Source organism: Nocardioides sp. CCNWLW239 (genome assembly GCF_037137035.1).
In the GTDB taxonomy this organism is placed as follows: Bacteria; Actinomycetota; Actinomycetes; order Propionibacteriales; family Nocardioidaceae; genus Nocardioides.
On sequence record NZ_JBBBNW010000008.1, the window covers coordinates 1 to 56,070 of the forward strand.

Sequence of the window (56,070 nt, forward strand, 5' to 3'; positions counted from 1 at the left end):
CCAAATCTTTTCTCGACGGGGCCCGGTGTCAAGGACCGCGAAGCGGCCGGCGTAGCCGGCGGCCGAAGGCCGTCCTTGACTCCGGGTGCCGTCGAGAAGACCCTCAAAGAAGGGTCGGCGGCCCACCCCAACCCCAAGAAACCTCCCGGCCAGAGAGCCCACAGGCACCTCAATGCCCCACAAGCATCACGAGATTCAAATTAGGGCTTGGACAGGCATCACCAAACGTTCCTAACGTGATGGTCACCACTTTCCTCACCCTCACAACCCCGAAGGACGTGACTCGTGACCGAGTACAGCCCGACCGACCTGGCCGCCCAGCTCAAGAGCGGGCTTCTCTCGTTCCCGGTCACCCACTTCACCGAGGACCTCCAGTTCGACGAAGAGGGCTACCGGAAGCACCTGAGCTGGCTGGCCCAGTACCCGGTCGCTGGTCTCTTCGCGGCGGGCGGCACGGGTGAGGGCTTCTCGCTGAACCCGGAGGAGACGGACAAGGTCGTACGCGCGGCGGTCGACGAGGTCGCCGGGGCGGTTCCGGTGCTGGCGCCGGCGACGGGGAGCACGTCGAACGCGGTGGCTCAGGCGAAGGCGGCGGAGGCCGCGGGGGCGGACGGGCTGCTGCTGATGCCGCCCTACCTCACCGAGGCCGGGCAGGACGGGCTCGTCGAGCATGCCAGCCGGGTCTGCGACGCCACCGGGCTCGGCGTGATCGTCTACAGCCGGGCGAACGCGGTGCTGCGGGACGAGGCCGTCGCGCAGCTCGCTGATCGCAACCCCACGTTGATCGGTTTCAAGGACGGCGTCGGCAACATCGAGCAGATGACCCGCACCTACGCCCGGGTGGGCGAGCGACTGATCTACATCGGTGGCCTGCCGACGGCGGAGACGTTCGCGCTGCCGCTGCTCCAGCTCGGCGTGAGCACCTACTCCTCGGCGCTGTTCAACTTCGCGCCGAAGTGGGCGATCGAGTTCTACGATGCCGTACGTGCGCAGGACCGCGACGAGGTCTACCGTCGTCTCAACGAGTTCGTGATCCCCTACCTCGACATCCGCGACCGTACGGCCGGCTATGCCGTCTCGATCGTCAAGGGCGGTCTGGCCGCGATCGGCCGGTCCGCGGGCCCGGTCCGCCCGCCGTTGACGGACCTGCGCGAGGACGAGATCGCCGAGCTGCGTGACCTCATCGCCCGGATCTCCTGACGCCGACCGGCCACCGAGAGACCGACCCCGATAGGAAGGGACCATGAGCTACCGCTCGATCATCGCCGGAGCCGACTCCGAGCAGCCCGACGTCACCGCCGCCACCACCGCCGCAGCCGAGGCCTTCGCCGGCTACCGCGCGACATCTCCCGAAGCCCGAGGCGACTTCCTCGACGCCGTCGCCGCCGAGATCGAGGCGTCCCGCGCCGAGATCATCGAGGCCGCCGTCGCCGAGTCGCACCTGCCCGAGGGCCGGATCAGCGGCGAGGTCGGCCGCACCACCGGCCAGCTGAAGATGTTCGCGGCCGTCGTGCGCCGCGGCGACCACCTGGGCGTACGCATCGACCCGGCCCTCCCGGACCGCACCCCGCTCCCGCGCGCCGACATCCGCCAGCGCCAGATCCCGGTGGGCCCGGTCGCGGTCTTCGGCGCCAGCAACTTCCCGCTCGCCTTCTCCACCGCGGGCGGCGACACCGCCTCCGCGCTCGCCGCGGGCTGCCCGGTGGTCGTCAAGGGCCACCCCGCCCACCCGCTCACCGGCTACCTGGTCGCCCAGGCGATCACCCGGGCGGTCGAGAAGGCCGGCCTGCACGCCGGCGTCTTCTCCTTCCTCCTCGACACCGACCCGAAGGGCGGCATCGAGCTCGGCCAGAGCCTCGTGTCGGACCCGCGCATCAAGGCCGTCGGTTTCACCGGCTCCCGCGGCGGCGGGCTCGCGATCGCCGCGACCGCGGCGGCCCGCCCCGAGCCGATCCCGGTCTACGCCGAGATGTCCTCGATCAACCCGGTCGTCGTCCTGCCCGGTGCTCTCGAGGGTGACATCGACGCGCTCGCCACCGCCTACGTCGGCTCCCTGACCCTCGGCTCCGGCCAGTTCTGCACCAACCCCGGCCTGCTCTTCCTCCCGAAGAGCGAAGCCGGCGACGCCTTCCTGGCAGCAGCCGGCCGGGCCACCGCCGAGGCCGTCGGCGCGACCATGCTGACCTCCGGCATCGCGGCCGCCTACGAGAAGGGCACCGCCGCGCTCCGCGCCACCGACGGCGTCACCGTCGTCGGCGAGGGCACCGCAGGCGACACCGACGCCCCGGCACCCCAGCTGGTCGAGGCCGCCCGCCTCGCCGGCGTGACCGACGAGGTCTTCGGCGCCTCCGGTGTCGTGGTCCGCTTCGACTCCGTCGAGGACCTGCTGCCCAGCCTGGACTCCCTCGAGGGCCAGCTGACCGCGACCGTCCACGCCACCGACGCCGACAACGAGGCCGCGGCCCAGGTCGTCGCCGCGCTCGAGCTCAAGGCCGGACGGATCCTCTTCAACGGCTGGCCCACGGGTGTCGAGGTCGGTCACGCGATGGTCCACGGCGGCCCGTTCCCGGCCACCTCCGACTCCCGCACCACCTCGGTCGGCAGCCTCGCGATCGAGCGCTTCCAGCGTCCCGTCGCCTACCAGGACGTGCCAGCAGCCCTCCTCCCCGAGCCCGTACGCGACGACAACCCGTGGCACCTCGCCCGCCGCATCGACGGTGAGCTGCAGCTGCCATGACCAAGACCATCTCCACGATCGCCAAGGTCGAGGTCGTCCCGGTCGCCGGGCACGACTCGATGCTGCTCAACCTCAGCGGCGCGCACGCACCCTTCTTCACCCGCAACATCGCGATCCTCACCGACTCCGAGGGCCGCGAGGGCGTCGGCGAGGTCCCCGGTGGAGAGCCGATCCGGCGCACCATCGAGGAGGCCGCCGAGCTGCTCGTCGGCCAGCCGGTCACCCGCTACCGCAGCCTCCTGCGCCAGGTCGCGACCACCTTCGCCGACCGCGACGCCGGTGGCCGCGGAGCCCAGACCTTCGACCTGCGTACGACCGTCCACGCGGTCACCGCGCTGGAGTCCGCGCTCCTCGATCTCGCAGGTCAGGCCCAGGGTGTGCCGGTCGCCGAGCTGCTCGGCGACGGCCAGCAGCGCGACAGCGTACCAATGCTCGGCTACCTCTTCTACGTCGGCGACCCCGACAAGACCGACCTGCCCTACCTTCGGGGCGACGACGACACCGACGACTGGGGCCGCATCAGGAGAGAGGCGGCGCTGACCCCCGAGGCGGTCGTACGCCTCGCCGAGGCCGCCCAGGCCCGCTACGGCTTCGCCGACTTCAAGCTCAAGGGCGGCGTGCTCGCCGGTGAGGAGGAGGTCGCCGCGGTGACCGCTCTCCACGAGCGTTTCCCCGACGCCCGGATCACCCTCGACCCCAACGGCGGCTGGCTGCTCGCTGACGCGGTCAGACTGCTGAAGGGCAAGGACGACGTGCTCGCGTACGCCGAGGACCCCTGCGGTGCCGAGGGCGGCTACTCGGGCCGCGAGGTCATGGCCGAGTTCAAGCGCGCGACCGGGCTGCGGACCGCGACCAACATGATCGCGACCGACTGGCGCCAGATGTCCCACGCGATCCGCACCAACGCCGTCGACATCCCGCTCGCCGACCCGCACTTCTGGACCATGTCCGGCTCGGTCCGCGTCGCCCAGCTCTGCCATGACTTCGGGCTGACCTGGGGATCCCACTCCAACAACCACTTCGACGTCTCGCTGGCCATGTTCACCCATGTCGGCGCCGCCGCACCGGGGGAGATCACCGCGCTGGACACCCACTGGATCTGGCAGGACGGCCAGGGGCTGACCGAGGAGCCCCTGCAGATCCGCGACGGTGCGGTGCGGGTGCCGGACGCCCCGGGCCTCGGGGTCCGGCTCGACCGCGACCGGGTCGCGGCCGCGCACGAGCTCTACCTCGAGCACGGCCTCGGCGTGCGTGACGACGGCGTCGCGATGCAGTACCTGGTGGGCGGCTGGACGTTCGACCCCAAGCGCCCGTGCCTGGTCCGTTGACCGCGCTGTCGACCCGGTGAACGCCGAGCTCGCCTGGCTCCTGCTCGCCGGTGTCGGCGCCGGGCTCACCGGCTCGGTGGCCGGGCTGGCCTCGCTGATCAGCTATCCCTCCCTGCTGGCAGCGGGCCTGCCGCCGGTCGTCGCCAACGTCACCAACACGGTGGCGATGTTCGGCGTCACCGGCGGCACCATCGCCGGCTCGCGCCGAGAGCTCCGCGGGCAGGGCAGGAGGCTCGCCTGGCTGGGCCTCGCCTCCTTCCTCGGCGGAGCGGTCGGCGCCGCGCTGCTGCTCACCACGCCCGCCGAGGCGTTCGAGGCGGTCGTGCCGTGGCTCGTCGGCGCCGGTGCGGTCCTGCTGCTGCTCCGCGACCGGATCCGCGGTTGGGCCGCCGCTCGCGCGGCCGCGCGAGCGCCGCGGGAGGCTCGACCACCAGACAGCACAGCCCGGCGTACGTTGGCGCGCGGGTTCGGCTGGGGCGTGATCGTCTTCGTGCTCGGCATCTACGGCGGCTACTTCGGCGCGGGAGTCGGCATCATCGCGCTGGCCGTGCTCGTGCTGGAGCGCGCCGAGGCCATCGCGATCACCAACGCGGTCAAGAACGTCGCCACCGGCGTCGCCAACGGCACCGCCGCGATCGCGTACGTCTTCTTCGCCCCCGTCGACTGGCCTGCGGCCGTCGCCCTCGGGCTGGGCGCGGTGCTCGGCGGCTTCCTGGGTCCCGCGATCGTCCGGGTCGCTCCCGAGCGTCCGCTGCGCTGGTTGGTCGGTCTCGCCGGCCTCGGCCTCGCGTTTCACCTGGCCCTCCACTAGATCAAGAGCTGCCTTCCGCTGGACGGAATCCTGCTCTGGTCACCGTGTGGTGCCGGTCATAGCCTCGGGCGTCATGAGCATCTGGGACGAGAAGATCTTCGACGGCGCCTTCGTGCCCGGCGGTGCCGGGACCATGCCCGTGACGGCCCCCGCGACCGGGGAGACCATCGCGACGATCGGGCAGGCGGACGTCGCCGACCTCGACAAGGCAGTCGCGGCCGCCAAGCAGGCGCAGCGCGCCTGGGCCGCGCTGCCCTACACCGAGCGCGCCGCGGTGATGACCAAGGCGGCCGCCATCCTCGAGGCCGAGCCCGACCGGCTGACCCGCTGGCTGGTGCCGGAGGCCGGTTCGGGCCAGGGCAAGGCCGGCTTCGAGGCGATGCTGGTGACCTCCGAGCTGAGCGCTGCCGCGGCGCTCGCGGCCCAGCCGTACGGCCAGATGCTGCGCAGCATGAAGCCGCGGGTCTCGATCGGCCGGCACGTCCCGGTCGGTGTCGTCGGCGTGATCAGCCCGTTCAACTTCCCGGCGATCCTCTCGATGCGCTCGGTGGCTCCGGCGCTGGCGCTCGGCAACGCCGTCGTGCTCAAGCCGGACCCGCGTACGTCGATCTCCGGCGGTCTCGTGCTCGCCGAGATCCTCGCCGAGGCGGGGCTGCCCGAGGGGCTGCTGCACGTGCTCCCGGCCGGCGCCGAGGTCGGGGCCGCGCTGGTCGCCCACCCCGACGTGCCCTGCATCTCCTTCACCGGTTCCACCGCCGCCGGCCGCAAGATCGGTGAGGCCGCCGGGCCGCTGCTGAAGAAGGTCCACCTCGAGCTCGGCGGCAACAACGCGCTGCTGGTGCTGCCCGACGCGGACATCGACGCGGCCGCCTCCGCCGGTGCCTGGGGATCCTTCCTCCACCAGGGCCAGATCTGCATGACCACCGGCCGTCACCTGGTCCCCAAGGACAAGGTGGAGGAGTACGCCGCCAAGCTGGCCGCCAAGGCCGAGGCCATCCCGGTCGGCGACCCGACCGACCCGGCCAACGCGCTGGGCCCGATCATCGACCAGCGGCAGCTCGAGAACGTGCACGCCATCGTGGAGGACACGGTCGCGGCGGGCGCGAAGCTGCTCGCCGGCGGCACCCACGACGGGCTCTTCTACCGTCCGACGGTCCTGGCCGACGTACCTCTGGACAGCCCGGCCTTCAGCCAGGAGATCTTCGGCCCGGTCGCCCCGGTCGTGGGCTACGACAGCGTCGAGGAGGCGATCGAGATCATCAACTCCTCCGAATACGGTCTCTCGGTCTCGCTGCTCACCGCCAACCCGTTCAAGGCCTTCGAGTTCGCCGACCGGATCACCTCAGGGGCGGTGCACATCAACGACCAGACCGTCGACGACGAGGCCGTCGCTCCCTTCGGCGGCGCCAAGGCCTCCGGCGTGGGCGGTCACTTCGGCACCTCGGCCAACCTGGACACCTTCTGCGACATCCAGTGGGTCACGATCCAGTCGGAGATCGAGCGCTACCCGTTCTGACGACTCCGCGCAGGGTCGATGAGGGTCATCCCCGCGAGCGGGGCCGTGTCGAAGGTCGGTAGCAGCGACCCGGCCTCCTCGAGGGAGATGACCCGCTCGACCAGGTCCTGGGGGCGCAGCGCGCCCGACGCGATCAGGTCCATCATCCGGGGGTAGTCGGCGGCGGCCATGCCGTGGCTGCCGAGCAGGTCGAGCTCCCACCCGATGACGCGCGCCATCGGCACGCGGGGATGACCCTCGACCGGAGGCAGCAGCCCGATCTGTACGTGGCGACCCAGGCGACGGAGGGAGAAGATCGCGTCCGCGCAGGTCTGCTCGCTACCGACGGCGTCGACCGAGACATGGCTGCCGCCACCGGTCAGCTCATGGACCTGCGCCGGGATGTCGGAGCCGTCGGCGACCAGGACATGGTCGGCACCCAGCCCGGTCGCGACCTGGAGCGCGCCGACGTTCCGGTCGACGGCGATCACCGAGGCGCCCAGCGCCTTGGCGATCATCACCGTGCTCAGCCCGACGCCTCCGGCGCCCACGACGGTGACCCACTCGCCCGCACGGACGTCGGCGCGTCCCGTCAGGGCGCGGAACGAGGTCGCGAACCGGCAGCCCAGGCTCGCGGCCGCCTCGTCGGAGACGTCGTCGGGGATCGCGACCAGGTTGGTGTCGGCGGCGTGGAGCGCGACGTACTCGGCGAACGAGCCCCAGTGGGTGAAACCGGGCTGTTCCTGGGCGGGGCAGACCTGGGCGTTGCCCGAGCGGCACCACTCGCACTGCCCGCAGCCCTCGACGAACGGCACCGTGACGCGGTCGCCGACCTTCCAGTCGCGAACCCCGGCACCGACGGCGTGGACGACGCCGGCCAGCTCGTGGCCCGGGACGTGGGGCAGCTCGATGTCGTCGTGGCCGACCCACGCGTGCCAGTCGCTCCGGCAGATCCCGGTGGCCCGGATGCGCACGACCACGCCGCCGTCGGGAGCGGTCGGTTCGGGCACGTCCCGGACGTCGAGGGGGCCGCCGATCTCGTCCATCACCAACGCGCGCACGCGCCGATCGTAGCCAGGTGCCCGCACTGGCTGACGATTCGTCGTCGACTCCAGGTAGTCTCGCCCTGCCAGTCGTACTCCATGCCTGATGGGGTCAGGGAACCCGGTGAGAGTCCGGGACTGACGCGCAGCGGTGAGGATGACGGGCGGGACACGCTCTCCTGGTCGATATCGGCAGTCGATGTCGGCGAGAAGGGCAGCCACTGGAGCCCGGCTCTGGGAAGGCGTCCCGCGCCGATCGATTCCGAGTCCGAAGACCTGCTGGCTCTGGCGGCGCCCGCCGCCAGGTCACCACGTGCCCCGCGGAAGGGCACATGACCACGGAGCAGGTGGCTGGATGCCTCGAACCCGAACCGACCGGTGCCCCGGAGTCGGCCGACCGTGGCCGGCCGAGGACGGTCTGCTGGTGAGACTTCGTCTGATCGGCGGCTCGGTCTCGTCCGCCTCGCTGCTCTCGCTGATCTCCGTGGCCGAGACCTACGGCGACGGGCTCGTCCATCTCACCGGGCGGGCCAACCTCCAGGTGCGGGGACTGCCGTCGGTCGACGGCACCCTCCCGGCCGAGGTGCTCGCCGCGCTGAAGGCGACCGGCCTCGTCCCGGCCCAGACCCACGAGCTCGTACGCAACGTGATGGTCTCCCCGCAGACCGGCCTCGCCGGGGGACGCGCCGACCTGCGCGGCGTCGCCGCGTCGCTGGACCGGCTGCTGTGCGCCGCGCCCCGTCTGGCCGCGCTCCCGGGCCGGTTCCTCTTCGTGCTCGACGACGGTCGCGGCGACCTGGTCTCGCGCGAGTGCGACCTCGGGCTGGTCGCGCTGTCGGCCACCGAGGGCCAGCTCCGGATCGGCGACGTGTGGGGGCCGGTCGTGCCGCTCGCCGAGGCGGCGCCCCGGCTGGTCACGCTCGCGGAGCAGTTCTTGAACGTACGCGGCACCGGTGCGTCCGCGCCCTGGCACGTCTCCGAGCTCGACTGCCCGCTGGCCGAGCCGGTCGCGGCCGAGGACCGGCTGCCCGGCGCGGCCGCCGAGCTCGGGTTCGGCGAGGTGCCCGGGGGAGAGCACGTCCCGGCCGTCGACGGGACCCTCGACCGGGCCGCGGTCGAGAGGCTGGCCGCGCGGGCGCCCGAGGTCGTGGTGACGCCGTGGCGCGGCGTACTCGTCCCGTCTCCTAAGCCGCGTCCGACCCGGCGCTACGACTACATCGACTCCGGCCCGGCGATCTACGTCGACTCCTTCGCGACCATCCGGCGCGAGGCCGACCTGTCCGCGGTGCCGGCCGACGCCGAGCGGCTCGCGGTGCGGATGATCCACGGCAGCGGACAGGTCGATCTCGCCTCCGACCTGGTCATCCACCCCGATCTGGTGAAGGCCGCGCGAGGTGCGCTGGAGGCCGGTGCGCCGATCCTGTGCGACGCCACGATGGTCGCGACCGGGGTCACCCGCAGCCGGCTGCCGCGTGACAACGAGGTGCTCTGCATGCTCGGCGACGACCGGGTCCCCGCGCTCGCCCGGGAGTGGAGCACGACCCGCACCGCCGCTGCGCTGGCGCTGTGGGAGCCCTACCTGGACGGCGCCGTGGTCGCCATCGGCAACGCCCCGACGGCGCTGTTCCACCTGCTCGAGATGATCCTCGACGGCGGTCCACGCCCGGCCGCGATCGTCGGCTGCCCGGTCGGCTTCATCGGCGCGGCCGAGTCCAAGGAGGCGCTCGCCTCGTTCGCCGCCGATCACGGGATCGACATCCCCTTCGTCACCGTGCGCGGTCGCCGCGGCGGATCTGCGATGACCTCGTCCGCCCTCAACGCACTCGCCCAGGAGCAGGAATGACCGGCCCGACCCCTGGACGGTTCACCGTCGTCGGCATCGGCCCGGGCGACCCCGAGCTGATCACCCTCAAGGCCGCCCGGCTGATCGGTGCGGCGCCGGTCGTCGCCTACCACGCCGGCGTACGCAAGCAGTCCCACGCCCGCCGGATCGCCTCCTCGCTGATCCCCGCGGACGCGATCGAGGAGGAGCTGCGCTACCCGGTCACCACCGGCACGACGACCCATCCGGGCGGCTACGTGGGCGCGATGGCCGAGTTCTACGAGTCCTGCGCGGTCCGGCTCTCGGCTCATCTCGACGCCGGCCGCGACGTGGTGCTGCTCGCCGAGGGCGACCCGCTCTTCTACGGCTCCTCGATGTATCTCCACGACCGCTTCAAGGAGGTCTATTCGACCTCGGTGGTTCCCGGCGTGCCGGCCTTCGCGGCCGCCACCGCCGCGGTCTCGACGCCGCTGGTGCGCCAGACCGACGTCCTCACCGTCCTGCCCGGCACCCTGCCGGAGCCCGAGCTCGCCCGGCGCCTCGCCGACACCGAGGCCGCCATCATCATGAAGCTCGGCCGTACGTTCCCCGCGGTTCGTTCCGCGCTCGTGGCCGCCGGGCGGCTCGAGGGCGCCTGGTACGTCGAGCGTGCCTCGCAGCCCGAGGAGCGCTGGCTCCCCGTGGCCGACGTCGACCCGTCATCGGTGCCCTACTTCTCACTCATCGTCGTCCCCGGTGACACCGCACCCGCCCCCGCGCCTGCCGCGGCTCGGCTGCGGCAAGAGCTCCCGGAGGTCGAGTCCGTCGAGGTGACGCGCGGGGGCGACTCGAACGGCTCGGCCTCCGGTGAGGTGCTCGTCGTCGGGCTGGGCCCGGGGCCGGAGGGGTGGGTCACCCCCGAGGTCGCGGCCGCGCTGGCCGAGGTCGGTCACGTCGTCGGCTACGCGCCCTACGTCAACCGGGTGCCTCAACGCGAAGGGCTGCAGCGGCACGCCTCGGGCAACACCGTCGAGGTCGACCGGGCCCGGCACGCCCTGGACCTGGCGAAGGCGGGGGAGAAGGTGGCCGTCGTCTCCGGCGGCGACGCCGGGGTCTTCGGGATGGCGTCGGCCGTCTTCGAGGCGGCCGCCGACCCGGCCTATGCAGCGGTACGCATCCGGGTGCTGCCCGGCGTCAGCGCCGTCCAGGCGGTGGCCGCCCGCGCCGGCGCCCCGGTCGGGGCCGACTTCGCGGTGATGTCGCTCTCCGACCGGCTCAAGCCGTGGTCGGTCGTCGAGGAGCGGCTGCGCGCCGTGGCCGCCGCCGACCTGGTGCTCGCGATCTACAACCCGGCCTCGCGCTCCCGAACCGAGCAGATCGGCACCGCCCGCGACGTACTCCTGGAGCACCGCAAGCCCGACACCGTCGTGGTCGTCGGCCGCGACGTCGGGCGCGCGGAGGAGTCGCTGACCGTGACGACGCTCGGCGACCTCGACCCGGCCGAGATCGACATGAAGTGCCTGGTCATCGTGGGCGCGAGCTCGACCCGCGTCACCGAGGCCGGGCAGGTCTGGACGCCGAGGTACGTCCGGTGAGGGGCTGGCGGTTCATCAAGGTATGCAGCCGAACCCTCACTTCCCACGTGGAGTTCCGCCAGGGAAGCGCACGTTGGTCTGCATACCTAGACGAACCAACCCGGAGGCACCCCCGATGACCGTCCACTTCGTCGGTGCCGGCCCCGGCGCGGCCGACCTGCTCACCGTCCGTGCGACCCGGATGCTCGCGGCTGCGGACGTGGTGCTCTACCCGGGCACCTACCTGGACCCCGAGGTGCTGGCGCACTGCAGCCCCGAGGCCGAGCTGGTCGACACCCAGCGCCTCGACCTGGACCAGATCGTCGGCGCGACCGTCGCCGCCCACCGCGCCGGCAAGCAGGTCGTACGCCTCGTCTCCGGCGACCCCTCGGTCTACTCGGCGATGGCGGAGCAGACCCGGCGGCTCGACGCCGCCGAGGTGCCGTGGGACGTGACCCCCGGGGTCCCGGCCTACGCCGCGGCGGCCGCCAGGGTCGGGCGCGAGCTGACCGTCCCGCTGGTGGCGCAGTCGGTGGTGCTCACCCGCACCCAGGCCCGGTCGACGCAGATGCCGGAGGGGGAGTCGCTGGCCGCGTACGCCGCGACCGGGGCCACCCTCGTGCTCCACCTCGCGATCCGGCGCACCCGGGAGCTGATGGCCGAGCTGTTGCCCTACTACGGACCGCAGTGTCCGGTCGTGGTCGTCTACCGTGCCAGCCAGCCCGAGGAGAAGGTGCTGCGCGGGACCGTGGCGACGATCGCCGACGCGGTCGAGGACGCCGGCCTGCGCCAGGCGGCCGTCATCCTGGCCGGGCCCGCGCTGGCCCGCGACGGGGGCGAGTCGTTCCTCTACGACGCGGCCCGGGTGCGTGCCTGATGGATCTCTACGACGCCATCAACCGCCGCCGCGACACCCGTGCCGAGTTCACCGGTGAGCCGGTCGACCCCGCCGTGCTCGAGCGGGTGCTGTCGGCGGCCCACGCGGCGCCGAGCGTCGGGATGACCCAGCCGTGGGACTTCGTGCTGGTGCGCTCGCCCGAGACGCTGCGTACGTTCCGCGAGCACGTCGCCACCGAGCGAGAGGTCTTCGCCGACTCCCTGGCGGGGGAGCGGGCCGAGACATTCTCGAAGATCAAGATCGAGGGGATCTGCGAGTCCGGCCTCGGGGTGGTCGTCGGCTACGACCCGACGCGCGGCGGGACCCACGTCCTCGGCCGCCACGCGATCGCCGACGCCGGCCTCTACTCGACCGTCCTCGCCATCCAGAACCTCTGGCTCGCCGCCACCGCCGAGGGCCTCGGCGTCGGCTGGGTCAGCTTCTACCGCGAGGAGTTCCTGCGCGACCTGGTCGGGATGCCCGACCACGTACGTCCCGTCGCCTGGCTCTGCGTCGGCCCCGTCGAGGATCTGCCCGATGTCCCCGACCTGGAGCGCTTCGGCTGGCGCCACCGCTCCGCGCTCTCGACGGTGGTGCACGAGGAGAGGTTCGGGTAGCCGCCCGCTCCAGGCGCGGACGTGAACCTCGGTCCCTGCCTGGACGGCGGTTGGGACTGGGGCCGAGTAAAAACTTGTCATGCGCATGACAAGTTTTCTCTCGGCTCGTGGGTGGTGCTGTAACGGTCGGTCACGGATTGGTGATCGTCAGACCGGTGATGGTCCAGCTGCCGCTCACGTGTAGGGCCTGTCCCTGTGCGAGCCCGACGATGGGGCACAGGAAACCTGTTGGGGCGGCAACAATCCGCTGGGTGGACCCGGTGGGGGTGAAGAGCCCGGTCGCGTCGTCGAAGGTGCCAGTGATGTCGCCGGCGACGTTGAACGAGCAGACGCCAGACTCGACAGACATGGCCGCGTCGGTGATCGCGGCGGGGGAGACCGAGCCGACCTCGGGCCCGGTGATCGCGAAGCCCCAGGTGCCGGTCAGATCGACCGTGACCGCTCCGCCGTCCGCAAGACTGCACCCGCTGACTGTGAGCTGGTCCCATGTGGTGACGGGCATCCCGAACGGTCTGCTGTCGTTCGGGCCGAACAGGCTGCCCGGCATATCGAACTGTTCACACGTGAAGCTGAAGTCGGCCTCCACGACGGTGAAGGTGACGGGGCCGCCGCTGAGGGTGACGAAAGGTCCGCCGTGAGGGGTATAGGTGCCGGCTGCAGCCTGGACAGGCTGGGGCATTGCCGTGACCGTCGCGAGGGCGAGAGCGCCGGCCGCGATACCGGCGAGCACTGTGCTGATGAACTTCTTCATGGTGGTCCTCCGTATCGGTGGGGTCCCGAGAGGTTCACGTGGCTACTGCGAGGGCGATGGCGATGCGCGGTTCGGGGCGTTGTTGGCCAGGTCGGCTGTTATCGCCGAGGAGTTCCTGCGATCTCTTGTTGGTTTGCTCGAGTACAAACGTCCCGTCGCCTGGCTGTTCGTCGGTCAGGCCGACGACGTACGTGAGGCCCCGACCTGGATCGATGTGGCACCGTGATCGGTCACTGACCCTCGCCGTCCGGGAGCGGCGGCATCGGCGGCACCTCCGGGCCGGGCAGTGGGCACACGGGGCGGGTCGGTGATCCGCCGCACTTGCTGAGGTCTTCCAAGGGAATCCGGTTCCAGGCGATCAGACCGCCTTGGAGTGCCCGCACCGGGTTGTTCGGGCCTGAAGCCATCGCACTCACCAGCGGACTGAGGTCATCACCGCTGGTGCCGCAGTTCGCGAAGGGCGGGATATCGATACCTGTGGACGCGGGGATCGTGCGCCCGTTGTCCTCGAAGTAGTAGGGGTCGTTCAGCGGGCCACGTGACCCTGGGTGCAATCCGTCGAAAGCTGCCAGGTAACCGCCGCTTCCGGGGGCGTACGGGCGACCGGTGCTGGCGTCTCCCCACAGGTAGAGATCGATTGGACGGTTCGTCTGGCAGTTCGGACCGAGTTCGACCGGCACCCCATCTACCTCGAGGTCGCTGAGGCGGATATCGACCTTCCCCTCTACCACGGTTGATGCTCCTGGGATGTCGGTGGGGACGTTGATGCACCCCCTAGTCCTGCGGCGGTTCCACGAGTGGGCCATCAGAGGCTGGACCTTTCCGTTGACCCGCGGGACCGAGATCGTCAGATTCGCCGTAGCCGGGATGGTCCCGAAGGCGATCAAATTGATCTTGTCTTCGGTGAGAATCCCCACCTCGGCGCCACCGCCCTCTAGAGGCTTCAGCGGATACAGCGGGGTCCGAAAATAGCCGGTCACCCACTGGGTGGCCGGATCATCTGTTGCGCACGACGGCTGGTAGAAGGGGTCGGGGACGCAGTGCGGGATCTTGGCGGTGCAGTTGGCCGAGTACGCGGTCGGGTTCTCGAGAGGGTCGTTCAACTCCCCGAAGTACAAGCCGCCCCAGATCTGCTGTGAGGTGATGGACATCTTCGCGCGCCGTGCGACCGCGTGCTGCGAATTGGTGACGATGCCCTCGGTCTGGCTGATCGATAGCCTAGGGGGGAGGTCGTCGAACCCTGGCAGGCCCTCGGCCGGATCGTCTGCGATCAATGCCTTCAGCTCCGGCGTCGGAGCCTTCACGCTGCTCTGGGAGGCGCTCTGTGGATCGACCTCGGGATCGCCCGTGGCCGAACTGGTGGGGAGGGCGAGGAAGGCGGCTCCCAGCAAGAGGACGCCGGAGGCCGCACGGCCAACGCGTGCTCCGGCACGAGTGAGGGGGATGCGCATGAAGAGTTCCTCAGGTGGTCGGGTCCGGTGAGGACCGTACGGGTGTCCGTCATCAGTTAAGACTGCGAATGTGGCGAGCGCCACAGAACGATGAAATGAAGGTCAGGAGCTGAGGAAACTTGTCACGCGCGTGACAAGTTTCCTCAACACCTCGCGGGGGCCAGTTGGTCGCTCACGGGTTGGTGATCGTCAGGCCGCTGATTACCAGGGGACCGCTTACTTGAATGCTTAGACCCCGATCTAGCCCGATGATTGGGCACAAGTAACCCGCTGGATCGTCAGAGATCGTCAGGGTCGATCCCGTGGGAGTGAACACCCCAGTGGCGTCGTCGAAGTCACCGCTCATCTCGCCGGAGATGTTGAATGAGCAGGCGTTCATCTCGACGAAAATCGCGACGTCTGTGATCGCGGCGGGTGAGACCGAGCCGACCTCGGGCCCAGTGATCGCAAGCCCCCAGGTGCTGGCCTGATCGAACGTGGTATCGCCCATGGTCGGATTGAAGCAACCGCTGGCTACGATCTGATCCCAGGTTGCAGCGCTCGTCCCGAAGGGGCGACTGAGATCGGGGTCGAGAACGGATCCGGACAGGTCGAACTGCTTGCAGTCAAACGTCTGGTTGGCCTCGACGACGGTGAAGTTGACGTTGTTCCCGATGAGGGAGACTCCGGTGCCGCCGTGTGGCGCATAGGTGCCATCGAACGCGCGGGCGGGAGGTGACATCGTCATAACGGCCACGATGACGAGTGCTCCGGCGGCGAGACTAGTGCGTAGTGTGCTGGCCAGACACTTCATTGATCTTCTCCTTGAATGGTGGCCTGCTCCCGAGAGGGTCGGCAGGAAAAGGTCTGTGTCGGTGACCGACGGCCACCGACACAGACCCCAGGTTGGATCGGTCAGTGCTGGTCGATCACGGGTTGGTGATGGTCAGCCCGGGCGCGGTCCAGGTCCCAGCCACGGTGACGTCCTGCCCCTGGTCGACACCGATGATCGGGCACAGGAAGCCGGACGGGGTGTCCGTGATGGTCAGCGTGGAGGCGTTCGGCGTGAACACTCCGGTGGAGTCGTTGAAGGTTCCGCCGACCGTGCCCCCGACGTTGAAGGAGCAGCCCGCAGCCTCGACGAACGCGGTCACGTCGTAGAGCTCCGCGGGCGATACCGAGCCGGCCTCCGGACCCGTGACCCGAACACGCCAGACACCGGTCGGGTCGACAGTGGTGTCACCCGCGGTGTCGTTCCAGCATCCGCTGGACGCGAGCTGGTCCAACACGCCGGCCTCCGCCCCGAAAGCCCTGTTCACGCCGGGGTTGGTGATGGTGCCGATCAGGTCGAACTGGGAACAGGTCAGCGTCTGGCCGGCCTGGACCGCGGTGAAGGACACGTTGTTGCCGGTGAAGGTGACGCCCGGCCCGCCGTTCGGGGTGTAGCCGTCGAGGGCCGCCTGAGCAGGCGACGACATGGCGGCCACGGTGGCGGTGGCGAGCGCGCCGGCGGCGAGTCCGGTGAGCATGCGGCTGATGATCTTCCTCATGGTGTTACTCCTAGTTTCGTGGTGGGTTTCGAGACGCTCAGGCGGTGCCTGCGCGAGCGTTGGAGATGTTCAATTCGAGGGTGTTGTCGGTGCCCGGCACCAGGGTGTTGATCGGGATGGAGCCGAACCAGGGGAAGAACCCGGGGATGTCGAAGAAGTTCAGCGCGGCACACCCGGTGAAGCTCCCGATCGTGTAGGTGGAGGTGACCCGCCCGCCGCCGTTGACGGTGAAGAACTCACCCTCGGGAGTGCTGGCGGTGATGGTGACCGGCTCGGCGGTGTGGCAGCGGCTGCCGACGGCCAGCGGCCACCAGATGCCGAACACCTTGGCCTCGACATCGCTCAGCTGGATGTCGTAGGCGACCGTCGAGGTGAGCGTCGCCTTGCCCAGCTGGCTGGTCGGCACGATCGCGCCGGACAGCGCCCCGACCTGGGTCATGGTGACCTTGGCCCGGGCCGGGATCCCGAAGATGTCGAAGTTCATCGTCTGCGTCGGGATGGCGAGGGAGCCGCCGACGATGTGACCGTTGGTGGTGTCGATGACGGACTTGAGCACCGAGGGCCCGATGGCCATCGACGAGTCGACCTGCGAGCCGATGTGCGTCGTGCCGACGGCGTCGTAGTCGACCTTGAGGGTCGGGTTCTCGACGGCTTGGGCAGCGGGCGCACCGGCGAACAGTGCGGTGGCCACGAGGGCGGCGAAGGCCGTGACGGCCCACATGCGGCGACGGGGTGGAGGCTTGGTTCTCACGTGTTCCCCTTACGGTGTGGAGGGGTGATCGAGCCGGGTAGGAGATCGACCACAACTGCGATGACGGCACCTATTCAGGGGGTCGCGACGGGCGGCTGGCTACCGTGGCGACATCGAAAGTCGCCAGATCCGCCAAAAATTGTCAGATCGGTGACAATTTCGCCTCAAGGACGAAATTTTGTGATGCGCGTTACAAGTTTTCGTGGTTCTTGGTCCTCATCCGCCGAAGCCTCTGGACGCGGCGTTCGGCGCACCCCTTGACTTCGGGGTGAAGTCGTCCTTCGCGCGGCTCCCCAGGTCGCGGCACAGCGAAGGGCGGATACGGAGGAGAGCGCTGCGTGGCTTCGACGACACGACCGATCACGAATACGTTCCCGGGCCCGATCCCCAGAAGGCCCCGCACGACACTACGGATCCACCTGTCCCCACCCCCCGACGCCGTCGCCCGCGAGATCGGGATGGCCTGTCGGCCGCGGGCCAAGGAGCTCTCGCGCCGCATCGCCCGGCGCATCTGCGGCGAGGTGGCCGCGTTCAGCGACCCACGGCTGCGCGACATCATCGCGGAGGCGCTGAACGAGGCGGTCGCACTGTTCATCGATGCCATGGCGGGAGCACCCGTGCGGGGCACCACCGTCGCCCACCTCTACCAACGCCTGGGCAGCCTGGAGGGCCGGGCCGGTCACAACCTCGATGCGATGCGGGCCGCCCACCAGATCGCGACCTTGGAGTCCTGGCGGGAGATGTCGACGCTGGCCGACGAGCTGGACCTTCCCCGGGCAGCGGTGAGCTACCTCACCGAGGCACTCCTGGACTATCAGCACCAGCTGCTCGAGCACGCGATGCGCGGGTTCACCGAGCCCGTGCCGCAGGCCGACCCCCGGCTGGCGCTCTTCGCCGCGCTCGTCGGAGCCCAGGCCGACAGTGACCTACCCGTTCTGGCCGGTCGCGCCGGCTGGAAGACCACCGACAAGGTGGCGGTGGCCGTGGCTCCGGGCGGCCCGGTGACCGCCGACCTCGCCGCGCCCACGGCGCACCTGCTCACCGGTCCGAGCGAGGGGGCGATCGTCATGATCGGGCCGTCGCCCGAGCTGCACCGCCGGGCCGAGGCCGTCGTCGCTGCGACGAGCCGTCCGGTCGCGGTCACCTGGGAGGTGAGTCTCGCCGAGACGCACCACGCCGTACGGTGGGGTCATCGCGCCCTCGCCCTGGTGGCCGATCAGGTCCTGCAGCCGTCCTCGGACGGCATCGTGTGGTGTGCCGCCCACCAGTCGGATCTGTGTCTGTATGCCGACCCGACCCTGCGCCGTGTCGCTGACGAGCACCTGCTGGCACCGCTCATGACAGTGACCCTGAAACGCCGCCTCGCGCTCGCCGAGACCATGCAGGTCTGGCTGGGCACCCGCCCGAGCGCCCCGGTCGTCGCCGGGCAGCTGGAGATCCACGAGCAGACCGTGCGCCACCGCCTCCGACAGATCAAGAGTCTCTTCGGGGGCCGCCTCGAGGACCCGTCGGAGACCGTCGGGCTGATGGCCGCCCTCGAGTCGACGGTCCCGCGCTGGCGGCGCCAGTTCCTCGGCTGACCTCGCCGGCCTCGGTTTCTACGTACGCAAGGCCCACTGCACCACCGTTCGCTGCGGAGCCCAGCCACGGAAGGTGCCGATCGCGTCGACGGACTCCACCGAGATCCGGGTCAGCTCACCACCCCGTTCGGCGTGCTGTCTCGCCAGGAGCTGCTCGGTCTCCAGGGTGACGCCGTGGACGATGATCCGGCCTCCGGGTCGCAGCGCCGCGAGGCAGGCGTCGAGCACACCGGGCCGGGTCGCGCCACCGCCGATGAAGATCGCGTCGGGGCCGGCGAGACCGGCCAGTGCATCAGGGGCGCGGCCCTCGACGACGCACAGCCCGGGGACGCCCAGGCGAGCCGCGTTGCGGGCGATCCGGGCCGCCCGCTCGGTGTTGGCCTCGATCGCGGTCGTGGTGCACGTCGGGTGCGCCCGCATCCACTCGATCCCCACCGACCCGGCGCCTGCGCCGACGTCCCAGAGGTGCTGCTCCGGGGCCGGGGCGAGGCGTGCCAGCGCCGAGGCCCGCAGGTCGCGCTTGGTCAGCTGGCCGTCGTGCTCGAAGACGTCGTCGGGCAGCCCCGCGACCCAGCCACCGAGGGGCGTGCCGACGCACTCGATGGCCACGATGTTGAGGCGCGGTGACTCCCCGACCCAGGTGGAGGCGGTCGCGGTCTGCGCACTCTCCGCCTCTGCTCCCAGGTCACCCAGGACGGTCATCGGCGAGGCGCCGAATCCTGCTGTGACCAGGAGCTTCGCGATGCGGCCGGGGGTGGATCCGTCGGAGGAGAGCGCCAGGATCCGGCGGCCGGGGGCGAGCTCGCGGGCCACGAGCGCGACGTCGCGGCCGACGAGGCTGACCACCGCGCACGTCTCGGCCGGCCAGCCCATCCGGGCGCGGGCGAGGGCGACGGAGGAGACGGCGGGCTCGATGCGTACGTTCTCCGGACCGAGCAGCTCGATCAGGGTCGTGCCGATGCCGGAGACGAGCGGGTCGCCGGAGGCCAGCGCGACCACGCCGCCGAGGTCGCCGGAGCCGCCGAGGTCGTCGAGCAGGGCAGGTAGGCCGTCGCGGAGCGGAGAGGGCCAGGGCTCACGGCGCTGGCCGGGGACGTCCGGGACCAGGTCGAGATGGCGCTTGCCGCCGAGGATGACCGAGGCCTCCCGGACCAGCAGCTGGTGACGTACGGGAATCTCGTCCCAACCTCCGGCACCGATGCCCACCACGACGATCATGGGGCCAGACGCTACAGTGACCGCACAGGCGCGAGGTGCCCCGACTGGGGAGAATCTGGGAAGCCGGTGAGAATCCGGCACAGGCCCGCTGCGGTGAGCCGAGCCCCCACGGGGGACTCGGTAAGTCCGAAGACCGGCCCCGCGCCCAACCAATCAACGCGATAGGGAGCGGGAGCCTCTCATGCCGGTGCACTACCCATTTTCTGCCGTCCTCGGCTGCCAGGCCGACTCGGCCACAGGACTCGACGACATGGGCCTCGCGCTCGTGCTCACCACGATCTCCCCGGAGATCGGCGGGGTCCTCGTCCGTGGTGAGAAGGGGACAGCGAAGTCGACGGCCGTACGCGGCCTGGCGGCCGTGCTGCCCTCGATCTCGGTCTACGCGGGGGATCGGTTCTCGATCGACCCCGCCGACCCGTCCGCGGAGTCGCCGGACGGTCCGTTCGGGTCCTCTGCCGCGGTGGAGAGCCGGCCGGTGCGGCTGGTCGAGCTCCCGGTCGGGGCCACCGAGGACCGGGTCGTCGGCTCGCTCCACCTGGAGAGCGCGCTCTCGCGGGGTGCCGTCGAGTTCGAGCCGGGTCTGCTGGCTCGGGCCCACCGCGGGCTGCTCTACGTGGACGAGGTCAACCTGCTCCACGACCACCTCGTCGACCTGCTGCTCGACGCTGCCGCGATGGGCCGGGTCTCGATCGAGCGCGACGGCGTCTCGGTCTCCCACGCCGCCCGCTTCGTCCTGATCGGCACCATGAACCCCGAGGAGGGCGAGCTGCGTCCGCAGCTGCTGGACCGCTTCGGACTCACCGTCGAGGTCGCGGCGCCGCGGGATCCGTCGTTGCGGGCCGAGGTCGTACGTCGCCGGATGGCCTTCGACCTCGACGCCGATGCCTTCGTCGAGCGTTTCGGCGCGGACGACCGGGCGCTGACCGCCCGGATCGCCGCCGCACGTGAGCTCGTCGGGAAGGTCCGGCTCACCGAGCCCGGGCTGCTCAAGATCGCCGAGGTCTGCGCGGCGTTCGAGGTCGACGGGCTGCGCGCCGACATCGTCACCGCCCGCACCGCGGTCGCACACGCCGCCTGGGCCGGGCGCTCGGAGGTCACCCGTGCCGACATCCGCCGGGCTGCGCTGCTCGCCCTGCCGCACCGGCGTCGGCGCAACCCGTTCGACGCTCCGGGGATCGACGAGGACCTGCTCGACCGGATCCTCGGGGACGAGGAGCTGCCGCCGGAGCCGCCGGAGGGTGGGCCGGACGGTCGGCCGGAGGACGGGTCCGACCCGGCTCCGCCCAACGAGGACGGTTCTACAGATGCCGAACCTCCGTCGGTCGATCCCGGCGAGCGCCAGCGAGATGGTGGCGAGCCCGAGGCAGCCGACGCTGTGGACGACCAGCCTCAGGCCCCGCCCACGCCCTCCGCTCCCGCAGGGGAGTCCGTCACCGCGGCCGCACCGGCCTACCGCCCCCGCCTGCTGACCGTCACCGGTCTCGGCACCGGCCGCACCGGCGGGCGGAGCAAGGCGATCGGTAGCACCGGCCGCCGGATCGGGGCGCGGGAGAGCGGCCGAGGGTCGCTGCACCTCGTCGAGACGCTCAAGGCGGCGGCGGGGAAGCAGGGCGCCCGGGGACGTACGTCCGGACGGGTCGAGCTGCGGGCCGAGGACCTGCGCACCGCGGTCCGCGAAGGACGCGAGGCCAACCTGGTGCTCTTCTGCGTGGACGCGTCCGGGTCGATGGCGGCGCGCAAACGGATGGCGCAGGTGAAGGCGGCGGTGCTCTCGCTGCTGCTCGATGCCTACCGGCGCCGCGACAAGGTCGGGATGATCACCTTCCGCGGCGAAGGTGCCGAGCTGGTGCTGCCGCCGACCGGGTCGGTCGACCTCGCCGCAGCGCGTCTCGACGAGGTGCCCGCCGGGGGACGCACGCCGCTGGCCGAAGGTCTCCTCGAAGCCGCCCGGGTGCTGCAACGCGAGCGGCTGCGCGACCCCGACCTACGACCGCTGCTGGTGGTCGTCACCGATGGTCGTGCGAACGCCAAGAAGGACGGGAAGGACGCGGTGCGGCGCTCGCAGCAGGCCGCAGCGTACGTCGCCGGTCTGGGTGTCACCACCGTCGTCATCGACTCCGAGAGCGGGCCGATGCGGCTCGGGCTGGCCCGTCAGCTGGCCGCGCACCTCGGCGCCGAGCACGTGCCGGTCGCCGAGGTGAGTGCGGAAGCGCTGACCTCCGCGGTGCAGGGCTACACCCACAGCGGGAAGGGAGCGGCCTGATGCCGAAGGGACAGCCGCTCAACGTACCCGACGACGGGCTCACCACCCGCCAGCGCCGCAACCGACCGCTGATCATGGTCCACACCGGGCCCGGCAAGGGGAAGTCGACCGCCGCCTTCGGGCTCGCGCTGCGCGGGTGGAACCAGGGCTGGCGGATCGGGGTCTTCCAGTTCGTGAAGTCGGCCAAGTGGCGCATCGGCGAGCAGACGGTGTTGGAGCGGCTCGGTGCGCTGCACGAGGAGACCGGCGAGGGCGGTCCGGTCGACTGGCACAAGATGGGCTCGGGCTGGTCCTGGTCGCGCAAGCAGGGCGACGCCGAGGACCACGCCGCGGCTGCCGCCGAGGGATGGGCCGAGATCAAGCGCTGCTTGGCCGCGGAGACGTATGACCTGCTCGTCCTCGACGAGTTCACCTACCCGATCAAATGGGGCTGGGTCTCGGCTGAGGAGGTGGCGTCGGTGCTCGCCGCGCGGCCCGGGCGCCAGCACGTGGTGATCACCGGTCGTGACGCTGCGCCCGAGCTGATCGAGGTCGCCGACCTGGTCACCGAGATGACCAAGATCAAGCACCCGATGGACGCCGGCCAGAAGGGCCAGCGGGGCATCGAATGGTGACCCTGCCGCGGCTCGTGGTCGCGGCCCCGTCGACGGGCTCGGGGAAGACGACGATCGCGACCGGGCTGATGGCGGCGCTGCGTACGTCTGCGGGGTTGATCGTCAGCGGCCACAAGGTCGGGCCGGACTACATCGACCCCGGCTACCACGCGCTCGCCACCGGGCGACCCGGACGCAACCTCGATCCGCACCTGGTCGGCGTCGACCGGGTGGTGCCGCTGTTGCTCCACGGTGCCGCCGGGGCCGACATCGCGATCATCGAAGGGGTCATGGGCCTCTACGACGGCCGCCTCGGCACCGACGGCTTCGCCTCCACCGCCCACGTCGCGGGCCTGACCTCCTCGCCGGTCGTCCTGGTCCTCGACGTCGCCCGGATGTCCCGCTCCGCTGCCGCGATCGCCGCCGGGATGGTGGCCTTCGATCCGTCCGTACGCATCGGGGGAGTCGTGCTCAACCGCTGCTCTCCGGGGCGCAACGCCGATGAGATCCGACGCGCGCTGGAGCAGATCGGGCTGCCGGTGCTCGGTCTGCTGCCGCGGGACGAGTCGCTCGCGACGCCCTCGCGTCACCTGGGTCTCGTCCCCGTCGCCGAACGCGACGAGTCGGTCGCCCTCATCGAGCGCCTCGGGGAGCAGGTCGCTGCCCACCTCGATCTCTCCGCCCTGCTCGACGTCGCCCGCTCGGCCCCCGACCTCGAGGCCGAGCCGTGGGACCTGGCCACGGCGCTGGGGATCGAAGCCTCGCCCGGGCGCGACCGTCCGGTCGTGGCCGTCGCGGGCGGGCGGGCGTTCACGTTCCGCTATCCCGAGACCGAGGAGCTCCTCGAGGCGGCAGGCTGCGACGTACGCTCCTTCGACCCGCTCACCGATCAGGCGCTCCCCGAGGGCACGAGGGGGATCTACCTCGGTGGTGGCTTCCCGGAGATGTACGCCGCCGAGCTCGCCGCCAACCGAAGCCTGCTCGCCGACCTCCGGGCCGCCGTCGAGGCCGGGATCCCGACAGCTGCCGAGTGCGCCGGGCTGCTCTACCTGGCGGAGTCCCTCGACGGCGTACCCATGGCCGGAGCCATCCCCACCCGGGCCGCGATGAGCGAGCGCCTCACCCTGCGCTACCCGGTCGCGGTCGCCGCCTCCGACTCCCTCCTCACCCGCGTCGGCGAGCAGGTCACCGGCCACGAGTTCCACCGCACCACCACGACCCCTCCCGCCGGGACCCAGGCCGCTTGGACGGTCGACGGTGCCTCGACCGGCTTCAGCAGCGACACCGTCCACGCGTCCTACCTCCATGTGCACTGGGCCGGGCACCCACACCTGGCTCGCCGCTTCGCCGACGCCGTCGGTCGAGCCGTCACTCCCGTCAGGCGGCTCGAGACCACACTCGAGACCACACTCGAGACCACAACTGTCGAATCGAGCGAGTCAGGCGACCGTGTCGCTGATCCGTTGCGGCATCACGGCGACGTCGAGGTGCGGGACGGGTTGTCGGACTTCGCGGTGAACGTCTACCCGGACCGACGACCGGCGTGGCTGGACCAGGCGCTCCACGACTCGCTCGCGCCGACCGCCTACCCCGACGAGGAGCCGGCGCGGCAGGCGCTGGCCAAGCACCACGGCCGCGAGCGCGGGGAGGTGCTCCCGACGGCGGGGGCGGCGGAGGCGTTCACGCTGGTCGCCCGGGCGAGAAGCTGGCGCAAGCCGGTGGTGGTCCATCCCCAGTTCACCGAGCCGCATGCGGCGCTCGAGCAGGCCGGCCACCCGGTCACCGAGGTCCGGCTCCGCGTCGAGGACGGCTTCGTCCTCGACCCGAGCGCAGTGCCCGAGGACGCGGACCTGGTCGTCGTCGGCAACCCGACCAACCCCACCGGCGTACTCCATCCCGCGGCCACCCTCCGAGCGCTCCTGCGCCCCGGCCGGCTGGTCGTGGTCGACGAGGCGTTCATGGACGCGGTCCCCGGAGAGCCGGAGACACTCACCGCCGATCGGGCCGACGGGCTGCTCGTGATCCGCAGCCTGACGAAGCACTGGTCGATCCCCGGCGTCCGAGCCGGCTACGTCGTCGGCGATCCGGTGGCGATCGGCGACCTCGAGGCCGTGCGTACGCCCTGGTCGGTCTCGGCGACCGCCGCTGCCGCGATGCTGGCCTGTGCGACCGAGCGGGCGAGCGGCGAGGCCCGCGAGCGCGCCGAGCGGATCGCCGGCTGGCGCGACCGTCTCGAGACGGGGCTGCGTGAGCTGAGGATCGAGTACGTCCCCTCGGCCGCCTCCTTCGTCCTCGCCCGTCCGGGGGCCGGAGTCCGTGAGGCGTTGCGCGAGCACGGCATCGCCGTACGCCGCGCCGACACCTTCCCGGGGCTCGGCCCGGACTGGGTGCGGATCGCGGTCCGTCCGGCGGAGATGACCGATCGCCTCCTCGAGGCGCTCACCCGGGTCAGCCCGTGAGGCCGCGGGCAGTCGGGCTCCTTCTGGGGTTCCTGCTCGACCGGATTCTCGGTGACCCGCGGCGCCACCATCCGGTCGCCGGCTTCGGCACGGTCGCGATGAGGGCGGAGCAGGCCTGGTATGCCGACGACCGTGCGCGTGGCGTCCTGCACGCCGCCGCCCTGGTCGGGGGAGCGGTGGCCCTCGGCGCCGCTGCCGAGCGGCTCGCTCCCGGCCGGATCGGGACGGCGCTGGTGACCGCGGCCTCGACGTGGGCGGTCCTGGGTGGCCGTTCGCTGGAGCGGGAGGCGCTGGCCGTCCACGCCCATCTCGATGCAGGTGACCTGCCCGCCGCACGGCAGCGGCTGACGCACCTCGTGGGTCGCGACACCGCCGAGCTCGATGCCTCCGAGGTCGCCCGCGCCGTGGTGGAGAGCGTGGCCGAGAACACCTCCGACGCGGTGGTCGCGCCGTTGGTGTGGGGCGCGCTCGGCGGCGTACCCGGCCTGCTCGGCTACCGCGCCGCCAACACCCTCGACGCGATGGTCGGCCACCACAACGACCGCTACGAGCGCTTCGGCTGGGCGAGCGCCCGCCTCGACGACCTGCTCAACCTGCCCGGCTCGCGCCTGTCCGGCCTGCTCACCCTGGCCGCGGCGCCGTCGCGGGCGCGGCAGGCCTGGCAGGCCTGGCGCCGCGACGCCGCCGGACACCCGAGCCCGAACGCCGGCGTCGTCGAGGCGACCTTCGCCGGTGCCCTCGACATCCGCCTCGGCGGCACCAACCGCTACTACGGCGACCGGATCGAGCACCGCGCGGTGATGGGCGACGGCCGCGCCGCCAGCCCTGCGGATATCGTCAGCGCCACCACCCTGGCCCGCCGGGTCGGCATCGGCGCGGCGCTGGTCGCGGCGGGGTACGCGGTGGTCGTTCAGCGCCCTTGACGGAACGCCCGGGCCATGACCGCCGGTGGTGCCTCGGCGATGCCCGGCCCGCCGGCGCGGGTCCATTCGGCCAGCGCGCCGGCGACCCGCTCCGAGCCGGCCCGGGCGACCCAGACGGGCCGGGCCCCGCGCTGCCGCCCCTCGGGTGAGGGGCCGACGACCACGACGTCGGCGCGCTCGCAGGGGCCGAGGCAGTCGGCGACGCGTATCGTCGCCGACTCCCCGGCCGCTGCGTTGAGCGTGGTGAGCACGGCCGCATGGTCGACCCCGGGCGACTTCCGCTCGGTCCCGCAGCAGCAGCCGCGGCAGACCGTCAGCGTCGGTCGCCCGGCAGCGGCGTCGCTCATCGATCAGCCTTCACACGCCGCGCAGTCCGGGCCGTTCTCGATCGCACAGACCTCGGCGTCGCTCCAGTCGTCCCAGGTCAGGTCGTCGATGGCGTCGGTGGTCGGGGTCTCGTTCATGGTCATGCCTCTCTGTCGAACCGGTCAGTTGGTGCGGGTCTGCTTGCTGGCCTGGACGCCGGCGCGCGAGCGCAGGTAGTACAGGCTCTTGATGTTCGGGTCGAGCAGCGCCAGCTTGTGGATCTTGCTGATGTACTGCGGGGTCGCGTCGGCCTGGAAGAACAGGTTGAGCGACTGAGCCTGGTCGATGTAGACCTGCCGGTCCGAGGCCCGGGCGAGCAGGATCTCCTGGTCGATCTCGTAGCCCGTCTTGAAGACGTCCTTCTCGTGCTCGTCGAGCCAGTCGACGTGCTGGACCGAGCCGCCGTTATCGATGATGTCGGAGATGTGCGCCTGGTCGTAGACGCCACGCTCCTCCATCACCTCGACGAGGTTCTGGTTGGCCCGCGGCATCTCGCCGGCCGAGGTGGTCTGGTTCCAGACGTTGGCGACGTACGGCTCGATGCCCTGGCTGGTGCCGCCGACGATCACCGCGGTGCTCATCGTCGGCGCGATGGCCATCAGGTGGGAGTTGCGGCGACCGACGCACCACTCCGGGATGCCCGCGACCGAACCCATCCACCGCGAGGCCGCGTCGGCGCGCGAGGAGATCCGCTCGAAGATGTCCTTGTTCAGCGCCGCCGCCTTGTCCGACTCGAACGGCACCCGCTGCTTCTGCAGGTAGTCGTGGTAGCCCATGACACCCAGCCCCAGGCTGCGGGCCTTCTCGGTGTAGCGCACCGCCCGCTCCAGGCCGCGGATGGTGCGGGCCTTGCGCAGGAACGCCTCGGCGACCGCGTCGAGGAAGACGGTCGCGACGTACGCCGTGTCCTGGTCCTTCCACTCGTCGTAGGTCGACAGGTTCAGCGAGGAGAGCACGCAGGTGTAGGAGTGGTCCTCGTCGCTGAACAGGGTGATCTCCGAGCACAGGTTGGAGGCCTTGTTCTCCAGCCCGTTGGCGCGATAGGACTCGGTCTGGGCCGCGTTCACGGTGTCGACCTTCCAGATGTAGCCCTTGCCCAGCACCACCCGGATCTTCAGCACCCGCTGGTAGCGCTCCAGCGCGTCGCGGTCCCCGGCCAGCATCCGGTCGATGAACGCCTGGCTGAAGATCCAGCCGACGTTCTTGTTGGCCGGCTCGCGGAACAGCAGGTCGGCGAGCTCGTAGAAGTCCGGGTGGTCCACCGGCAGGTAGCCCGCCCAAGAGCCGCGGCGGGTGGCGCCCTGGCTGATCTGGTTGGTCATCTCCACGAAGTTGCAGAAGACCGGGACCACGCCGTTGGCCTTGCCGTTGTCGCTGAACTTCGCGCCGCGGGGTCGAACGTCACCGAGGTACGCCGAGGTGCCGAACCCGTTCTGGGAGAGGATCGCGGCCTCCTTGAGGGTCTCGTAGAAGCCCCAGACCGAGTCCTCGACGTACGACCCCTCGCACGAGACGGGAAGGCCCCGGTCGGTGCCGAGGTTGGAGAGGACCGGAGTGGACGGCGAGAGCCAGCCGTTCCAGATCGCCTCGAAGAAGGGCTCGGTCCAGGAGACGCCGTCCTCGCGGGCGTACATCTCGTCGGCCAGCTCCCCGGCCGTCCGGGCGATCGTCTCGTAGCGCTCGCGGACACTCTGGTCGGCGACCGTGTACTTGGCCTTGAACATGGCGTAGCCCGCCGTGGTCATGAACGCGGGCACGGTGCCCTCGGCCTGCAGCGCCTTGCGTTCGGCGGAGAGGGCTTCCCAGCTGCTGTTCCCTGTGGTCATCAGAACTCGAACTCCGTCTCGCCGATGTTGCGGTTGTATTCGTTGCCGGTGACCTGGAAGAAGTCGTGGAACTGGGTGCCGTTGATGCCGTTGTAGAACCACTCGGCGATGGGGTTGGCTTCGACGCCGAACAGCGGCTCCATCCGCATGCTCTCCAGCGTCATGTCGACCCGGGACCTCACGAAGGCCTCCAGGTCGGCCTGCTCGATCCCGGCGATCGGACCGTCGGCGAAGAGCATCTCGACGATCCGGGCCTCGTGGGCGTAGAGGTGCTCCGCGACGCCGCGCACGCGCGCGAAGAGGTCCCCACGCTCGGCCTCGAACTTGTCGGCCGGCACGGTCGCGGCGTACTCGTCCAGCGTTGTGTTGAACAACCAGGCACCCCCGGTGGCGTGCAGGTTCTCGTCACGGGCGGAGAAGTTGATGCCGCTGATCACGTTCTGCAGCAGGTTCTTCCCACCGGACTGGAAGTGCTTGAGGAAGGCGAAGTTGGAGTAGAGGACGCAGTTCTCCATCAGCGTGAAGACGCTCAGCGCGTAGAGCAGGTCTTCGTCGGCGATCGCATCCCACACGAACTGGATCCGTTCGGCCAGCACCGGGTCGTTCTTGTAGGAGTCGTAGAACTCCTCGGTGTCGATCATCAGGACCTTGTTGAGCTTCGCGTAGAACGGCGCGTGCATGTTCAGTTCGGCGAACGAGAAGGCGTTGGCCATCATCTGGATCTCCGGACGCTGGAACGCGTGGAAGATCCGGTCGCCCCACACCTCGCCGCCCAGGATCAGCTCGTAGATGGTGAACAGCTTCAGCGTCGTCTTTACCGCCGCCTGCTCGGCGTCGGTCATGTTGACCAGGAAGTCCTGCTTGTCGTTCTCGACCGGGATCTCCTCGGCGGTCCAGAAGATGCTGCGCTGCTTCTTGGCCAGGTCCTCGGCCATCGGATAGTCGAAGACGTACGCCGACTTCTCGGTGCGGATCGGTAGACCCTCGGTGTCGATCATGTCCGTGCCCTTCTCTGACGGGCCCCGCGGCCCGCTCGGATGTCTCGTGCATCCGTGCCAGGGCAGGAGAGGACGGCGTCGTACGCGCTCGATCCCCTGACCTTCCCTCGAGGTCGCGGACCCCACCATGAGGTGGGCACTGGCAGGTCTTCGGACTCGTGGGCGTCATCGTGCTCGGTCCTAGTGGCCGTCGCTTCCCAGGAGCCGGCTTGCTCCCAGTGCTTCGTGACGGCGGTCGTTCCCACTCACCGCTGCGGGGCAGTCCCGGACTCACACCGGGTTCCCTCTTGCCTCTCCCACCCCGATGTCGAGGAGGGAGAACCAGCTGCGGGCACCACTATATGCGGGAACTACATCAATGCAACTTCCTAGATCTAGTGTTTCGTCGGCTCTGTGGAACGGCATGGGTGCGACCGGAGCCCCGACGTGGCATGATGCCGCCAACGGACATGAGGAAGCCGGTGGGAATCCGGCACAGTCGCGCTACTGTGACATCGCCTCGCGGCGGTGGAGTCAGACCCGAGTGTCCGTCCAACCCCAACGAACAGGGACGCACGTATCCCTGAGGAGGACATATGTCGCAGCACGCTGTGGCGCCGGTTGCCGGTGCTGATCTGCCCACCATCCCGCTCCGTGAGCTCGCCCCCTGGGCGCTCTTCTTCGGTCTGCTCGGTCTGCTGGTGCTCTTCTTCATCAGCGCCGACCAGGGCGCCGTCTCGATCCCGTCCGGCACGCTCGTCCACGAGTGGGTCCACGACGGTCGCCATCTGCTCGGCTACCCCTGCCACTGATGAGCCCGCGTGCCTTTCTCGTACGCGGCCTGCTAGCTGGACTCCTCGCCGGAGTCGCCACCTTCCTGGTGGCGTACTCCGTCGGTGAGCCGCAGGTCGGTGCTGCCATCGCGCTGGAGGAGTCGGCCGGTGCCGACGGACACTCGCACTCCCATGCCGCCGAGGGTGACGAGGGTGGTGAGGAGGCCGCCGAGGTCTCCCGCACCAACCAGAGCACCTGGGGGCTGCTGACCGGCACCCTGGCGGTCGGCGTCGCCCTCGGGGGGATCCTCGGGCTGGTCGCCGCCGCCACGATGGGCCGCCTCGGGCGGCTCACCCCGGGACAGTCGACGGCGCTCGTCACCCTGATCGGGTTCGTGGCGGTCGCGCTGGTGCCGTTCCTCAAATACCCGGCGACACCGCCGGCGGTCGGAAGCGGCGACACCATCGGCGTCCGCACCGCGGTCTACTTCGCCTTCCAGGCCCTCTCGGTCGTGGCGGCGGTGGTCGTGACGTACGCCGCGGTGCGGCTGCGCGGACGGTTCGGCACCTACCTCGCCGTCGTCGGGGCGATCGCGGCCTACCTGGTCGTGATGGTCGTCGCCGGGCAGCTGTTCACGACGGTCAACGAGGTCGGCGACTTCCCGGCCGACACGCTGTGGTTCTTCCGCCGGGCCTCGCTGATCACGCTCGCCACGATGTGGGGTGTGCTCGGAGTGGCGCTGACCGGGCTGGTCATTCGTCTGTACGCGGCAGAGCGCGCTGTCGCGGAGCGCAAGGCCCTGGCCGCCAGCCTGTGAGGTCTCGACAAGCTCGACCACCGGTCACTTGAGGCGGTAGGCCTCCACGGGACGGCCGCCGTCCAGGTGATCGCGCACGATCACCCGGGCGGCGGCCGCGTCCACGTTGCCGTACCAGACGTCGTCGGGCTGCACGCTGAGCACCGGCGCCTGGTTGCACGGGAACTGGCAGCCGGTGTGGGTGATCAGCAGGTCGTCGTCGCCGAGACCGGCCTCCATCGCGCCCAGGATCACCGCCCTGGCGGTCTCCTCCGAGCCCTTCGCGGTGCAGCGCGGGCCGCGGCAGATCAGCACCTGGCGTACGTGGCCGGGGACCCGCTCCCACGCGGGCGAGGTGAGCCCGGGCTCGGTGCCGGTGATCGGGCGGGTCTCCGTGCTCGTCGGGGCGACCTCGTCGGGCGTGGTCGCGAGCCGGGTCGCTACCTGGATCTCGGGACGACGCCCGGTACGTTCGCGCCACCAGTGCGCGGCGATCCGGCGCAACCAGGAGTGACCTGGCGCCAGCGGGCCGAGGCTGATGCCGATCAGCGTGATGGTCGCGGCGCCGGCGTCAGCGAGACGGGTCAGCTCGCGGGTGAGGGACGGGTCGCCCATCTGCAGGAAGGCGATGCTCGCGTCGTGGTCGCGCGCCCAGCCGACCAGCTCGTCGCGCCGGTCGACGTCGGTCACGGACATCCCCACGAGAACTCGTGCCTGCGACAGAGGGTCCCACCTTGTGAAGGCATTCACGAGGTCGGACCCTCTGTCATACCCAGCACCCACGTCACCGCTTCGGCGACGTCGTTGACGCTCGCGACCTCGGCGGGGCCGGCGGGCCGACGGACGATGACCACCCCCACGCCCAGCTCGGCCGCGGCGGCCATCTTCGGCCAGGTGAAGGTGCCGCCGGAGTCCTTGGTGACGAGCACGTCGGTCCCGTGCTCGCGCATCAGCGCGAGCTCGCCCTCGATCTCGTAGGGGCCACGGCTGGTCAGGAGGGTCCACGTTTCGGGAAGGTCGAGGTCGGGCCGGTCGACGACGCGGGCGAGGGCCTGGTGGCCGGCGAGCGGCGCGACGAACCGGGCGAGCTCCTGGCGCCCGACCGTGAGGAAGGGCCGCCGCCCGAGATCGGCGGCGAGCGCGGCGGCCTCGTCGTGGGTGTCGACGTAGGACCAGGCGGGGTCCGCCGGCCAGCCCGGCCGCTCCAGCCGGAGCAGCGGGTGTCCGGTCCGTGCGCAGGCCGCGGCGGCGTTGGCCGAGATGCCGCGTGCGAACGGGTGCGTCGCGTCGACGACCGCGTCGAAGTGGTCGAGAGCCCCCCTCAAGCCCTCGACCCCTCCGAACCCGCCGATCCGGACCGCGCCGACCGGAAGCCGGGGCCGAGCCACCCTGCCGGCCAGCGAGGACGTGACGTCCACGCCCGCCTCGACCAGCCGTGCCGCCAGGTCTCGCGCTTCCCCGGTCCCGCCCAGGATCAGGAGTCTCATCGGGTTACCGGTCCCGTTCGAGCCAGCTCGAGCAGCGCGTCGACGTCGAGATGCTTCTCGACGAGGTCGCCGATCAGGTCCAGGCGTCGCTCACGGGCGGCCGGGAAGGAGACGCCGGACGGCTCACGACCCAGCGTCGCCGCGAGGAACGCGCCGCGAAGGGCGTCGCCCTCCAAGGATCCGTGCCACATCGTCCCGAAGACCTGGCCGGACCGCGCGCCACCGAGAAACTCTGTGACCCCGTCGCCGCGGGTGATCCGGCCATGGTGGATCTCGTAGCCGCTCGCCTCGACCCCGAGCGCCGACCCGGTGGGAAGACGGAGGTTCTTGGCGGGGGTGAAGTCGGTGCGTACGTCGAGCAGGCCCAGTCCTTCGACCTCAGCCACGGACCCCTCGACACCCTCGGGGTCGGCGATCGTGCCGCCGAGCATCTGGAAGCCACCGCAGATCCCGAGGAGCGGGCGACCCCGGCGTACGTGCTCGGTCAGGGCCACGTCGAGCCCGCGTGAGCGGAGCCAGGCGAGGTCGCTGATCGTGGACCGGGTGCCGGGCAGCACGACGAGATCGGCGTCGGAGATGTCAGCCGGAGAGGCCGCGAAGACGACGTCGAGGTCCGGCTCCAGACCGAGCGCGTCGACGTCGGTGAAGTTGGAGATGCGGGGGAGACGTACGACCGCGACCTTGCGGGTCGCGCCGGCCGCCGCGCGGCGTCCCTCGAGATCGAGCGCGTCCTCGGAGTCGAGCCACAGCGACGGGTCCCAGGGCAGTACCCCGAAGACCCGGCGCTCGGTGAGCGACTCCAGCGAGTCGAGCCCGGGCTTCAGCAGACCCGCGTCGCCGCGGAACTTGTTGATGATGAAACCGCTGATCAGGGCCTGGTCCTCGGGTTCGAGGAGGGCCAAGGTGCCGTACATCGCCGCGAAGACCCCACCACGGTCGATGTCGCCCACGACCACGGTCGGCAGCCCGGCGTGCTGGGCGAGCCCCATGTTGACGTAGTCGCCGGCGCGCAGGTTGATCTCGGCCGGGCTGCCGGCACCCTCGGCGACGATGACCTCGAAACGTGAGGCGAGATCGTCGTACGCCGCATGGGCCGCGGTCGCCAGATGACGGCGCCCCGCCTCCCAGTCGTGGGAGGACACCTCGCCCGCGGGATGCCCCATCAGCACGACGTGGCTGCGGCGGTCGGAGCCGGGCTTGAGCAGCACCGGGTTCATCGCCGGCTCCGGGGTGACGCGCGCCGCCAGCGCCTGCACCCACTGCGCCCGGCCGATCTCCGCCGTCGTCCCGTCGGGTCCCTCGCAGACCATCGAGTTGTTGGACATGTTCTGGGCCTTGTAGGGCGCCACCTTCACCCCACGGCGGGCGAACGCCCGGCACAGCCCGGTCGTCACGACCGACTTGCCCGCATCCGAGGTGGTGCCGGCGACCAGCAGCCCGCTCATCGGCGCGGGGCTCGCAACAGATAGATGTCCATCACCCAGCCGGACGTCTCGCGCAACCGTGCCCGAGCGGTCTCGATCGCCGGCAGGACCTCGCCGACCGTGCCTGCGACCAGCTCCTCCTCACGCGTGCCGAGGTTGCCGCCCCACCAGATCCGCCAGTCCTCGAGCCCGGGGAGGTCGACGACGCGGTTGAGCATCACCACGAGGTTGTCGTGCCCGGCCTCGACGGCCTCGAGCACCGCGCGGCCGGTGGTGACGTAGAGCGGGCGCCCGACGTCGTGGAGGACCAGGCGGTGGCGGGCGGCGAGCAGCTGCACCGAGGAGATGCCGGGGATGACGTCGACCTCGACGTCGAGCTCTTCGGCGATCTGGTCGACGACCCGGATCGTGGAGTCGTAGAAGGCCGGGTCGCCCCAGACCAGGAAGCCGACGTCGCCGGGATGCTCAGCGAGCACGGCGAGGTAACGCTCGACCCGGGCGCGGTGCCAGTCCCGGACGGCTGCCTGGTAGTCCTCGTCGGTCCCGGTGAACTCCTCGCGACGCTCGCGGGGTGCGTCGTCGACCTTGACCACCCGTGCGGGTTGGTCGAGGTGTCGGTCGAGGAGCTCCTCACGAGCCCGGACCAGCGGGTCGGGCATGCCCTTCTTCACCGTGCCGGACTTGTCGGTGACCAGGAAGTAGTCGACCGACCGCATCGCGGCGACGGCCTCGAGGGTGACCTGGTCGGGGTCCCCGGGCCCGACGCCGATGATCTTGATCCGACGCGTCACTCGTCCTCCAGATCGCCTTCGATGTCGAGATAGATCTCCTGCATCTGCGCGACCAGCTCGGGGTCGGGGGACTCCCACAGCCCGCGCTCGGCCGCCTCGTGCAGCCGTTCCACGATCCCACGCAGCGCCCACGGGTTCGAGGTCCGCATGAACTCCTGGTTGGTCTCGTCCAGGACGTACTCGCGGGCGAGCTTCTCGTACATCCAGTCCTGCACCACACCGGCGGTCGCGTCGAAGCCGAAGAGGTAGTCGACGGTGGCGGCCAGCTCGAAGGCGCCCTTGTAGCCGTGGCGCTGCATCGCCGAGATCCAGCGCGGGTTGACCACCCGGGCCCGGAAGACGCGGTTGGTCTCCTCCTGCAGCGTGCGGGTCTTGATGGCGTCGGGGGAGGTGGAGTCGCCGACGTACGCCTTGGGGTCCGAGCCGGTCAGCGCGCGGACGGTGGCGACCATGCCGCCGTGGTATTGGAAGTAGTCGTCGGAGTCGGCGATGTCGTGCTCGGCCGAGTCGACGTTCTTGGCGGCGACCTTGATCCGGCGGTAGTTGGCGCGCATGTCGTCGGCCGCCGGAGCGCCGTCGAGGTCACGGCCGTAGGCGAAGCCGCCCCAGGCCGTGTAGACATCCGCCAGATCGGCGTCGGAGCGCCAGTTGCCGGCCTCGATCACCTGCAGGATCCCGGCGCCGTACGAGCCTGGCTTGGAGCCGAAGATCCGCGACGTCGCCCGGCGCTGGTCGCCGTGCTCGGCGAGGTCGGCGAGCGTGTGCGCGCGGACGAAGTTGTCCTCGGCCGGCTCGTCGAGGTCGGCCACCATCCGGACCGCATCGTCGAGCATCGAGACGACGTGCGGGAACGCGTCGCGGAAGAACCCGGAGATGCGTACGGTCACATCGATCCGGGGCCGTCCCAGCTCCTCGAGCGGAATGATCTCGAGGTGGGTGATCCGGCGCGAGGCCTCGTCCCACTCGGGACGTACGCCGAGGAGCGCGAGCACCTCGGCGATGTCGTCGCCGGCCGTACGCATTGCGGACGTGCCCCACACCGAGAGCCCGACCGAGGCTGGGTAGTCGCCGGTCTCGTCGAGGTAGCGCTGCAGCAGCGAGTCGGCCATCGCCTGGCCGGTCTGCCAGGCCAGCCGGCTCGGGACCGCGCGCGGGTCGACGGTGTAGAAGTTGCGCCCGGTGGGGAGTACGTTGACGAGCCCCCGCAGCGGCGACCCCGACGGCCCGGCGGGGACGAAGCCGCCGTCCAGGGCGTGCAGGATCGCGGACAGCTCGTCGGTCGTCTTGGCCAGCCGGGGGACGACCTCGGTCGCGGCGAAGGCCAGCACCTGCTGAACCGCCGGGTCGTCATGGAGCGTCTCGGCGGTGGCCGGGTCCCAGCCGGCCGCGTCCATCCGCTGCACGAGGTCGCGCGCCCGGGTCTCGATCTCGTCGACGGCCCGGGTGTCGGCACCCTCCTTGAGGCCGAGTGCGGCCCGCAGGCCGGGCACGGCGCCGCCGACGCCGCCCCACACCTGTGCGGCCCGCAGGATCGAGAGGACCAGGTTGACCCGCGCCTCGCCCTCGGGAGCGCCGCCCAGCACGTGCAGACCGTCGCGGATCTGGGCGTCCTTGATCTCGCATAGCCAGCCGTCGATGTGCAGCATGAAGTCGTCGAAGTCGTCGTCCTCGGGCCGCTCCTCCATGCCGAGGTCGCGGTGGAGCTCGGCGGCCTTCATCAGCTGCCAGATCTCGCCGCGGATGGCGGGCAGCTTGGCCGGGTCCATGGAGGAGATCCGGTCGTACTCCTCCATCAGCCCCTCCAGCCGGGCGATGTCGCCGTAGGACTCCGCACGGGCCATCGGCGGCACCAGGTGGTCGACGATCGTCGCGTGCGCGCGGCGCTTCGCCTGCGCGCCCTCGCCTGGGTCGTTGACCAGGAACGGGTAGATCAGCGGCATGTTGCCGATCGCGGCATCCGGGCCGCAGGAGGCCGACAGTGCGGCGTTCTTGCCGGGCAGCCACTCCATCGAGCCGTGCTTGCCCAGGTGCACCACAGCGTCGGCCCGGAAGCCGTGCTCGAGCCAGCGATAGGCGCCGAGGTAGTGGTGCGACGGCGGCAGGTCCGGGTCGTGGTAGATCGCGACCGGGTTCTCGCCGAACCCGCGCGGCGGCTGGATCAGGATGACGATGTTGCCGGCCTGGAGCGTGGCCAGCACGAGCTCGCCGTCGTCGTTGACGAACAGGTTCCCCGGCGACTCGCCCCAGGTCTCGACCATCTGTTCGCGCAGGTCAGCGGGGAGATCCTTGGTCCACTCGTCGTAGGACGCCTTGGAGATCCGGACGTGGGCGTCGGTGAGCTGCGCGTTGGTCAGCCACTCCTCGTCCTGACCACCGGCGGCGATCAGCGCGTGGATCAGCGCGTCACCGGCCGCCGTGTCGTCAGCGCCGTCGAGGAGGCGTACGACCTCGTTGTCCTGCCCCAGGTCATAGCCCTCCTCGCGGAGCCGGCGGAGCATCCGGATCGCGGAGACCGGGGTGTCCAGGCCGACCGCGTTGCCGATGCGGGCGTGCTTGGTGGGGTAGGCGGAGAGCACCAGCGCGAGGCGCTTCTCGGCGTTGGGCGTGTGGCGAAGTCGGGCGTGGTTGACCGCGATCCGGGCCACCCGCGCGGCCCGCTCGGGGTCGGCGACGTAGTGGGGGAGGCCCTGCTCGTCGAGCTCCTTGAAGGAGAACGGGGCGGTGATGATCCGCCCGTCGAACTCCGGGATCGCGATCTGGTTGGCCGAGTCGAGCGGCGTCACGCCGTCGTCGGAGGCCTCCCACTCCGCCCGCGACGAGGTCAGACACAGGCCCTGCAGCACCGGGATGTCCAGCGCCGCCATCCGCTCCACGTCCCAGGCCTCGTCCTCGCCACCGGCGGAGGCGGACGCGGGCACCGAGCCGCCGGCCGCGAGCACGGTCACGATGAGCGCGTCCAGGCTGCCGAGCGCCTCGTAGAGATCGTCGGGGGCCGAGCGCAGCGACCCTGCGAAGACGGGTACGCCGGTGGCCTGCCCGGTCGCGTCGATGGCATCGGCCAGGGCGTGCGCGAACGCGGTGTTGCCGCTGGTCTCGTGGGCGCGGTAGTAGAGGATCCCGATGCGAGGCCGGTCATCGAGCGCCGTCCGGTGATCGAGCGCCGTCCGGTGATCGAGCGCCGTCCGGTGATCGAGCGCCGTCCGGTGATCGAGCTTGTCGAGATCCCCGACAGACGAGACCCGCTCCGCGAACCCCCAGGCCGGCACCTCCGCCGGCGGCTCGAACCCGAACCCGGTCAGCAGCACCGTGTCGGAGAGGAACGCGTGCAGCTGGGCGAGGTTGGCCGGCCCGCCCTCGGCGAGATAGCGGTGTGCCTCCGCGGCGACGCCGATCGGCACCGTCGAGTGCTCCATCAGCTCGGCGCTCGGCTGCTGCTCGCCACCGAGGACCACCACCGGGATGCCGCGCTCCTTGACGGCGCCCAGCCCGTCCCACAGGTCGGACGGCGAACCGAGGAGCCGGAAGACGACCAGGTCCGCGTCGGCGACGACGGCCTCGAGGTCGGTGGCCCGCGACGGGTTCGCCCAGGCGTAGTCGGCGCCGCTGGCGCGGGCCGAGAGAAGGTCGGTGTCCGAGGTGGACAGCAGGGCGATGCGTACGCGTGCAGAGTCGGCCATGCCGGGTTCCTCCTAGGGGTTCTCGCCCCGTCGATCGGTCGGATCACCCGTGGCCAGTGTCTGGCTGCGTCCGCGCTCTCGAGCACGGACATCACAGTGGCGGAACCGCCCCGGACTCTCACCGGGTTCCTGCACCACGAGCGTGCCCGCAGCCTACCCCGCGCGGTGGGCGAGCCAGGCCTCGCGGGTGATCTCGTACTCGACCTCACCGTCCGCGTGCCCGGCCAGCGGCTCCTCCCACTCCTGGTCGAAGCGGCGTACGAAGCTCATCCCGACCGAGACCATCGTCGCGCGGGAGGCCTCGTTGACGGCCATCGTCTGCGCGATCACCCGCTCGATGCCGAGATCCTCGAACCCGTGCCGGAGCAGCTCGAGCGAGCCCTCCTTCGCGTAGCCCTGCCGCCAGTTCCGCTGGGGGAGCCGATAGCCGAGCTCGGCCGCATCGGTGCGCGGCGGGTTGTCGGGCAGCTCGAACATGTAGAGCCCGACGGCCTCACCCGCCGCCGAGTACCCGATCCACTTGCCCAGCGCCTCCGTCTCCCGCGCCGAGCGGAGCCACGTGTGCATCCGCTCCTCGGTCTCCGCCGGCGTCAGCGCCCGGGTGAACAGATGGCGCAGCACCACCGGATCGGAGTTGAGGTCGACCAGGAACGGCAGGTGCTCCTCGCTCAGCGGGACCAGCTCGAGGCGCTCGGTGTGCAGGATCGCTTGGGGCATGAGCGAGAGGCTAACCACGAGGTACGCCGCCGGCACCTGGTTTCTGGGCCAGGCCGAGGTGGCGCAGCGCCCGTCGGGCGGCGTGGTAGCCGCACATGCCGTGCACGCCCGGCGCCGGCGGCGTCGCGGCGGAGCACAGGAACATCCCCGGGATGCCGGTGTCGTAGGTGGCGAGGGTGGGGCGGATGACGAGCTGGCGCAGCGTGTTGGCGCCGCTGCCGATGTCGCCGCCGACGTAGTTGAGGTTGTAGGCCGCATAGTCGGCCGGGGTGGTGACGTGGGTGTCGACGATCTGCGAACGGAAGCCGGGTGCGAAGCGCTCGATCTGGGCCAGGACCGCGTCGGTCGCATCGCCCTCGTAGGCGTGCGGGACCTGGGCGTAGGCCCAGACCGGGTTGAGGCCGCCGGCCGAGCGCGACGGGTCGGCGACGTACTGCTGTCCCACGAGCACGAACGGTCGCTCCGGCATCCGGCCGTCCGCGATCGCCCGCTCGCTCGCCGCCACCTCCGCGATCGTCCCGCCGAGGTGCACGGTGCCCGCGCGCCCGACCTGCGGGTCGCGCCAGGGGATGTCGCCGCGTAGCGCCAGATCGAGCTTGTATGCCGCCGGTCCGTGCTGCCACCGCCGCATGGCCCGTCGTGGCCGCTGCGGCAGAGCGTCCCCGACGATGTCGGCGAAGCCGCCGGGGCTGGTGTCGAAGAGGGTGACGTCCGCCTCGGGCAGGTCGGCGCGGCTGCGGACCGTGACGCCGGTGACGACGGTGCCGCCCAGCTCTTCGAGGAGCCTCGCCAGGGCGAGGGTGATCGAGTGGGAGCCGCCCTCGGCGACGGGCCACCCATGCCGGTGCCCGCTGACCACGAGCATCGTGCCCACCGCCGAGGTGCCGGGCCGGTCGAGTGGCTGGAACGCGTGCGCGGCGCAGCCCGCGAAGAGTGCTCTCGCCTTCTCCTCCCGGAACGCCCGCGCGAGCACGGTCGCCGGCGGAGCGGCCCGGAGCCCGAAGCCGGCCATCCGGAACGGCGTCCTCGGCAGGCGCAGCAGCGGAGCGAGGATCTGGTCGGTGAGCGAGTCGAAGTCGCGCACGACGGGGCCGAACACCTGCTCCCAGCGCCGTCCATCGGCACCCAGCCCGGCAGCCGTCGTCTCGACCGAACGGTGCAGCAGCGCCGCCTCGCCCCCATCGAGCGGGTGGGCGAGCTCGATCTCGGGAAAGCGCCAGGTCAGGCCGTATCTCTCCAGCTCCAGCTCGCGGAAGAGGGGCGAGGCCACCCCGAGCGGATGGATCGCCGAGCAGACGTCGTGGCGCAGGCCGGGGAGGGTCAGCTCGGCGGTTCGGGTGCCGCCGCCGACCGTCTCGCCGGCCTCGAGGACCGTGACCTGCACTCCATGACGCGCCAGCACGATCGCGGCCGCCAGGCCGTTGGGACCGGCGCCGACGACGGTTGCGGTGTGCGTCATGGCGACAAGTTATTCGTTCAGGACCCGGTTGGCGACCGCGAAGGCGGTGTTGGCGGCGGGCACGCCGACGTAGATCGAGGTCTGCAGGATCACCTCGATGATCTCCTCGCGAGTCAGCCCGTTGGTGAGCGCGGCGCGGAGATGGAACTCGAGCTCCTCGAAGTGGCGACCTGCGACCAGGGCGGTGAGCACACCGATCGAACGGTCACGACGGGCGAGGCCCGGGCGGGTCCAGATCGTGCCCCAGGCGTAGCGGGTGATCAGGTCCTGGTAGTCGCGGTTGACGTCGGTGATCGCGGCAGTGGCCCGGTCGACGTGAGCGTCGCCGAGCACCTGGCGGCGTACGTTCATCCCGGCCGCATAGGCCGGGTCCGCCGCGGTGACGTGCGAGGTGATCAGGCTGGCGACGGCGTGCGGTGCCTCCGCGGGAGCGAGGTGGCCGACGCCGTCGAGGGCGACGAGCCGCCCGCTGCGCACGCCCACGGCGATCTCCTCGAGCGAGGCCGGCGGGGTCGGGGCGTCGTCGACCCCGGCGATCGCCAGGACCGGCGCGGTGATCTCGGCGAGTCGGCCGCGGACGTCGTACGCCGCCAGTGCGTCACACACGAGCGCATAGCTCTCCGCGTCGGCGTCGCGCAGCGAGTGGAGCAGGATGCCGCCCCGCTCGGGCTGGCGCTCCAGGAAGCCGGGGGCGAACCAGCGCTGGGTGGATCCGGCGATCTGGGAGGCGGTGCCGGCCTCGCGGACCGTCGCTGCCCGGTCGTTCCAGCCCGCGGGCTCGCCGATCTTGGCGCCGGTGTTGGTGAGCACCGCGGCCTCCACCCGAGTGGGCGCGTCGAGCAGCAGCTGGAGCCCGACAGCCCCACCGACCGAGTCGCCGGCGTAGGCGAAGGCGCCGTGGCGCTCTCCGCGGTCGGTGAGAACCCGGTCGACGCTCGCCAGGACGCCGGCCGCGAGGTCGGCCATCGAGAACGCGTCGGTGGTGGGGGTGCCGTGGCCGTGGCCCGGGAGCTCCCAGCCGATGACGTGGAAGCTGTCCGCGAGCAGCTCAGCGGTGGCGCTCCACAGCGCGGTCACCGAGGTGCCCAGGGACGGTCCGACCACCAGGAGCGGCTTGCTCGCGTCTCCGGCCAGCTCGACTGCGGTGATTCTCGGGGTCATGACCCTTCCCTTCAAAGTTCTGTCTTCCAGGTTTCGTGGGCTCGGGCGATGGTGGTGTCGATGAGCGCGTCGGCAGCGCCGAGACTGAACTCGAGAGAATTGGCCGCGAGCCCGGAGGCGGCCTCGGATCCGGAGAGTACGCGGTGTCCTGAGCTTGTCGAAGGGCCGTCACCCACGAACTCCGTCAGCGACCGCTGCTCGGCCAGCAGGTCAGCCCCTGCGGCCTCGGCGGTGGCCCGCATCCGGGCGGCGTCGACACGGAGCCCGGCGAGCAGCTCGCTGGTCTGCGAGGCCGCGACGGCGCTGCGACGGGCGAGGGTCTGCAGGGTCTCCCACTCGACGTGCCAGGCACCGTCGGGCCGCTCGTCGACGTAGCTCGCCGCGGCGGTGTGGAGGGTCGAGGCGAGCGAGGGAGCAGCGAGTGCGTGGCGACGGATCAGGACCGAGAGCACCGGGTTCGACTTGTGGGGCATGGTCGAGGAGCCGCCGCGCCCAGCGCCTGCCGGCTCGGAGAGCTCGCCGATCTCCGGGCGAGTCATCAGGGTGACGTCGGTGGCGATCCGGCCCCAGGTGTCCGCCGTGGTGACCAGCGCATCGGCCGCCGCGGTCAGCGGGGCGCGATTGGTGTGCCAGGGCGTCCGAGGGACCAAGTCGAGGGCGTTCGCCGTGGCCGAGACCGCCGCCTGTGCTGCCGCCACCGGGTCGGCGAGGCCACGGAGCCGGGCCAGCTCGACGACCGCCGCCAAAGTCCCGGCCGCGCCGCCGACCTGGGCAGGCAGCGACGTCCGAGCGTGCCGGAGACCCTCAACGGCGTCGGTCAGGCCGGAGAGCCAGGTCGCGGCCTTGAGACCGAACGTGATCGGCACCGCGTGCTGGGTCAGGGTGCGCCCGGCCATCACGGTGGCGCGGTGCTCCCGAGCGAGTCCGACCAGTGCGGCAGCCTGGGAGGCGAGCTCACCCTCGACCCGGTCGAGCACATCACGCAGACAGAGCACGAGCGCGGTGTCGACGACGTCCTGGCTGGTCAGGCCCTTGTGGAGCCATCTGGCGGCCTCGCCGTCGAGGCGGCCACGCAGGAGCTTGACGAGCCCGATGACCGGGTTGCCCCCGCCTTCCGCGCCCTCGGCAAGCACAGGAACATCATCCGCGGAGACCAGGTCGGCCAGCGGCGTACGCGCTTCTTCCGGGGCGATCCCGGAGGAGACGGCCGCGGCCAGCCAGGCTTCCTCGACCCGCACCATCGCGGCGAGATAGGCGCCCTCGGAGAAGAGATCCCCGGCGCGCTCCTCGCCGGGCCACAACAGCGACATTCGACTCCTCAGCCGTAGGTGAGAAAGGTGGTCTCGCGGTCGCCCTGGAGGTGGATGTCGAACCGCAACCCGGTGGCGTCCGTGGTGGCTACCAGCGTCGCACGCTCGTCCTCGGCCAGCGACACCAGCAGGGGGTCGCCGGCGTTGGCGGGGTGCTCGGGCAGGTAGATACGGGTGTGCAGCTTGTCGAGCAGGCCGCGGGCGAAGACGGTGACAGCGAAGAACGGCGCCGAGCCGTCCGTGGACGCTCCCGGGAGCACGGTCGAGAACGTGTAGCGGCCGTTCAGGTCCGTGTCGGCGCGCCCCCAGCCGGTGAACGTCCAGCCGTCACGGTGCAGCGACCCCTCGGCCTGCGGGACGTTGCCCTCGGCGTCGGTCTGCCAGATCTCGAGCAGCGCGTCGGGGATCGGGTTGCCGGCGCCGTCGTAGACCCAGCCGTGCAGGCGGATCGAGCCCGGGCTGCCCGGCGGGACCAGGTCGGCGTCGCCGTCGTAGGGAAGCGCGTACCCGAAGAACGGGCCGATGGTCTGGCCCGGCGTGGGGCTCTGCGGATTCGTGGGGGAGGTGCTCACAGGTCGCTCTCCTCGGGCTCGGTCCAGGTGCGGCTCGGGCCGGTCAGGACGATGTCCCAGCTATAGCCCATCGAATACTCGGGAATGGTGAGGTCGTGGTCGTACGTCGCCACCAGCGCGTCCCGGTCCTTCTGCGACGTGATCGACTGGTAGATCGGGTCGAGGGCGAAGAGCGGGTCGCTGGGGAAGTACATCTGCGTGATCAGCCGCTGTGTGAACGCACGTCCGAAGAGCGAGAAGTGGATGTGTGCCGGCCGCCAGGCGTTGAGGTGGTTGCCCCACGGGTAGGGGCCGGGCTTGATCGTCTGGAACCGGTAGCGGCCCTCGTCATCGGTGATGCACCGGCCGACGCCGGTGAAGTTCGGGTCGAGCGGTGCCGGGTGCTGCTCGTGCTTGTGGATGTAGCGGCCGGCGGAGTTGGCCTGCCAGATCTCGACGAGCTGGTTGCGGACAGGGCGCCCCTCGCCGTCGAGGACGCGGCCGCTGACCGTGATCCGCTCACCGATCGGCTCGCTGCTGCCGGCGATGGTCAGGTCGGCCTCGAGCGGGTCCACGTCGGAGTGGCCGAAGCACGGGGACCACAGCTCGATGGTCTCGGGGTCCGCGTGGCGCGGGTCCTTGGTGGGGTGGCGCAGGATGCTGGACCGGTAGGGCGGGTAGTCCAGCAGCGGCTGGCGTACCTTCTGGCCGGCTGCGTCCGCCTCGATGCTGAGCTTCTCGCGCTCGGCGATCTCGGCCGAGAGGTCCGCCTGGGTCTCGACTGGTTGTTTCTTGGTGGGCGCTGTCACGTTCCGAACGCTAGGTCCGCGGCGCGTACGATGAAAGCACCGACTTCCGGTGAGCGAAAGTCCAGGATCGAATGGAACGGGTCGAATGGCAGGTGGAAGCGCAGGCCGCACGGTCGCCTCACGCGTCCTCGGTCTCATCGGCGCCTTCGACGCGAGCCACCGTCGGCTCACCCTGAGCGAGCTCGCCGCCCGCGCCGACCTGTCGCTCCCGACCGCCCACCGGCTGGTCGCCGAGCTGGTCGAGTGGGGCGCCCTGGTGCGCGACGAGGACGGGACCTATGCCGTCGGCCGCCGTCTGTGGGACGCCGGCCTGCTCGCTCCGGTCGCCACCGACCTGCGCTCGGTCGCGGCCCCGTTCCTCCACGACCTCTACGGTGCGACGCTGGAGACGGTCCACCTCGCCGTCCGCGAGGACGACCACGTGCTCTACCTCGAGACGCTCCGCGGCACCCGCAACGTACCCATCGTCTCCTCGGTCGGCTCTCGGCTGCCGATGTACTCCACCGGTGTCGGCAAGGTGCTTCTCGCCCATGCCCCCGAGGACGTCCGCACCCAGGTGCTCTCCGGCCCGCTCCGGCCGTTCACCCGCCACACCATCACCACCCCGGGTCTGCTGCGCCGTCAGCTCGACCGGGTCGTCACCGAGGGCTATGCGACCACCGCCGAGGAGATGACCCTCGGCGCCTGCTCGGTGGCCGTCCCGATCACGACCTCCGCCGGTGTCGTGGGTGCCCTCGGCATCGTCGTCTCCGACCTCCGCCGCAGCCGCCTCCGCCTCGTCTCCGCCCTGAAGGTCGCCTCCCAAGGCGTCTCCCGCGCCCTCCCATGACCCACCCTGCCGAGGCGTCAGGTAGGTCGGCCGAGTCGGCATCGCGGTGCCGACTCGGCCGACGGGGGCGACGTCTCGACCGTTCTAGGTGACGCCTCGGCGGGTGGGGTACCTTGCGCAGGTGACGATCCAGACCCCGAACGAAGACGTACGCCGCGCCGCTGCCGAGCGTCTCGGAGCACTTGCGACACCTCCCGGAGCGCTTGGCCGGCTGGGCGAGCTGGCGGTCTGGGTGGCGGCCTGCCAGGGAGTGGTGCCGCCGCGACCGATCGAGAACGTACGGCTGGTGATCTTCGCCGGTGACCACGGTGTCGCCCAGCACGGGGTCTCGGCGTTCCCGCCGGCGATCACGGGTGCGATGGTGCGTACGTTCCTGGGCGGACGCGCCGGCGTCAGCGCGCTCGCGAAGGCGCATGGCGTCCAGGTCCGAGTGCTCGACCTCGGTGTCGACGAGGAGTTCGACGACCTCGACGCGGCGACCCGCGAGACGCTCACCGCGCACAAGGTCCGGCGGGGGAGCGGTGCGATCCACCTCGAGGACGCGCTGACCGCCGAGGAGACCCGCGCCGCCCTGGAGGCCGGTGCCGCCGTGGCCCGCGAGGAGATCGCGGCCGGTGCGCAGCTGCTGATCAGCGGCGACATGGGCATCGGCAACACCACGCCCGCTGCGGCGATGGTGGCGGCCGGGCTCGGGCTGCCCGCGAGCGAGGTCACCGGTCGTGGCACCGGCATCGGCGACGACGCGCTGCGGCTCAAGACCGATGTCGTCACCGCGGCCCTCGCGCGTGCCGGTGAGCGCACCGACGACCCGGTCCAGACCCTCGCCGCGCTCGGCAGCGCCGACCTGGCCGCGACCACCGGCTACCTCCTCGAGGCCGCGCGCCAGGGAGTCCCGGTCCTTCTCGACGGCCTGATGAGCGTCGCCTGTGCCCTCACCGCCGACCGGATCGAGCCCGGCGCCGCGGCCTGGTTCGCCGCCGGACACCGCTCGACCGAGCCCGCCCAGTCGATGGCGCTGGAGAAGCTCGGCCTGGTGCCGCTGCTCGACCTCGACCTGCGGCTCGGGGAGGGTTCTGGTGCCGTGGCCGCGGTCCCGGTCGTACGCAGCGCCGTCGCCCTGCTGCGCGACGTCGCACTCCTCTCGGAGCTCGGCGGTCCGGGAGACCCTGCCTGATGCTCGTGCGGGACGCCTGGCGTCTCGCGGTCGGCACGCTGACCGCGATGCCCGTTCCTCCTCCCGAGCACGTCGACCGTCGTCGCGCCGCGGTGGCGATGGCGGTCGCGCCGCTGGCCGCCCTGCCGCTCGCGCTAGGTGCTGCCGCTATCGCACTCCTGGGGCAGCTCGCCGGTCTACCGCACCTGGTCACCGCCCTGCTCGCGATCGGCGTCGTGGTCGTCGGCAACCGGGCCCTCCATCTCGACGGGCTCGCCGACACGGTCGACGGCATGGCCGCCTCCTACGACCGCGAGCGCTCGCTGGAGGTCATGAAGACCGGCACCTCCGGCCCGGCCGGGGTCACCGCGATCGTCCTCGTCCTGGGTCTCCAGGTCGCGGCGCTCGCCTCGCTGCTGGACGTCGCGGCCATCCCCTCCGCGATGCTCGCCGCCGTCAGCGTCTGCGCCTCGCGCGCGGCCCTGGCGCTGTGCTGCACCCGCGGCGTCAGGCCGGCGCGCGAGGACGGCCTGGGACGTACGTTCACCCAGACGCTGCCGCCCCTCGCGACCGTCCTCATTTGGACCATCGTCGCGGCCGCGCTCGCCGGCGTCGGGGCCTGGGCCGGCCTGCCGTGGTGGCGCGGAGCCCTCGCGGCCGCCGTCGCCGCAGTCGTCGTCGGCGCGATCGTCCTGCGGGCGATCAAACGGTTCGGCGGCGTGACCGGCGACGTCTTCGGCGCCGCCGTCGAGGCTGCGCTGGCGACGATCCTGGTCACCCTGAGCGCTGGCTAGAGCTTCAGCACCCGCCCGGCGATGACGAGGTGCACCTCGTCGCAGAACTCGGCAATGCGTTGATTGGCCAGCCCGAGCAGGTCACGGAAGAGGCGGCCCGAGCGGTGTGCGGGCACGACACCGAGGCCGACCTCGTTGGTGACGAGCACGGTGTCAGCCGTACGTCCGTGGAGTGCGCGGGTGATCTCGCCGAGGTGGCCGGTGATCACCTGGACGGCGTCGTCGGTGGACGCGTCCCAGAGGGCTTCAGCATCCATCACCGCCGTCAGCCAAGTCCCCAAGCAGTCGACCATCACGGCTTCGTGGCCGGTTAGAGCGGTCGCGAGGTCGTGCGATTCGATGGTCGTCCAGGACGCCGGTCGGCGGAGCCGATGTGCGGCCAGTCGGGCGGCCCAGTCCGGGTCCGGGTCGTCCTCCGCCGTCGGACCAGGGGCGACGTACGTCACCGACTCGGCCGCCGACAGCAAAGTCTCGGCGTGCCGCGACTTCCCCGAGCGCACCCCACCTGTCACCAGAATCCTCACCCGGCCAGTCTCCCAGCCATCGCATAGCCTGCGCCCATGACCCCAGAGCGGATCGCGCTGATCTCGGACGTACACGGCAACCTCACCGCCCTCGAAGCCGTCCTCGCGGACATCGACGCACGCGGGATCACGCGGATCTTCAACCTCGGCGACTACGTCGGCAAGGGTCCACGGGGACGGGAGGTCGCCGAGATCTGCCGGGAGCGGTGCGAGGTCAACATCCTCGGCAACTGGGAGGACTTCCTGCTCGCCCCCGAGCCCGACTTCGGCCGCGAGTCGGTAGGGCTGATGTGGTGGCGGCTGCAGGCGTGGGAGCAGGCGGAGTGGCTGCGTACGCTCCCGTTCAGCCACGACTTCTGGATCAGCGGTCGACGGGTCAGGCTCTTCCACGCCTCCGAGGAGACGGTCCACCGCCGGGTGAGGTTCGACCACGACGAGAAGGAGTTCCTGGGCCTGTTCCAGAACTCCGAGGCGACCGGCTTCGACGTTCCCGAGCCCGACATCGTCGGCTACGCCGACACCCACGACCCCTACTACGAGACCGACCGCGACCGGCGCACCGTCTTCAACACCGGCAGCGTCGGCAACTGCATGAGCGACCCCACCCCGGTCTACGTCATCCTCGAGGGGGTGATGGGCAGCGAGCAGGAGGCTCCGTTCGGCATCCAGTGGGTCCGGGTGCCCTACGACGCCGAGGCCGAGATCGCGTACGCGACCGAGGTCGGCATGCCCGAGCTCGTCGAATACACCTACGAGCTGCGGACGGGCTTCTATCGCGGAAACCTCAGGAACGGCGAGCAGCCGACCTACCACCGGAGGCGGTAGGTCGGCTCTTCTCCGGTCCCGAGGAAGCGATCAACTGATCTTGCGCCGGTAGACGGCCATGGCAGCGACGTACGAGACGACCAGGATGCCCACACACCAGGCCAGCGCCACCCAGATGTCGTCACCGACCGGCTCCCCGGCCCACAGCGCCTGGACCGTGTTGACGATCGAGGTGACCGGCTGGTTCTCGGCGAAGGCACGCACCGGACCGGGCATCGTCTCCGTCGGCGCGAAGGCCGAGCTGATGAACGGCAGGAAGATCAGCGGGTAGGAGAACCCGGTGGCTCCCTCCATGGTCTGCGCTGCCAGCCCGGGGATGACGGCGAGCCAGGTCAGCGCCAGGGTGAGCAGCGCCAGGATTCCGGCGACGGCGAGCCAGGCGCCCAGGTCGGCCGAGGTGCGGAAGCCCATCACGAACGCGACTCCGATGATGATCACCAAGGTGAGCATGTTGGCCACCATCGAGGTCCCGACGTGCGCCCACAGCACCGCCGAGCGTGCGATCGGCATCGACTGGAACCGCTCGAAGATCCCGCTCTTCATGTCGGTGAAGAGCCGCAGCGCGGTGTACGCGATGCCCGAGGCGATCGCCATCACCATGATCCCGGGGAGCACGTAGTTGATGTAGCTGTCGGTGCCGGTCCGGATCGCCCCTCCGAGCACGTAGACGAAGAGGAGCATCATCGCGATCGGGGTCAGCGCGGTGGTGATGATCGTGTCCGGGCTGCGGGTGATGTGCCGCATCGAGCGCCCCAGCAGGGTGCCGGCGTCGGCGAAGGCGTGTGCGTTCATGCTGTGCGTGTTCATGCCGCGTCTCCTTGCTTGGTGGAGCCGGTGAGTGAAAGAAAGATCTCTTCCAGCGACGGCTGCTTCTCGACGTACTCGACCTTCGCCGGCGGAAGCAGCGCCTTGAGCTCGGCGAGGGTGCCGTTGGCGATGATCGTCCCGCCGTGGAGGATCGCGATCCGGTCGGCGAGCTGCTCGGCCTCCTCCAGATACTGCGTGGTGAGCAGCACGGTCGTGCCCTGCGCTGTCAGCTCCTTGACGACCCGCCACACCTCCAGTCGTGCCTCCGGGTCGAGTCCGGTCGTCGGCTCGTCGAGGAAGATCACCGACGGCGAGCCGATCAACGACATGGCGATGTCGAGCCGCCGCCGCATGCCGCCGGAGTACGTCGCGACTTTCCGGGCGCCCGCTTTGACCAGGTCGAACCGCTCCAGCAGCCCGTCGGCGACGTCGCCGGGGGAGGGGAGGTGGCGCAGCTTCGCGACCAGGATCAGGTTCTCCCGCCCGGTCAGGATCTCGTCGACCGCCGCGAACTGGCCGGTCAGCGAGATCGCCTCGCGCACCCGCTCTGCGTCCTCGGTCACCGAGGCACCCTCGACCAGCACCGCGCCGGCATCAGGTTTCAGGAGCGTCGAGAGGATACGTACGGCTGTGGTCTTGCCGGCTCCGTTGGACCCGAGCAGGGCGAAGACCGACCCTCGCGCCACCTCGAAGTCCACGCCCCGCAACACCTGGTTGTCCTTGTAGGACTTCTCCAGGCCGCGTACGGAGATCGCTGCTGTCGCGCTCATGACTCTTCCTCCTTGTTGATGGTCTCGATCGCCTCGTTGAGCCGGGCGCGCTCCTTCTTGATCCAGGCGCCCTCGGCGTAGTTCCTGGCGAACTCCTCGGCGAACTCGACCGGGTCGTCGCCGACGATCGCGCTGACCGGGGTGCCGTCGGCAGCACCCTGCTCGAAGAGCTCGAGGAGGTCCTCGGCCATCGCGGTCACGATCGCGCCGTCGGCGATGCCGGCGGAGTACATCAGGTAGCGCTCGACCGCGTCGTGCGCCTTGCGGTGGCTCTCGGGGAGCTGCTGCTTGCGGGCCTTGAGCTGCCGCCAGCGCTTCTTCAGCGCGAGCTCGCCGACGACGGCCTCGAACATCGATCGGATGGACATGACTTACTTCCCTTCGGTGCGGAGGCTCTCCAGCCGTTCGGCCAGGAACCCCCAGGTGGTCCAGAACTCTTCGAGGTACTTCTCGCCGTCCGCGTTGAGCGAGTAGACCTTCCGCGGCGGCCCCTTCTCCGACGGCCGCTTCTCCACGTCCACCAGCCCGTTCTTCTCGATCCGGACCAGCAGCGCGTAGACCGTGCCCTCGGCGATATCGGTGAATCCCTGGCCCCGCAGCCAGGCCGTGATCTCGTACCCGTACGCCGGGTTGCCGGTCAGGAACGCCAGCACGATCCCCTCGAGCGTCCCCTTGAGCATCTCGGTCATCTGCTTGCCCATCGGGCACCTCCTCCCACTACTCAGTGTTGCTGACTACCAGTACATAGTAGCGCTGAGTAGTGGTTCGAGCGCAAGTCCATTGACGGACGCAGAAATGTCAGCGGCGCTGGTACGCCGGTCGGAACCGCCGTACCAGCGCCGCTGGTCGGGTCTTGCCTGGAATCGTCAGTGGTCTGGCGGGGAACCGCCCGGGGCCCGGCGAATCCCTTCTTCGGGTCACTTCTGGGCAGCGATCGCCAGGTCCTCTCCTGCGCTCCAGCTGTTCTCGAGCGCCTCAGCGGTGCCGGGGATGATCGCTGCTGGGATCGGGGATTTCGTCGAGTCGGTCCACTTCGGGATCTCGTCCACCACGCCTGGCTGGTCGAAACGAGGGCGCTCGGCGAGCGCGCCGGACAGTGACCCTTCCGGTGCGTGGAGATAGTTAGCGGCGACGATGGTCCGAACCGCGAGGGGAACACCGGGAGCCAGGTCCGACGGTGCCGTCCCATCGACGAGGTACGCCAGGACGTCCATCAGATCAGCGGGCGTTTCGTACGAATCGACACCCAGCGCCGTCGCAAGTGCCGCCGAGGCCACCATGCTGTCAGCGAGAGCGGCATCGAGCCTGACGCTGGTCGACGGATCCGCAACGTACGCTGCGGTGACCCTCTCGGTTTCGTCGATAGCGGACGTGGTGACCGCGTCCAGCACAGCCCTGGCCTCCGCCTTGTCGTCGGCGACCTGGAGCACTACGCGAAGCAGACCGTCTGGATCAGTATCGAGACTGGGCGGACTGCCCGGATCTGCGATGGTCTTGCGGACGGCGGGCATGTTGCGCACCAGTAGGTCTGCGGTCTCGTCGATGAGGTCGGCGTCGATCTCCGCATCAGGATGCTCCTGCAGATAGGTCGCCAACCGGCCCAGCGTCTCCGGTGAGTCGCCCTTAGCGACATCTGCGCGAATCGACTCACTGAGAGACTGCGACGTCTCATCCGCACCTCCGCAGCCGGTGAGGAAGAAAGCCAAACCGAGTGCCATCGCCGTTGCGGCAATCGCTGATGTCGTCACGCGTGGTTCACCTTCCTCCAGCATCGGCAACATCGGGTGTGGGGTCCGCAGACAGCGGACTTTCTGCGGCCGCATCCTGGGGCTGCCCCGCTGTGGGCGTCCTCGTACTCATCGCTTCCCATCGTGAGGTACCTGTTGAGGCCAGACGCAGAACTCTTGGACTCAGCTCTCGCTGTCCACCTCGGCAGCTCGATCGAACGCAGTGGCAAGCAGGTCCGTCACATCCACGGATGCTTCGCCGCTCCCACTGTGCGTCACTCCGACACCGACGAGGCGTCCGTCCTCCGTTTCGGCGAATGCCGTGCTGCCAACCTCAGGCGGGTCTGACGACGTACTCGTGAACGTGAACCCCACCGCCCCGTCGGGAAGCCCACTGACCGGCTCCGACGTCGCCTCGCCGTAGTCATCCTTGGCGGCGTCTGCCGCACACTCGTCGACCGCCTTCTCGATAGCGGTGATCATCGATCCGGCGTCGGGGTATTCGCCCCCGCCGGGAACGAACACAGTGGCCCCAACGACATCCCCGTTCTCGAGCACGTACTGATCTCCAGCAGTACCGTCTGTGGCGTTCGACAGCTTCGCTGTCTCCAAATACGCAAGCGCATCACACCAGCCAGCCCCGGGCGCTCCCATGTTTCCGTCAGTAGTCTCCTCGACAGGAGGAAGCGCATCGGTGTCCAGCAGTGCCGGGTCGCCGCCACAGGCGGTCATCAGAAACGGTGATGCACACAGCGCGACAGGCAGGCGGACCCTGCTTCTCCTGAGGGTGCGGGGACGCATCTAGTCTGCTGAGACGTCGGGAGCGCGGTCGGCCGCGAGTTCGAGCAGTCGCTCGATGGAGACCGGCGGGCTGTCTCCGGTGGAGTATTCCGTTCCTACGACTAGCAGTCGATCGTCGCTTGTGACCGCATATGCGTACTCGCTGGTGGAGTTGTTCTCCTCGCCGTGAAAGCCGGTGGCACCCGAAGGCAGCTCGAGGAGCTCTTCAACCTTGCGGGACGGATCGCCACCGATCTCCTTGGAGCAGGCCTCGACGTGCCCGGGGACATCGGCGACGACTTCGGATGCCGACCGCGGTGTTGCGGTGGGCGAGAACACCACGGCGAAGACGGAGCCGCCGCCGTCGATCCCCACGGTAGTTCCGGTGACCTTCCCCGATGCTGCGAGGTTGAGGTCCTGGTTGAACTCTCGGAGGGCGCGGCACGGCGGCATCCCAACGATTCCGCCCCCGGCGTCTTTCGCCTCGCCCTTGGCCGCCTCGAAATCATCCGGTTCGATCAACGTGGCCGGCGACTCCTCACCGCACGACGTCAGCGCCAGAATTCCGAGCATCAAGGCGGTCAGAGCGCCGATCAGCGGGTGATGCTTTCTGCGGTCAGATTCTGGGACTCGACGATTATTCATAGAACTCACGGAAGGCCGCGCCGTATGCGTTCTGATACTCAATGCTCCCCATCCCGTACTCGTTGAGGTACCTGTTGGATGCCAGGTTCGCGAGGTCGCCGAGTTCCTCATCACTGAGCTTAGAGAGGTCGACTGGCTTTCCTTCGGGGAAGAAGCGTTCGCGGTGTTCCGGCGTAAGTTCGACAACGCCACTCTTCACCAGTGCATCCAGTGCGTTGACACGGGACTCGTTCAGCGATGCCGCCGCCCGATCATTGGCGTGGTCAGTTGCGGCCTCTTCGAAGTTGGCGAAGTGGCCGTCGGCCTTGTCAGTGGCAAGGTCGATCGCTTGGCCGACGCCGAACTCGACCGCTGTACCGACGGCCCCGGTCCCAGGCAGCGGCACCATCCCGGCGACATCGCCGACAAGGCTGGTGAACGTCTGAATCTGCTTGTCGGTGTTCGCGGCACCTTCGATCTCGACGCTCCCGATCGCGTGCTCGACGGCACCGTTCAGGTAGGCAGAGTGTTGCATGACGTCGCTGAGCACATTGCCGTCGCGGTAGTCGCCCGGGTTCTGCTGAATCTGGTAGGCAGCGTTGTTGATCTGGGACTGCTGATAGGTCCCGACGCCTTCGGCGAGATTGACAAGCCCTTCCTGACTGCTTGCTCCGACCTTGAGCAACGATTGGATGTCGTTCGCGAAGAATCTCGGGCTGTTGGCGATGTCGCCGAGCGCGACGGGGGTTGACGTGTATACGCCGGCTTCCCCGTCCTCTCCTCGCGCGTGCAGTGCGTCGTCGACCGAGTGCATGTAGTTCTTGAGGATCTCGGAGACGTAGGGCGAAGCAGGTTTCGCGTCCTCGGCGTTGAACCCTTCGCTGTTCGCGACGTAGTCCACGAATCGGGAAGCAATCATCGCGGCGCCTTCAGGATGTTGCTTGACCAGATCGGGATCGGTGCTGATGCCGGCCGCGGCTTGTGAGATGCCCGCATAACCGTCGGCCTGCCAGGTGCGCTTGTCGAAGTAGAACTCTTGGCGCTCCGCACCGTGCTCGCCGCTGAAGAACTCGTAGCCCTGCTCGGGATGAGCGCCGAGGTTGCCCATGATCGCAGCCATCGGGTCGGCGCCATAGCCGTTCTCGCCGGCGCCCAACGGACCGTGGCCGGTGTGGTGATACCAAGTCTTGGCGTCGAACGGGCCGTCGGCCTGTTCGAAGCGGTCGAGTTCCTCCGCGGCCCCGAGGACGAGGTCGCCGTTGAGGTCGTGGTCCTTCATCAGGTAGGTGAGCACCGAGGCGCCGCCGGTGCCGCCCCAGTTCGGGTAGCGATCCCGGAGGGCGTCCTGCTCGTCGTCGGAGAGGTAGACACCGGAGGGGCCGGCGTACTTGACGATGTCGTGGCCGAACTGCTTGGCCGGGAAGTCAGGGTGGTTCGAGGCTGATCCGAGTCCGTTGCGGAGGTTGGCGGCGAGAGAGTCGAGAGATCCGGCGTCGACGGAGGGATTACGCAGATACTCCTCGATCCGCGCCATGCTGGCGACGGTGCCGTCGGCCCCGAGGTCTCGGTAGAGGCCGGCCGCGACGGTCTCGTCGTCGGTGTAGGCGCTCAACATCGAGTTGAGGCGGTTGACCTCGTCCTGGCTGATCTTGTAATCGTCGTCGTTCAGCGTGCTGTCGACGCGGTCACTGATCTCCTTGCCGAGGCGAGTCTGGACGTCCTCGGGCAGCGCGTCGACGTAGCCGTCGTACTTGCCCGGATCACTGAGCATCTTGTCGATGAGCTCGTCCTCGGGCAGGTTGCGCAGCTCAGGCGGAAGGCTGGCCTGCTCGATCGTGCCGTCGCCACCGTCGTAGTCGCCCTTGGTCGCATGGTTGAGCACGGCCGCCAGGTCGATCTCGGCGGACTCGGCATCGGTCAGGGCATCCTGGATGCTCTGTGCAAGCTGCTGCATGGTGCCCTTGTCCTTGTCCGGGTCTTTCTCGTCCGGGCTCGGATCGGTGATCTGTACGCCGCCGGAGAAGGTGACCTTCCAGCCCCGGCCGATCGCGTCGTCGTAGGCGTGCTTAGCGCTGTCCTTGGCCTTCTTGATGGAGGCTGCAGCCTCGTCGAGGGCGTTGATGACCTGGGACAGCGGCGCCGCCATGTCGTTGAGATCCGCGACCAGACGGCGGTGACGGTTCTCGGCGCGGGTCGCCGCCTCGCCGACCCACGTGTCCGGAACCTTGCCGGCATCCATCTCGTCTTGCTGGTCCTGGAAGCTCTTGCGGGCGGTGTTGAGCTGGTCCGCAGCGGTGTCGAGCTCTTCGGGCTTCCAGCTCTGCAGCTGCTCGTAGGTGACGGCCATCAGTCTCTCCCGATCATTGCTTCGCGGTAGCGCGCCTGCTGCGCCGTGATGGTGTCGGCCTCCACGATGGCGTCCGCGTCGGCGACGGTCGTCGTCTGGTGGTCGCGAGCGGCCTTGACCCAGGTGTCCTTGTCGCTCTTCCACTCCGCCTTGAGGCCGTTCGCGGCGCCGACGACGGTGCTGCCAGGCAGCGCGGCGGCGACTTTGCCCATCGGGCCTTCGAGATCGAGGCCGGCGACGGCGTCGGCCGCGGTCCCGATGGAACGGGCCGCGGTCTTCACCTGCGGCACCACGATTTCGACGTTCACGAGAGGTCTCCCCAAGACGTTCAGAGCGGTTGGTAATTATCTCCTACCCCAAATTCCGGGATTCAAACGCAAATCGTCGAGAAATCTTGGTACCGGGTCGCCGCCCGCTCCATGAGCCGCCCGCCGGCGCGCGCGTGAGATAGCGTCTCGGGCCATACGAGGCCGGTCGGCTGCCTCGCTGGGACGCGATTCAACTTGATAGGGAAGGGCGCGATGTCACAACCGAACGAGGCGGCAGGAACCGGTCCGGGATGGCCGGCGCCCACGACGGCGCCCACGACGGCACCCACGACGGCACCGGCCGGCAGCCCACGAGGCGCCGGCTGGATCGGGCCGGCTGGGCTGGGGCTCGCGGCCGGGATGCTCGGGATCGTCGCCCTGGTGCGGGTGATCGTCGGAATCCCGAAGGTCAGCCAGAGCTACTACAACTCCTTCTACGCCATGGAGGACCGATCGATCGTCTGGCTCATCCTCGGGGTGCTGATGATCGCCTCGATCATCCCGATCGCCGTCTCGGTCGTCCTCGGGCACCTCGGCGTGGGCAGGGCGAAGGCGGCTGGAACCAGTGCGGTGACCTCCGGGATCGCGCTCGGGATCGGATACACGTTGGCGGTCTTCTGGGTCGTACGCCTCATCAACGCGATCACCAACGCTGC

The 56,070-nt window shown here is 70.3% G+C and carries 52 protein-coding genes, 1 pseudogene and 4 riboswitches (1 of these 57 only partly in view); of the genes and pseudogenes, 22 read left to right on the forward strand and 31 right to left on the reverse strand.

Going from position 1 to position 56,070, the window contains the following annotated elements; genetic code table 11:
* The first annotated feature begins 285 nt into the window (after positions 1–285).
* The 5 genes from kdgD to WBG06_RS23560 all read left to right on the forward strand — a co-directional run bounded on the left by kdgD (position 286) and on the right by WBG06_RS23560 (position 6,392).
* Entirely contained in the window at positions 286–1,200 is a 915-nt protein-coding gene (gene kdgD / locus WBG06_RS23540) for a 5-dehydro-4-deoxyglucarate dehydratase (RefSeq protein ID WP_336739793.1), read from the forward strand.
* Between the two features lie 43 nt (positions 1,201–1,243).
* Positions 1,244–2,737 (forward strand): aldehyde dehydrogenase (NADP(+)), encoded by a 1,494-nt coding sequence (locus WBG06_RS23545; protein WP_336739795.1) that lies wholly within the window; start codon positions 1,244–1,246, stop codon positions 2,735–2,737.
* Positions 2,734–4,065 carry an enolase C-terminal domain-like protein gene (locus WBG06_RS23550; protein ID WP_336739797.1) on the forward strand — a complete coding sequence of 444 codons (1,332 nt, stop codon included), beginning with the start codon at positions 2,734–2,736 and terminating at the stop codon, positions 4,063–4,065. Before WBG06_RS23545 ends, WBG06_RS23550 begins: the two co-directional genes overlap by 4 nt.
* A gap of 16 nt (positions 4,066–4,081) precedes the next feature.
* A complete protein-coding gene (locus WBG06_RS23555; protein WP_336739799.1) occupies positions 4,082–4,876 on the forward strand; it encodes a sulfite exporter TauE/SafE family protein in 795 nt (264 codons plus the stop codon).
* 73 nt (positions 4,877–4,949) lie between these two features.
* Positions 4,950–6,392, forward strand: a complete 1,443-nt coding sequence (locus WBG06_RS23560; protein WP_336739801.1) for an aldehyde dehydrogenase family protein — start codon at positions 4,950–4,952, stop codon at positions 6,390–6,392.
* On the opposite strand, the gene WBG06_RS23565 is transcribed toward WBG06_RS23560, so the two are convergent.
* Complete coding sequence (locus WBG06_RS23565) at positions 6,380–7,432, reverse strand: zinc-dependent alcohol dehydrogenase family protein (protein ID WP_336739802.1); 1,053 nt, start codon at positions 7,430–7,432, stop codon at positions 6,380–6,382. The two genes, WBG06_RS23560 and WBG06_RS23565, sit on opposite strands and share 13 nt — an antisense overlap.
* A 53-nt stretch (positions 7,433–7,485) precedes the next feature.
* A riboswitch (cobalamin riboswitch) is annotated at positions 7,486–7,712 on the forward strand.
* Positions 7,713–7,769: 57 nt separating this feature from the next.
* Between WBG06_RS23565 and WBG06_RS23570 the strand changes: the two are divergent.
* The 5 genes and pseudogenes from WBG06_RS23570 to bluB form a co-directional block, all read left to right on the forward strand.
* Positions 7,770–7,958, forward strand: a pseudogene (locus WBG06_RS23570) (nitrite reductase); the annotation flags it as partial.
* Positions 7,959–8,648: 690 nt separating this feature from the next.
* The gene (locus tag WBG06_RS23575; RefSeq protein WP_336740185.1) at positions 8,649–9,257 is read left to right on the forward strand and encodes a precorrin-8X methylmutase; all 609 of its coding nucleotides are present in this window, start codon (positions 8,649–8,651) and stop codon (positions 9,255–9,257) included.
* Positions 9,254–10,810: a precorrin-3B C(17)-methyltransferase gene (cobJ, locus tag WBG06_RS23580; protein WP_336739804.1), complete on the forward strand. Its 1,557-nt coding sequence runs from the start codon at positions 9,254–9,256 to the stop codon at positions 10,808–10,810. Before WBG06_RS23575 ends, cobJ begins: the two co-directional genes overlap by 4 nt.
* Positions 10,811–10,925: 115 nt before the next feature.
* A complete protein-coding gene (gene cobM / locus WBG06_RS23585; protein ID WP_336739805.1) occupies positions 10,926–11,666 on the forward strand; it encodes a precorrin-4 C(11)-methyltransferase in 741 nt (246 codons plus the stop codon).
* Positions 11,666–12,283, forward strand: a complete 618-nt coding sequence (gene bluB / locus WBG06_RS23590) for a 5,6-dimethylbenzimidazole synthase (protein ID WP_336739806.1) — start codon at positions 11,666–11,668, stop codon at positions 12,281–12,283. Before cobM ends, bluB begins: the two co-directional genes overlap by 1 nt.
* 130 nt (positions 12,284–12,413) lie before the next feature.
* Here the strand turns inward: bluB and WBG06_RS23595 are convergent, their stop codons facing one another.
* The 5 genes from WBG06_RS23595 to WBG06_RS23615 all read right to left on the reverse strand — a co-directional run bounded on the left by WBG06_RS23595 (position 12,414) and on the right by WBG06_RS23615 (position 16,765).
* Positions 12,414–13,034 (reverse strand): hypothetical protein, encoded by a 621-nt coding sequence (locus WBG06_RS23595; protein ID WP_336739807.1) that lies wholly within the window; start codon positions 13,032–13,034, stop codon positions 12,414–12,416.
* Positions 13,035–13,264: 230 nt separating this feature from the next.
* Complete coding sequence (locus tag WBG06_RS23600) at positions 13,265–14,485, reverse strand: hypothetical protein (protein WP_336739809.1); 1,221 nt, start codon at positions 14,483–14,485, stop codon at positions 13,265–13,267.
* 172 nt (positions 14,486–14,657) lie between these two features.
* The gene (locus tag WBG06_RS23605; protein ID WP_336739811.1) at positions 14,658–15,278 is read right to left on the reverse strand and encodes a hypothetical protein; all 621 of its coding nucleotides are present in this window, start codon (positions 15,276–15,278) and stop codon (positions 14,658–14,660) included.
* Between the two features lie 115 nt (positions 15,279–15,393).
* The gene (locus WBG06_RS23610) at positions 15,394–16,014 is read right to left on the reverse strand and encodes a hypothetical protein (RefSeq protein WP_336739813.1); all 621 of its coding nucleotides are present in this window, start codon (positions 16,012–16,014) and stop codon (positions 15,394–15,396) included.
* Positions 16,015–16,051: 37 nt separating this feature from the next.
* Positions 16,052–16,765, reverse strand: a complete 714-nt coding sequence (locus WBG06_RS23615) for a hypothetical protein (protein ID WP_336739815.1) — start codon at positions 16,763–16,765, stop codon at positions 16,052–16,054.
* A 338-nt stretch (positions 16,766–17,103) separates the two neighbouring features.
* Here WBG06_RS23615 and WBG06_RS23620 point away from each other — a divergent pair, with 338 nt between their 5' ends.
* Positions 17,104–18,345 carry a helix-turn-helix domain-containing protein gene (locus tag WBG06_RS23620; protein ID WP_336739817.1) on the forward strand — a complete coding sequence of 414 codons (1,242 nt, stop codon included), beginning with the start codon at positions 17,104–17,106 and terminating at the stop codon, positions 18,343–18,345.
* 18 nt (positions 18,346–18,363) lie between these two features.
* Here WBG06_RS23620 and cbiE read toward each other — a convergent pair whose 3' ends face one another.
* Positions 18,364–19,563: a precorrin-6y C5,15-methyltransferase (decarboxylating) subunit CbiE gene (gene cbiE / locus WBG06_RS23625; protein WP_336739819.1), complete on the reverse strand. Its 1,200-nt coding sequence runs from the start codon at positions 19,561–19,563 to the stop codon at positions 18,364–18,366.
* A gap of 16 nt (positions 19,564–19,579) precedes the next feature.
* A riboswitch (cobalamin riboswitch) is annotated at positions 19,580–19,719 on the forward strand.
* A gap of 25 nt (positions 19,720–19,744) precedes the next feature.
* On the opposite strand from cbiE, the gene WBG06_RS23630 reads away from it, so the two are divergent.
* From WBG06_RS23630 to WBG06_RS23645, 4 genes are read left to right on the forward strand one after another with little or no spacing between them, the layout of a single operon-like run.
* Positions 19,745–21,826 carry a VWA domain-containing protein gene (locus tag WBG06_RS23630; protein WP_336739820.1) on the forward strand — a complete coding sequence of 694 codons (2,082 nt, stop codon included), beginning with the start codon at positions 19,745–19,747 and terminating at the stop codon, positions 21,824–21,826.
* Complete coding sequence (gene cobO / locus WBG06_RS23635; protein ID WP_336739822.1) at positions 21,826–22,440, forward strand: cob(I)yrinic acid a,c-diamide adenosyltransferase; 615 nt, start codon at positions 21,826–21,828, stop codon at positions 22,438–22,440. The genes WBG06_RS23630 and cobO overlap by 1 nt, the downstream gene beginning before the upstream one ends.
* The gene (locus WBG06_RS23640) at positions 22,434–24,878 is read left to right on the forward strand and encodes a cobyrinate a,c-diamide synthase (RefSeq protein WP_336739824.1); all 2,445 of its coding nucleotides are present in this window, start codon (positions 22,434–22,436) and stop codon (positions 24,876–24,878) included. Before cobO ends, WBG06_RS23640 begins: the two co-directional genes overlap by 7 nt.
* A complete protein-coding gene (locus WBG06_RS23645) occupies positions 24,875–25,801 on the forward strand; it encodes a cobalamin biosynthesis protein (RefSeq protein WP_336739826.1) in 927 nt (308 codons plus the stop codon). The genes WBG06_RS23640 and WBG06_RS23645 overlap by 4 nt, the downstream gene beginning before the upstream one ends.
* On the opposite strand, the gene WBG06_RS23650 is transcribed toward WBG06_RS23645, so the two are convergent.
* From WBG06_RS23650 to WBG06_RS23660, 3 genes are all read right to left on the reverse strand, one after another.
* Positions 25,789–26,148: a (2Fe-2S) ferredoxin domain-containing protein gene (locus WBG06_RS23650; RefSeq protein ID WP_336739828.1), complete on the reverse strand. Its 360-nt coding sequence runs from the start codon at positions 26,146–26,148 to the stop codon at positions 25,789–25,791. The genes WBG06_RS23645 and WBG06_RS23650 overlap by 13 nt on opposite strands.
* A 141-nt stretch (positions 26,149–26,289) precedes the next feature.
* A complete protein-coding gene (locus tag WBG06_RS23655) occupies positions 26,290–27,993 on the reverse strand; it encodes a ribonucleotide reductase N-terminal alpha domain-containing protein (protein ID WP_336739830.1) in 1,704 nt (567 codons plus the stop codon).
* Positions 27,993–28,991 (reverse strand): ribonucleotide-diphosphate reductase subunit beta, encoded by a 999-nt coding sequence (locus WBG06_RS23660; RefSeq protein WP_336739832.1) that lies wholly within the window; start codon positions 28,989–28,991, stop codon positions 27,993–27,995. Before WBG06_RS23660 ends, WBG06_RS23655 begins: the two co-directional genes overlap by 1 nt.
* A gap of 124 nt (positions 28,992–29,115) precedes the next feature.
* Positions 29,116–29,333: riboswitch (cobalamin riboswitch) on the reverse strand.
* Positions 29,334–29,566: 233 nt separating this feature from the next.
* Here WBG06_RS23660 and WBG06_RS23665 point away from each other — a divergent pair.
* Together WBG06_RS23665 and WBG06_RS23670 are read left to right on the forward strand one after the other, a co-directional pair.
* Positions 29,567–29,782 (forward strand): CbtB domain-containing protein, encoded by a 216-nt coding sequence (locus WBG06_RS23665; protein WP_179659100.1) that lies wholly within the window; start codon positions 29,567–29,569, stop codon positions 29,780–29,782.
* Entirely contained in the window at positions 29,782–30,561 is a 780-nt protein-coding gene (locus WBG06_RS23670; protein WP_336739836.1) for a CbtA family protein, read from the forward strand. Before WBG06_RS23665 ends, WBG06_RS23670 begins: the two co-directional genes overlap by 1 nt.
* Before the next feature lie 24 nt (positions 30,562–30,585).
* Here WBG06_RS23670 and WBG06_RS23675 read toward each other — a convergent pair whose 3' ends face one another.
* The 11 genes from WBG06_RS23675 to pcaH form a co-directional block, all read right to left on the reverse strand.
* Positions 30,586–31,236 carry a (2Fe-2S) ferredoxin domain-containing protein gene (locus tag WBG06_RS23675; RefSeq protein ID WP_336739838.1) on the reverse strand — a complete coding sequence of 217 codons (651 nt, stop codon included), beginning with the start codon at positions 31,234–31,236 and terminating at the stop codon, positions 30,586–30,588.
* A gap of 50 nt (positions 31,237–31,286) precedes the next feature.
* Complete coding sequence (locus WBG06_RS23680; RefSeq protein WP_336739840.1) at positions 31,287–32,027, reverse strand: cobalt-precorrin-6A reductase; 741 nt, start codon at positions 32,025–32,027, stop codon at positions 31,287–31,289.
* Entirely contained in the window at positions 32,024–33,472 is a 1,449-nt protein-coding gene (locus WBG06_RS23685) for a cobyric acid synthase (protein ID WP_336739842.1), read from the reverse strand. Before WBG06_RS23685 ends, WBG06_RS23680 begins: the two co-directional genes overlap by 4 nt.
* A complete protein-coding gene (gene cobF, locus WBG06_RS23690) occupies positions 33,469–34,242 on the reverse strand; it encodes a precorrin-6A synthase (deacetylating) (RefSeq protein ID WP_336739844.1) in 774 nt (257 codons plus the stop codon). Before cobF ends, WBG06_RS23685 begins: the two co-directional genes overlap by 4 nt.
* Entirely contained in the window at positions 34,239–37,919 is a 3,681-nt protein-coding gene (gene cobN / locus WBG06_RS23695) for a cobaltochelatase subunit CobN (protein WP_336739845.1), read from the reverse strand. Before cobN ends, cobF begins: the two co-directional genes overlap by 4 nt.
* A 34-nt stretch (positions 37,920–37,953) precedes the next feature.
* Positions 37,954–38,073: riboswitch (cobalamin riboswitch) on the reverse strand.
* The gene (locus WBG06_RS23700) at positions 38,073–38,636 is read right to left on the reverse strand and encodes a GNAT family N-acetyltransferase (protein WP_336739847.1); all 564 of its coding nucleotides are present in this window, start codon (positions 38,634–38,636) and stop codon (positions 38,073–38,075) included. (Overlaps the previous riboswitch by 1 nt.)
* Before the next feature lie 10 nt (positions 38,637–38,646).
* The gene (locus WBG06_RS23705) at positions 38,647–40,095 is read right to left on the reverse strand and encodes a phytoene desaturase family protein (RefSeq protein ID WP_336739848.1); all 1,449 of its coding nucleotides are present in this window, start codon (positions 40,093–40,095) and stop codon (positions 38,647–38,649) included.
* Positions 40,096–40,104: 9 nt separating this feature from the next.
* Positions 40,105–41,256 carry a bifunctional 3-oxoadipate enol-lactonase/4-carboxymuconolactone decarboxylase PcaDC gene (gene pcaDC, locus WBG06_RS23710; protein WP_336739849.1) on the reverse strand — a complete coding sequence of 384 codons (1,152 nt, stop codon included), beginning with the start codon at positions 41,254–41,256 and terminating at the stop codon, positions 40,105–40,107.
* Positions 41,257–41,267: 11 nt separating this feature from the next.
* Positions 41,268–42,566: a lyase family protein gene (locus tag WBG06_RS23715; protein ID WP_336739851.1), complete on the reverse strand. Its 1,299-nt coding sequence runs from the start codon at positions 42,564–42,566 to the stop codon at positions 41,268–41,270.
* A gap of 8 nt (positions 42,567–42,574) precedes the next feature.
* On the reverse strand, positions 42,575–43,138 hold the full coding sequence (gene pcaG / locus WBG06_RS23720) for a protocatechuate 3,4-dioxygenase subunit alpha (protein ID WP_336739853.1): 564 nt from the start codon (positions 43,136–43,138) through the stop codon (positions 42,575–42,577).
* Complete coding sequence (gene pcaH / locus WBG06_RS23725) at positions 43,135–43,926, reverse strand: protocatechuate 3,4-dioxygenase subunit beta (protein WP_336739855.1); 792 nt, start codon at positions 43,924–43,926, stop codon at positions 43,135–43,137. Before pcaH ends, pcaG begins: the two co-directional genes overlap by 4 nt.
* An 85-nt stretch (positions 43,927–44,011) precedes the next feature.
* On the opposite strand from pcaH, the gene WBG06_RS23730 reads away from it, so the two are divergent.
* The 3 genes from WBG06_RS23730 to cobS all read left to right on the forward strand — a co-directional run bounded on the left by WBG06_RS23730 (position 44,012) and on the right by cobS (position 46,702).
* On the forward strand, positions 44,012–44,755 hold the full coding sequence (locus tag WBG06_RS23730) for an IclR family transcriptional regulator (protein WP_336739857.1): 744 nt from the start codon (positions 44,012–44,014) through the stop codon (positions 44,753–44,755).
* Between the two features lie 121 nt (positions 44,756–44,876).
* Positions 44,877–45,929 (forward strand): nicotinate-nucleotide--dimethylbenzimidazole phosphoribosyltransferase, encoded by a 1,053-nt coding sequence (gene cobT, locus WBG06_RS23735; RefSeq protein ID WP_336739858.1) that lies wholly within the window; start codon positions 44,877–44,879, stop codon positions 45,927–45,929.
* Positions 45,929–46,702 carry an adenosylcobinamide-GDP ribazoletransferase gene (gene cobS, locus WBG06_RS23740; protein WP_336739860.1) on the forward strand — a complete coding sequence of 258 codons (774 nt, stop codon included), beginning with the start codon at positions 45,929–45,931 and terminating at the stop codon, positions 46,700–46,702. Before cobT ends, cobS begins: the two co-directional genes overlap by 1 nt.
* Here the strand turns inward: cobS and WBG06_RS23745 are convergent.
* A complete protein-coding gene (locus tag WBG06_RS23745) occupies positions 46,699–47,226 on the reverse strand; it encodes a bifunctional adenosylcobinamide kinase/adenosylcobinamide-phosphate guanylyltransferase (RefSeq protein WP_336739862.1) in 528 nt (175 codons plus the stop codon). The two genes, cobS and WBG06_RS23745, sit on opposite strands and share 4 nt — an antisense overlap.
* Before the next feature lie 36 nt (positions 47,227–47,262).
* Here WBG06_RS23745 and WBG06_RS23750 point away from each other — a divergent pair, with 36 nt between their 5' ends.
* Complete coding sequence (locus tag WBG06_RS23750) at positions 47,263–48,051, forward strand: metallophosphoesterase family protein (RefSeq protein ID WP_336739864.1); 789 nt, start codon at positions 47,263–47,265, stop codon at positions 48,049–48,051.
* A 30-nt stretch (positions 48,052–48,081) separates the two neighbouring features.
* Here the strand turns inward: WBG06_RS23750 and WBG06_RS23755 are convergent, their stop codons facing one another.
* From WBG06_RS23755 to WBG06_RS23795, 9 genes are all read right to left on the reverse strand, one after another.
* Positions 48,082–48,858 (reverse strand): ABC transporter permease, encoded by a 777-nt coding sequence (locus tag WBG06_RS23755; RefSeq protein ID WP_336739866.1) that lies wholly within the window; start codon positions 48,856–48,858, stop codon positions 48,082–48,084.
* On the reverse strand, positions 48,855–49,628 hold the full coding sequence (locus WBG06_RS23760; RefSeq protein WP_336739868.1) for an ABC transporter ATP-binding protein: 774 nt from the start codon (positions 49,626–49,628) through the stop codon (positions 48,855–48,857). The genes WBG06_RS23755 and WBG06_RS23760 overlap by 4 nt, the downstream gene beginning before the upstream one ends.
* Positions 49,625–49,996 (reverse strand): DUF1048 domain-containing protein, encoded by a 372-nt coding sequence (locus tag WBG06_RS23765; RefSeq protein ID WP_336739870.1) that lies wholly within the window; start codon positions 49,994–49,996, stop codon positions 49,625–49,627. Before WBG06_RS23765 ends, WBG06_RS23760 begins: the two co-directional genes overlap by 4 nt.
* A gap of 3 nt (positions 49,997–49,999) precedes the next feature.
* Complete coding sequence (locus WBG06_RS23770; protein ID WP_336739872.1) at positions 50,000–50,329, reverse strand: PadR family transcriptional regulator; 330 nt, start codon at positions 50,327–50,329, stop codon at positions 50,000–50,002.
* Between the two features lie 216 nt (positions 50,330–50,545).
* Complete coding sequence (locus WBG06_RS23775) at positions 50,546–51,376, reverse strand: hypothetical protein (protein ID WP_336739874.1); 831 nt, start codon at positions 51,374–51,376, stop codon at positions 50,546–50,548.
* Positions 51,377–51,538: 162 nt separating this feature from the next.
* Positions 51,539–52,156 (reverse strand): hypothetical protein, encoded by a 618-nt coding sequence (locus tag WBG06_RS23780; protein ID WP_336739875.1) that lies wholly within the window; start codon positions 52,154–52,156, stop codon positions 51,539–51,541.
* Entirely contained in the window at positions 52,157–52,780 is a 624-nt protein-coding gene (locus tag WBG06_RS23785) for a hypothetical protein (RefSeq protein ID WP_336739877.1), read from the reverse strand.
* Positions 52,773–55,106 carry a WXG100 family type VII secretion target gene (locus WBG06_RS23790; protein ID WP_336739879.1) on the reverse strand — a complete coding sequence of 778 codons (2,334 nt, stop codon included), beginning with the start codon at positions 55,104–55,106 and terminating at the stop codon, positions 52,773–52,775. The genes WBG06_RS23785 and WBG06_RS23790 overlap by 8 nt, the downstream gene beginning before the upstream one ends.
* Entirely contained in the window at positions 55,106–55,414 is a 309-nt protein-coding gene (locus tag WBG06_RS23795; RefSeq protein ID WP_336739881.1) for a hypothetical protein, read from the reverse strand. The genes WBG06_RS23790 and WBG06_RS23795 overlap by 1 nt, the downstream gene beginning before the upstream one ends.
* Positions 55,415–55,627: 213 nt before the next feature.
* On the opposite strand from WBG06_RS23795, the gene WBG06_RS23800 reads away from it, so the two are divergent.
* A protein-coding gene (locus WBG06_RS23800) for a hypothetical protein (protein WP_336739883.1) crosses the window boundary here: on the forward strand, positions 55,628–56,070 show its 5' portion. Its footprint extends 55 nt past the window's final position; only the first 443 of its 498 coding nucleotides appear in the window; its start codon is at positions 55,628–55,630; the stop codon falls past the right edge of the window.

Excerpts from the sequence above, each read along its gene's own strand:
- WBG06_RS23545 (WP_336739795.1), top strand. The coding sequence starts at position 1,244 with ATGAGCTACCGCTCGATCATCGCCGGAGCCGACTCCGAGCAGCCCGAC.
- WBG06_RS23550 (WP_336739797.1), top strand. The coding sequence starts at position 2,734 with ATGACCAAGACCATCTCCACGATCGCCAAGGTCGAGGTCGTCCCGGTC.
- WBG06_RS23560 (WP_336739801.1), top strand. The coding sequence starts at position 4,950 with ATGAGCATCTGGGACGAGAAGATCTTCGACGGCGCCTTCGTGCCCGGC.
- cobJ (WP_336739804.1), top strand. The coding sequence starts at position 9,254 with ATGACCGGCCCGACCCCTGGACGGTTCACCGTCGTCGGCATCGGCCCG.
- cobM (WP_336739805.1), top strand. The coding sequence starts at position 10,926 with ATGACCGTCCACTTCGTCGGTGCCGGCCCCGGCGCGGCCGACCTGCTC.
- bluB (WP_336739806.1), top strand. The coding sequence starts at position 11,666 with ATGGATCTCTACGACGCCATCAACCGCCGCCGCGACACCCGTGCCGAG.
- WBG06_RS23595 (WP_336739807.1), bottom strand. The coding sequence starts at position 13,034 with ATGAAGAAGTTCATCAGCACAGTGCTCGCCGGTATCGCGGCCGGCGCT.
- WBG06_RS23600 (WP_336739809.1), bottom strand. The coding sequence starts at position 14,485 with ATGCGCATCCCCCTCACTCGTGCCGGAGCACGCGTTGGCCGTGCGGCC.
- WBG06_RS23605 (WP_336739811.1), bottom strand. The coding sequence starts at position 15,278 with ATGAAGTGTCTGGCCAGCACACTACGCACTAGTCTCGCCGCCGGAGCA.
- WBG06_RS23610 (WP_336739813.1), bottom strand. The coding sequence starts at position 16,014 with ATGAGGAAGATCATCAGCCGCATGCTCACCGGACTCGCCGCCGGCGCG.
- cbiE (WP_336739819.1), bottom strand. The coding sequence starts at position 19,563 with ATGATCGTCGTGGTGGGCATCGGTGCCGGAGGTTGGGACGAGATTCCC.
- WBG06_RS23630 (WP_336739820.1), top strand. The coding sequence starts at position 19,745 with ATGCCGGTGCACTACCCATTTTCTGCCGTCCTCGGCTGCCAGGCCGAC.
- cobO (WP_336739822.1), top strand. The coding sequence starts at position 21,826 with ATGCCGAAGGGACAGCCGCTCAACGTACCCGACGACGGGCTCACCACC.
- WBG06_RS23640 (WP_336739824.1), top strand. The coding sequence starts at position 22,434 with ATGGTGACCCTGCCGCGGCTCGTGGTCGCGGCCCCGTCGACGGGCTCG.
- WBG06_RS23650 (WP_336739828.1), bottom strand. The coding sequence starts at position 26,148 with ATGAGCGACGCCGCTGCCGGGCGACCGACGCTGACGGTCTGCCGCGGC.
- WBG06_RS23655 (WP_336739830.1), bottom strand. The coding sequence starts at position 27,993 with ATGACCACAGGGAACAGCAGCTGGGAAGCCCTCTCCGCCGAACGCAAG.
- WBG06_RS23660 (WP_336739832.1), bottom strand. The coding sequence starts at position 28,991 with ATGATCGACACCGAGGGTCTACCGATCCGCACCGAGAAGTCGGCGTAC.
- WBG06_RS23665 (WP_179659100.1), top strand. The coding sequence starts at position 29,567 with ATGTCGCAGCACGCTGTGGCGCCGGTTGCCGGTGCTGATCTGCCCACC.
- WBG06_RS23670 (WP_336739836.1), top strand. The coding sequence starts at position 29,782 with ATGAGCCCGCGTGCCTTTCTCGTACGCGGCCTGCTAGCTGGACTCCTC.
- WBG06_RS23675 (WP_336739838.1), bottom strand. The coding sequence starts at position 31,236 with ATGTCCGTGACCGACGTCGACCGGCGCGACGAGCTGGTCGGCTGGGCG.
- WBG06_RS23680 (WP_336739840.1), bottom strand. The coding sequence starts at position 32,027 with ATGAGACTCCTGATCCTGGGCGGGACCGGGGAAGCGCGAGACCTGGCG.
- WBG06_RS23685 (WP_336739842.1), bottom strand. The coding sequence starts at position 33,472 with ATGAGCGGGCTGCTGGTCGCCGGCACCACCTCGGATGCGGGCAAGTCG.
- cobN (WP_336739845.1), bottom strand. The coding sequence starts at position 37,919 with ATGGCCGACTCTGCACGCGTACGCATCGCCCTGCTGTCCACCTCGGAC.
- WBG06_RS23700 (WP_336739847.1), bottom strand. The coding sequence starts at position 38,636 with ATGCCCCAAGCGATCCTGCACACCGAGCGCCTCGAGCTGGTCCCGCTG.
- WBG06_RS23705 (WP_336739848.1), bottom strand. The coding sequence starts at position 40,095 with ATGACGCACACCGCAACCGTCGTCGGCGCCGGTCCCAACGGCCTGGCG.
- pcaDC (WP_336739849.1), bottom strand. The coding sequence starts at position 41,256 with ATGACCCCGAGAATCACCGCAGTCGAGCTGGCCGGAGACGCGAGCAAG.
- WBG06_RS23715 (WP_336739851.1), bottom strand. The coding sequence starts at position 42,566 with ATGTCGCTGTTGTGGCCCGGCGAGGAGCGCGCCGGGGATCTCTTCTCC.
- WBG06_RS23730 (WP_336739857.1), top strand. The coding sequence starts at position 44,012 with ATGGCAGGTGGAAGCGCAGGCCGCACGGTCGCCTCACGCGTCCTCGGT.
- cobS (WP_336739860.1), top strand. The coding sequence starts at position 45,929 with ATGCTCGTGCGGGACGCCTGGCGTCTCGCGGTCGGCACGCTGACCGCG.
- WBG06_RS23750 (WP_336739864.1), top strand. The coding sequence starts at position 47,263 with ATGACCCCAGAGCGGATCGCGCTGATCTCGGACGTACACGGCAACCTC.
- WBG06_RS23755 (WP_336739866.1), bottom strand. The coding sequence starts at position 48,858 with ATGAACACGCACAGCATGAACGCACACGCCTTCGCCGACGCCGGCACC.
- WBG06_RS23760 (WP_336739868.1), bottom strand. The coding sequence starts at position 49,628 with ATGAGCGCGACAGCAGCGATCTCCGTACGCGGCCTGGAGAAGTCCTAC.
- WBG06_RS23765 (WP_336739870.1), bottom strand. The coding sequence starts at position 49,996 with ATGTCCATCCGATCGATGTTCGAGGCCGTCGTCGGCGAGCTCGCGCTG.
- WBG06_RS23770 (WP_336739872.1), bottom strand. The coding sequence starts at position 50,329 with ATGGGCAAGCAGATGACCGAGATGCTCAAGGGGACGCTCGAGGGGATC.
- WBG06_RS23780 (WP_336739875.1), bottom strand. The coding sequence starts at position 52,156 with ATGCGTCCCCGCACCCTCAGGAGAAGCAGGGTCCGCCTGCCTGTCGCG.
- WBG06_RS23785 (WP_336739877.1), bottom strand. The coding sequence starts at position 52,780 with ATGAATAATCGTCGAGTCCCAGAATCTGACCGCAGAAAGCATCACCCG.
- WBG06_RS23790 (WP_336739879.1), bottom strand. The coding sequence starts at position 55,106 with ATGGCCGTCACCTACGAGCAGCTGCAGAGCTGGAAGCCCGAAGAGCTC.